Raw genomic sequence first — 57,671 nt, 5'->3', positions numbered from 1 at the left:
TGCCGCCGCATCGAGTTCCAGCACGCTCGCATCGAGGCCCACATCGCCCAAGGCGGCGCGGCCCGCCGCATCGGTCAGCAGCAGCCGCGGCGCCGCATCCTCCAGCACCTGGCGCAACCGCGCCGACGGATAGGCCGGGTCCAGCGGCACATACGCCCCGCCGGCCTTCAGGATCGCCAAAAGCCCCACCACCATCAGCGGACTGCGCGCAACGCAGATTGCCACCGGCTGATCCGGCTTCACCCCGAGGGCGATCAGATGATGCGCCAGCTGGTTGGCGTGCGCATTGAGCGCGCCATAGCTTACGCGCTGGTCCTGATAGACCAGCGCCACCGCCTCCGGCGCCTTGCGCACCTGCGCCTCGAACAGCTCCTGGATGCACTTGTCCGCAGGATACGGTGCCGCCGTCCGGTTCAGCTCCTCCAGCAGATAGGTGCGCTCGGCGGACGACAGCAGCTCAATCCGCCCGACCTCTTGCTGCGCATCGGCAGCCATCGCCCGCAGCAGCGCCAGCAGATAATCCCGCTGCCGCTCGATCGTCGTCTGATCAAACAGCGCGGTGGCATAAGCCAGCGTTCCGGCGATCTCCTCACCCTGCTCGCCAAGGCTCAGCTCCAGATCGAACTTGACCTGATCAATCTCTTCCCCGGCAGCTTCCACACTCAGCCCCGGCAGGTCCAATGACCCAACCGCATTGTTCTCCCAGGCCAGCATCACCTGGAACAACGGCGTATGATCAAGAGCCCGCGGCGGCTGCACGATCTCCACCACCTGCTCGAACGGCAGCTCCTGGTGCTCCTGCGCTCCCAACGCCGTGCGCCGCGTCCGCTCCAACAGCTCCGACACGCTCGGCTCGCCCGACAGGTCCAGCCGGAGCGCCAGGGTGTTGACGAAGAAGCCGATCAGCTCTTCGATCTCGCGGTGCCCCCGATTGGCACTCGGCACCCCGATCACAAGATCGTCCTGTCCCGACAGACGCGACAGCACCGCAGCCCACCCCGCCAGCACGGTCATGAACAATGTCGTGCCATGCTGCCGGCTCAGCCGCTTCAGCCCCCGCGTCAGATCCGCATCAATGATGATCGGGACCGTCGCCCCGGCAAACGACTGTTGCGCCGGCCGCGGCCGGTCCGTCGGCAGCGCCAGACGGGCCGGCGCGCCGGACAGATTGCTGCGCCAATACTGCGCCTGGCGCTGCAGCCGTTCCCCCGACAGCCACTGCCGTTGCCAGGCAGCATAGTCCGGATACTGGATCGCAAGCGGCGGCAGCGGATCGTCCTGCCCAGCCGCGAATGCCCGGTACAGCTGAGTGAGCTCGCCCACCAACACGCCCAGCGACCAGCCGTCCGAGACGATGTGGTGCTGGGTCAGCAGCAACACGTGCGCCTCGTCCGACAGCCGGATCAGCCGGCCGCGGATCAGCGGGCCCCGCGCCAGATCAAACGGCGTGCGCGCCTCCTGCTGGCACAGCTGCGACAGCGCGGCGTCCGCATCCAGCCTGCCCCGCAGATCGTGCTCCACGACCGGCAGCCCCGCCTCCTCCGGCAGAAGCTCAACCCGGAGCTTGCCCTCCGAGGTGACAAAGACGCTGCGCAGCGCCTCATGCCGCGCAAACAAACGGTCCAGGCTGCGTTGCCAGGCGCTGCGGTCGAGCCCACCCTTCAGCCGCCACGCCAGCGGCACGTGATACTGCGTGCTGCCCTGATCCAGCTGCGCCAAAAACCACAGCCGCTGCTGCGCAAACGATGGTGCTAGCGCGGTTTCGCGCCCGACCTTTCGCATCAACGTAGCTTTTCGGCTGCTACTCCGGTTTCTCTCCTTGGCGAGGACTAGAAGCTTGCTCAAGCCTTCTACATCCAGATTTTCCAAACTGCCCCTAACAATATCTGTCATTTCTACGCGCCCAGCGAGAACAGCTTCTGAAGCTCGTCACGCTCGAATGCTCGTTCGAGCAAAGTAATAGAAATTTCGTTGGCCGCTTTCCTCACCTCGACCTCGAACAGCTCTTGAATGCACTTGTTCGAAGGATAAGGCACCCGGTCCCTTGATCATGGTCGTGAGGGATCACTCGCGCATCTCAAGCAACCGACGTGCCAATGGCGCTCTGCGGGCTTTTCTTAAAGAAACAACGCACCTATCGCTGCGTTGACTGAATACTGCCGTCTTAGAGTCTGTCCGGAAAGATTATCTTGGATTGCATAGCTTTCGCAGCATGAGTCGGATGGAGGCCAGCTTGAGAAAGGCGAGCGCCCTGTGATTGAAGCATTCCCAATCTTTGGACAGTCTTCGGCATCGCCCGAGCCAGGCAAAGGTACGCTCGACGATCCAGCGTTTGGGCAAGACGACGAAACGGTGAGCCTGATCGGAGCGTTTGACGATTTCGAGGTTCACGCGCTTCAGAGCGCTACGCAGCCCCTTCTGGAAATGTGGCCCTTGATATCCGCCGTCGGCGTAGAGCTTCAGAAGAAAGGGATAGAGGCCGAACAACGTTGCCATCAGGAGCACGCCGCCGTCGCGATCCTGGATGTCCGCCGCATGCACGATGGCGTGCATCAAGAGGCCTTGCGTGTCGACGAGAATGTGCCGCTTCTTGCCCTTGATCTTCTTGCCCGCGTCGTAGCCATGGAGATCATGAGGCCCCCTTTTTCAGCGCTTTTCACGCTCTGGCTATCGATGATGGCGGCGGTGGGAGAAGCCTCGCGCTCGGCCCTTTCGCGACATTCGACATAGAGGGCGTGATGAATTTTATCGAGCGTGCCGTTCCAGCTCCACAGATCGAAGTAGCCATACAGCGTCGAGCGCGGCGGCAGGTCCTTGGGGATCGCGCGCCACTGGCAACCTGTGCTCAGGATGTACATCAGCCCGTTGGCAATCTCGCGCAGGTCCACCGTACGCTTGTTGCCGCCGCGCTTGGCCGGCGGGATGCGAGGCGCGATCAGCGCCCACTCCTCGTCGGTCAAGTCGCTCGGATAGCGCAGGCGGCTGCGGTCGTAGCGTGCACGGTTCTCGGTAGTCCACATTGGCGGCGCGTCCCCATCGAATCAGGCCGCTCACCTTGAATCACAACCGATTCATTCGACTCAACATGTTTTGGAACAGACACTTACTGTCGGGCCTGGGACAGCGACGTCTTGGACCAGACACGGCCCAACACAAAGCACGCACCGTCAATGGCGAGGATCGCCGAGAAGACTAACCCGTCTTATTCGTCAGAGGGCGCCTGAGAGGCTGGCGAGCGTGGTGTAAAGCGCTGATGAAGCGTAGGATTCGGTTGCGAAGCCAACCCCATCACCTTCCACCGCGAGCGCCACGCCCGCCATGACCGATGATACGAGTCTACCCTTCTCGTTTCCAGCCGTTCACGCCAAGAAAGTCACAGCTGCCTTCGATGGCGGTCGGCTGACCTCGAACGGGGGCGTGATGCTTCTTGCGATGGCCGAGCGACGTCTCGGTTTGGCCAACAATTTGGCCCGGGTGTTCCCGGATCGGCGCGATCCGACGCGGGTCGTGCACAGCCTTGTCGATATGTTTCGCGCTCGCATGTTCGCGATCTGCTGCGGCTACGAGGACGCCGATGACCTCGATCATCTGCGGTCCGATCCCGCATTCAAGCTGGCCTGTGGACGGCTACCAGACAGCGGTCGCGATCTGTGTTCCCAACCGACGCTGTCGCGGCTGGAGAATGCTCCCCGCCTGCGCGACGTGATCCGCCTGACCTACACCCTGGTCGATGCATGGATGGATAGCTATCCGTGCGAGCCTGCATCCGTCACGCTCGACATTGACGACACCTGCGATGTCGTCCACGGCCATCAGCAACTCTCGCTGTTCAACGCTCATTATGACGAACGCTGCTTCCTGCCGATCCACGTCTACGACACGGAGAAGAGCCGGCCCGTGGCGGTCGTGCTGCGGCCCGGCAAGACGCCTGGCGGGGTCGAGGTGCGTGCCCATCTGCGCCGCCTGGTGCGGCACATCCGCACGCGATGGCACAAGACGCGAATTACGTTCCGTGGCGACGGGCACTATGCTCGGCCGGAGGCGATGACGTGGTGCGAGAACAACGGCATCGACTACATCTTCGGTCTGTCCGGTACCAGGCCGCTCGCCAGAAAAGTCGACGAGGTCGCCGACGATATCCGCACCCGACGCGCCATCGAGAACCTAGCTGTTCTGCGCGGCTATACCGAGACGCGCCACAAGGCAAAGTCCTGGGATCGCGAACGGCGCACCGTCGCCCGTATTGAGGCGACGATGCTCGGCCTCGACATCCGCTTCGTCGTCACCAGCCTCGATGTCGGCTCGGCCGAGTGGATCTACGACAGCCTGTATTGCGCGCGCGGCCAAGCCGAGAATCTGATCAAGCTGCATAAGACGCAGCTCGCCTCCGATCGCACCAGTTGCCGTTCGGCGCTCGCCAATCAAGTCCGCCTCGTTCTCCATACCGCCGCTTATTGGCTGATGCTGACCGTGCGCGACGCCATTCCCAAAGTCCGGGAATTGGCCACTGCCGAGTTCGCGACGCTGCGTCTTCGGCTCTTGAAAATCGCCGCCCGGGTTGTCGAGACCAAGAGCCGCATTCGCCTTGCGTTCGCCGCGGCATGTCCCGAAGCCGACCTGATCCGCAGCTTGCCCGGCGCGCTGCTGCCGCTCGGTCCTTGACCGGTGGGGCGTCCGCCCGCGTTCACCCAACCCATCCCTCAAGCGCGTTGCAAAGTACCGGTCGTCAGGCGGTGAAAAGCCGAAGGCAATCCTGTGCGCCTCGTCAGCGGAGGTGTGCGGATGCACCAGTCGGACCAAAATACCGCGCTCTCACGAATAGGGCGGGCTAATTGCTTGAGGATCACCCTTGCTGGTCAGAATGCCTCACAAGGATTTTCGTCATCGAGTGAGAACATCAAGAGATAGGCACCACGCTCGGTGCTGCCAATCCTACAAGGACGCGGAGAAAGCATGCTTTCCAGGTTCACGGGGCCGGATGCCGAAGGACCGCCAGTGTTCAAGCAGACGAGCGGCGCAGCGAAGTTCTGCTGGTGGAGATGGACGCATGCGGTAGCGCCCACTAGGCCGTGATCCGCGGTGACGGTGACCCATGTTCGCCGCTGAGGTGACGGGCCCGCCCACGGCAAGCGGGTTGTGCCAGATGGTCCGGCGCCGACCCTCAAGCATGGGGGCTCATTACGGGTGAGTTGGCACGGTCCTTGACTGTTGGTCCTTGCTGGCCGACAGCTGACGACCAGCACCACCGACTTGTCACTTCGATGGAGACAATAATGACTGACATGTCCGCGTACGGTGTAAGCAGCTTAGCTCCTCAAGAAGCAGCCGCAACGTCGGGAGGTTCGTTCTCTCGCGAACAGGCTGAGAAACTGCTTTTGCGTGGCCAGCATCCCCCCTTGGTGGAAGCCACTTTCGCCCGGGATTCGATTCTAAAACCAAAACGGTGAAGTGGACGAGCAGAGCGGAACACTTAGTTGGAAAGTGACGACTTCAGACGCCGGCACAGTGTTTGCTAAATTGCCGTAGGCATGATCAGCGCGTCGGCGTTGTCTATCATGTCCACGGCCCTGGCCGCCGGCATCCGTTCGCGTGCGCGAACCGTGCGCTTGGTCAAGGGCGGTCGTTGCTGGGTGATCCAACTCGCGACCCGCCCTTGGCGGCATTGTCCTTCAGCCTACGAAGTGTTGACGAGGCGCGACATAGTATCAGCCAAGCACTCGAGTTTTACAACGGCCGACGCCCTCATTCGAATGGTAGACGGGGTATGATGACGACCAAGACGAGACGCAGATCGACCCTACACTGAACGCAAAGATCGCGCTGGAGACGGCGCGGGAGGCAATGACGACCGAAGTGGCCCTGCGCCCGGAAGTAGCAACTGCTGAACCGGGGCCGTGCTTTTCACGCGGGCTTCGGCGAGAGATCGAGAGCGTCAACTCAACAACACTGTTGATTTAGATCGACTGCCTACCAAGTTCCGGCGGCGCATCGAGGACACATCTAGCTAGTACGGCGTTCAAAGCCGACGGTCACGCTATCTCGGATGCAGGATATCTCATGTCTCGTACTCCTCCATCATCCTAGAAGCTATTTAGGAACCGGTTCTCCAGGGTGAAGTCGGCCACGAACTCCTTCAGCGGCGAACAACCTACATTGTCGCGCGTCAGACATGGCGATGCTCCTTCGAGCAGCATGGAAAAGATTTCCGCTTTCTCAGAGCAGTTGGCACGATTCTTGATGTCCATCTGCTTGCGAGTCGGCGGCGCTGACGCGCATCGTTTATCGACAACAGAAAGGAGCAATCATGGAAAAACGAGCAACGATGAAAATCGACCTGCTAGCCTACGGCGTAACCGAATTATCCCCAGAAGAAGCAGCGGCAACTTTGGGAGGCTCGTTCTGGAAGATCTTCGATAGGGTCGTTCAAACAGTGGTTAACGTTGCGACACTGGCGCTCGGTGCAATAATTGGAGTTGGAATCATTCGCGGGCGCGGTGGTCGCCATCCTTAATGAGATGGCCAAAGCCTTATAACCGCAATCAGAGCGCGGCGCTGGTCGGTGCACCACTTAAGCAGCGACCAGCCCCACTCGATCAGAGTTTCAATGGAGGCAGCCAATCGTCGATAGGAATATACGTCTGCAATGACCAATATCCTGCTCCCTCCTGAAATGATCAACTTCACTGCAGAGAGCATCCTGTCGCGAGAAACAGGACGATCTTTGGCGATCTATAAGATCATCGTGTCTTCGGTCGCTGCGGCGTTGCTGTCGCTGCCAGTCATAACCGTCACGCTGTCAGTTCAAAGTGCTGGTGCGATTCGTCCTACCGTCGAGAAGACTCCTGTGATCGCGCCCACCTCCGGGCGCATCTCACGTGTACTCGCAGTTGAGAACGATATTGTTGCAGAAGGCGGAGAAATCCTCGCCCTTGACGATAAGGGCATTCAAGAGAAGATCAGTGTGCTCTCTGGCGAAATTCGTGCGAAGAACGATCGCACCACTGATCTTCAGACCATGATCTCTTTCGGTGCGCAGGCGGACGCGCCCATCCCCCTGCGGACCGAGTCCGCCAGGGCCGAGTGGCTGCATTTTCTCAACTTGTTGCGGGAGAACCGATATGCCCGCAGGAATGCCGCCGCAGAACTCGAGCGTGCTCAGCGTCTCGTCTCGGTTGCTGCCGCGCCCGCGAAGTCAATTGAGGAAAAGGCTTTCGCTCTCCAGAGCCTTGAGGCGAGAGGCGAGATCCTCGCCCGGAGCAAATCCGCCGAATGGAACCAGCAGCTCTTCGACACTAATCTGCGCCTGAGAGAACTAACAGCCAACTTGCATCAGCTTGAGAACGAACGTGATCTGACTATCATCCGTGCCCCCGTGTCAGGGGCTATCGAGCAATTCGCCGGCCTTATGCCCGGAAGCTACGTCCAGGCGGGGCAAACTGTCGGCTGGATCTCGCCCGACCGCGAACTGGTGGCAGAAATCTACGTTTCGTCCAAAGACATCGGTTTCGTAAGGCCGGGCCAGCCGGTGCGGCTCCAGGTCGATGCTTTCAACTACAATCAATGGGGTATGATCGACGCGACAGTGCTAGACGTGGCGCAGGACTTCACCCTGCGTGACAAGAACCCTGTGTTCAAGGTCCGCTGCGCGCTCTCCCGAAATTATCTTGAGCTCACAAACGGGATAATCGGTCATTTGAAGAAGGGCATGACCGTGCGCGGCCGCTTTCTCGTGGCGAAGCGCACACTCCTGCAACTACTCTACAACGAGATCGATGATTGGCTTAACCCGCTCCTGTCACCTCGTTAGTTAAATTTTCTAAGGGGCCAGTGGGCCGCCATGTCGAGTCGAATCCCCAAGTTCAAGCAGCGCGACATCACGGATTGCGGGGTTGCTAGTCTTGCTTCCGTGGGCGCCTTCTATGGCTGCAAGTTGCCACTGTCGCTGATCCGTCAGTTTGCCTCGGCCGACCGCTCCGGGACCAGCGTGTCGGGTCTCCTCCAAGCGGCTCAAAAGCTCGGTTTCATTGCGAAGGGCGTCAAAGGTGGCTTCGACAGCTTGCACAAGATTCCCAAGCCCGCCATCGCGCATGTGGTGGTAAAGGAGGTCCTGCACCACTTCGTAGTCGTTCAAGCGATCGACCGGAGGTGGGTCACCATCATGGACCCAGCGTATGGAGAGATCCGCAAGCTGTCTCACGAGGAATTCAAGACGCAATGGACTGGTGTCCTGTTGCTCATGGTCCCGGCAGACAACTTCAAGCGCCGCGACGAGACCACCTCCCCCCTTCTCCGCTTTGCCCGACTGGTTGCGCCCCACCAAGCCGCACTAACGCAGGCCCTCGTCGGCGCACTGATAACGACCCTCCTCGGCCTCTCGACGACCATCTACATCCAAAAGATTGTCGATCATGTTATCACAGCAGGAAACCGCAATTTGCTCAATCTCATGAGCGTCGTGATGCTGCTGATCCTTGTGCCGCAGACCCTGATCAATTTCCTGCGAAACCGGCTCGTCCTGCAAACGGGGCAAAAGATCGATCTCCACTTGATCCTAGGCTACTACAATCACGTCCTAAGCCTGCCCCAGAAGTTTTTTGATGGCATGCGTACAGGAGAAATCATCTCCCGCATGAACGACGCGGTCAAGATCCGAAGCTTTCTGAACGACGTCTCGATCACCTTATTTGTTGATGTGCTGGTGATCCTGTTCTCCTTTGGGCTGATGTTCGTCTACTCATGGAAAATCGCTTTGGTAGTGGCGGGCTCCGTCCCAGTATACCTCTTAGTTTATTGGACCATGAACCGGCTGAATAGCAAGCGCGAGCGCGCAATTATGGAGAATGCGGCAGATCTGGAGGCGCAGGTGGTAGAATCACTCGGAACCATCTCCACGATCAAAGCTTTCGGAATAGAGAGCTATGCCGGCCTGAAGTTTGAGACTCGCTTTGTTAAGACCCTGCACTCCATCTACAGGTCCGGCCTCATCTCAATCGTCGGAGACAATGCATCGATCTTCCTCTCGACCCTTTTTACCATCGTGCTGATGTGGTTCGGTGCAACGCTCGCCCTCGATCAGACCATTACACCCGGCGAGTTACTGTCCTGCTATGCGCTGCTCGGCCATATCACCGGCCCGGTTACAAGCCTAATTCACGCCAACAGGATTGTTCAGGATGCCATTATCGCGGCGGATCGCCTGTTCGAGATATTCGACCTTGATCCAGCAGGCAGCGGCGGCATTAATGCCACCACGTCGGACGTTGGCGATATTCATCTGGAGAACGTCACGTTCCGCCATGGCGCCCAGCCGGAGCTTTTCAAGGATTTCAGCGTCAGCTTCCGGCGAGGGGAGATCACGGCTGTGGTCGGAGAAAGCGGCTCGGGCAAGAGTTCGCTTGCTGCCTTGCTGCAAAATGTGTACCCGCTTGAGGGTGGACGCATCCGCATCGGCTCCTATAACCTCCAAGACCTCTCGGCTGAATCCCTGCGCAAGATTGTTGCCGCGGTACCGCAATCCGTGGACGTGTTCTCGGCCTCAGTCATCGAGAACATCGCGCTTGGCGAGTTCGAACCGAACACCGGGAAGATAGTGCACATCTGCGAACAAATCGGTCTGCGTGACGTGATCGAGCGCTGGCCAGGTGGCTACCAGGCCTATCTGGGCGAGAACGGCGTACGCCCTTCGGGCGGAGAGAAGCAGCGCCTAGCGTTGGCTCGAGCTTTGTACCGCGATCCAGAGGTCTTAATCCTCGACGAGGCGACCGCCTCTCTCGACTCCGTCGCCGAGGCATTTGTCATACGGGCGATTGAGGAACTGCGTCTGGCCGGCAAGATCATCGTGGTTATCTCTCATCGACTCAACACGATTTGCGGAGCCGATAAGATCGTCGTGTTGGATAAGGGACGTGTTGTTGCGGAGGGAAGGCATGCTGATCTGCTGACGGCTGAAGGCGCTTACGCTCGCTTGTGGCGGGCGCAGACCGGATTCAGTTAAGCGCTCGTGGATTACCCTGGCGGCAGCAACGTCAGCAGCTAATCCTTGAACACGGGATCTCACGGATCGACTCCGCGCCGCCCTGCCATCGAATGAATTTTTGAGCTCGGCGACCGGCAGGTTGGTCTCCAGGTCGAAATCGCGCCCAGTATTGCCGGCGCCGAGCGATATTCGACCCAGTCGCCCGGTTCGAGGATGTGCGGAAGGCAAAGCAGGATGCCGAGCCATGGATGGTCCATTGATCTACCCGGCCAGGCGCTTCATCTCGGCGGCCGCGGCCAAGGCTTCCTCCCACGCCTTCGAAAAAGCTTTCGCAATCCTTCGCCTCCACCCCGCGCATCGCGCTCTCGATTCGCGCAAGCGTCTGCGTTAGCGTCGGGGCCTGTGAACCGTAAGAGCAGGTCGCGAATATCCTCAGGATGCGTCATGCGCCCGCCTGAGGGGCGAAACGAAGGCGATCAATCCGATTGTAGTTGATCACCGCCGGGTCGGCGCCGATCACCGGAAGTCGGCTGACTACGTAATGCACGACCTTGTCCATTCCCAGCTCCTGTTTCAGCGGATGTTGTAGGTCGCGCCGATCAACCGTTGCGAAGTTTCGGCAGCCGAAAATATCTTCCTTCGATCTAGCGGCTCCATGGCGGGCATTCTGAACTGGTCGCCCCGCAGCTCGGCTATCACGTGGATTGATGCCCGCTCCGGTTCGAGAAAATAGTCAGTGAGGCGCGGCCGCGCAGCACCGCGACGAGATCGATGGTCTCGGCGATCAGCGCTTTGAGAACGGTGAGGAGGGCTTCCTGGATGAGCTGCTCGAGGCGGCGAAGCACGCCCAGCGCCGTGCCGGCGTGAATCATTCCGGTCCCGCCGGGATGCCCCGTGCCCCAGGCTTTGAGCAGCTCCAAGGCTTCGCTGCTGCGGACTTCGCCAATTTGAATTCGGTTGAGGCGCAGGGACGAGCGGACCAGATCAGACAGGGACGCGACGCAACGCCGTCCTTGGTGCGCAGCGCGACCGGGTTCCGCGCGCGGCATTGCAGCTCACACGTATCCTCGATTAGGACCACGCGATCGGCGGTGCCGGCGATCTCGGCCAGCAATGCGTTCGTCAGGGTGGTCTTGCCGGTCGAGGCGCCGCCGGCCACCAGGATGTTCCTGCGGGCGGCCACGGCTTCGCGGAGCACGCCTGCTTGTCCCGCCGTCAAGCAGCGGGAAAAAACCTGCCTCGACTGGATGCGGCCATGGACCTTCTCGCGCCAGCTCTGGTGGGGTCATCGCGTCCCGGCAGGAATCCAGAGCGGGGCATTCAAGCCTCGTCAAGCAACTTGATGATCAAGGTCGCACCGACGATCAGCAACCTCCGAAGTCGTCGATTCCCGCGCTTTGATATCGCCCCAAGCCGCTGCGTTTGGATATCCGCGCTCAATGGCCTGCCGAGTGGCCCTGACGACATCGGCGCAATTGCCGTAGCGGATCAGACTGGCATAGACCTCGACTTCGCTGGTGAATGCACCGCCTAGTACGACTGAGTCACAAAACCGCAGGCTTTATCCGGCCGGAATCAGCGATGGTTGAAGCATGGACCATCAGCCGAGGAGGCTACATGAGCGGGCGTGGCACCAAGACCAGTGAGATGCGATTTGCGACGTATTTGGAAGGGCTTGCCAGCGTCATCGGTCATGCTGATCGGAAGGCACCGCTGCGCGACTATTGCGTCGGCCTCATGGCCTGTGGCGGTCGTAAGAGCGTGGAGCCAATGGCGGCGATGACGGCTCCGGAACGGACGGCCGCCCAACATCAATCGCTGCTGCATTTCGTCGGCAGCGGCGCCTGGTCGGATGAGAAGGTGCTGGGCAAGGTACGAGAGATGGTCCTGCCGGCGATCGAACGCCAGGGCCCGATCGAAGCTTGGATCATCGATGACACCGGATTTCCCAAGCAGGGGCGACATTCGGTTGGAGTTGCACGGCAATATTGCGGGCAGCTCGGCAAGCAGGATAATTGCCAGGTGGCGGTGTCATTATCGATTGCCAATCACCACGCCAGCCTGCCTGTTGCCTACCGCCTTTATCTTCCGAAGGAATGGACTGAGGATTGCGATCGGCGGCGCAAGGTGGGCATTCCTGCCGAAGTCGGCTTCCGGACCAAGCCGGAGATCGCGCTGGAGCAGTTGCGGTGGGCCTGTGCGACCGGCCTTCCGCGTGGTGTCGTGCTGATGGACGCGGGCTATGGCAACAACAGCGATCTGCGCACGGAGATCACGGCGCTGGGATTGACCTATGTGGCGGGTCTTCTGTCGAGCACAACGGTATGGGCGCCCGGCACCGGTCCCTTGCCGCCGAAGCCATGGTCGGGCCGCGGCCGTCCCCCGAAACTGATGCGCCGCAACCGTCAGCGTCGGCCGGCCGCCGTTAAAGCGCTCGCGATCGGCCTGCCGGCCAAAGCTTGGCGCACCATCACGTGACCAGACGAGCGCGTAGCCGTCATCGACCGCGACGAAGTTGGCGTAGATCGGCGCCGGGAAGGACGGGTCGTCGAGCTTCACCGAGTGATAGACGGTGTTCTCTTTCGAGGTCCGCTGCCACGCGGCGCCTATCTCAACGTTGCCGGCCGTCACGCGCAGGTCCGGCGCCTTCTCGTTACCGGAGGGTTCGGTCGGAAGGAAGCGTACCTTAATGTTGAGCAAAAGCGTCTTGATGGTGCCGGTGTACGAGCCATCTTCGGCGCGGGTGAAGGTGCCAATCTGAGCCATGGTGATCTCCTGTTGCTGTTTCCAAGCCCGCGACCATCGCGGCCTTGATGGCGATCTGTGAGCGCCGCAACGACCGCCCCGCAGCCTTGGCCCGCAGCGTCAGCGGAGGATGGCGGGCTGAGCGATCTTGTTGCCTCGCGAGGAATGCCGCCGCTTGGCGGCAGGGGAAGAAGATCGCGAACGAGCCATTGCGGGTAAAGGTCGGCGAGCGCAGCGAGCGTATTGTGGCGCGTGATCCGCCAGCAAAAGGCCGGTATGGACGTGAGCCCAAGCAGCTTCACAGGAGAGCATCGGCTCACAGGCATCACCAAGGCCAATGACGGCGTCACCGCACTAACCAGATTCACGCGCAACAAGAGCGTCCTTCTCCGGTTCCAAGATCGAACGGGAGAAGGCTCAACTTGCTGATGTGGCCGGCACGATCGTGCTGCCGCACCGAACGGACCGACGGCGCGTCACCGTAGCATGATAATGAAGCCTCACGTCGTGTCGGACGTAGATGCGTTCTCCAACAAAGAGGCGATCAATGCATCCGGCGCCCTGAACCGACCGCGGCGCAGCTCCGGCGGAACGACCGCTTCCACTGCCTCGAGCCTTTCCGAGGGATCCATGCGGAGATAGACCTCGGTTGTGCGGATATCGGCATGCCCAAGCCACAGCGCCACCTTCCGGATATCGTGCGTCGCCTGCAGCATGATCACCGCGCAGCTATGCCGAAGCTGGTGCGGAGAGATCGAACGACTGCGCAAGGACGGGCACGCCTCGGCCGCCGCACGAACGTGCTTGTCGAGCACGTACTCGAAGCCCGCACGGGTCATCGGCTCATCCTGTGCGTTGACGAACAGCTCCGGCACGCGGACTGCTCCCCTGACGCTCAACCAGGCGCGAAGGTCGCGCGCGGTGTCCTTCCAGAGTGGGAGGCAGCGTTCCTTGCGGCCCTTGCCCCGGATCGTCACGCTCGCTCCGTGCTGGAGCGACAGGTTTTCGGTCAGAACGCCGACCAGCTCGGAGACCCGCAAGCCCCCGGCAAAGCAGAGGTGCATCATCGCCCGGTCGCGCACGCCGGATCGTGTCGCAAGATCGGGGGCGTTGAGGATCGCGCGAACCTCCTCCATCGTCAGATGGCGGATGAGCTTCTGGTCGTGGCGCTTGACCGGGATGGCATGGACGCGACCGATCTGCTCAAGGGCGGAGGGCACCCGGTGCTCCACATAGCGCATGAACGTCTTGATGGCGGCGAGCCGCAGGTTGCGCGTGGCGGCGCCATTGCCGCGCTCCTGTTCGATGTGGGCCAGGAAGGCGACGATCAGCGGCGCGTCCAGGTCTTCGATCGTCAGCCGTGACGGACGCGTGCCGAGCCGTTTCGCGGCGAAGTCGAACAGCAGCTTGAAGCTGAACGCGTAGGTCTCGCAGCTTTCCGGACTGTAGCCGCGCTGGCGGGGCATGTAGTCGCGCAGGAAGCCTGTGATGAGAGGGGCGAGCTTCGTCATGCCACGCTCCCTCCAACCAGCATTTCCGCTGCCGAGGCGATATCCGCCATCATCTCCGGCGTCGCCTGGAGGTACCAGTAGGTGTTCTGGATATCGGCATGGCCGAGATAGGTCGACAGAGCGACGAAGTGCCGGGCGACCGCGCCACGCTCGACACCGCATTGTTCGAGCACGCGAGTTGCGAAGGTATGGCGCAGATCGTGGATGCGAGGCTGCTGGCTTCGCTCCGGTGCAATTCCCGCTCGCCGCAAGACGCAGCGGAATGTGTAATTCACCGTCGTCGAGTACAGCGCCCTGTGCCGGACGGATGGGAACAGCCAGTCGCTTGCGCCGGCGCGTTGGCGGCGGGCCTCGAGATAGCGGGCGAGCGCCTCGATGACCGTCGGATGCAGCGGCACGAGCCGGCTCTTGCGGAACTTGGTCTCGCGGATGTGCAGCACACCATCGGGCCCAATGTCATCAAGCTTGAGCGCAATGGCCTCCGAGATGCGCAGTCCCGTGGCGGCGATCAGCCCGAACAGCATGACGTAGAGCTGGTGACGCAGGGGATTGGGCTTCTGACGTCGGAGCCTGCCGGCGGCCTCGAGGATGCGGGCGATCTCGTCCGCGGTATAGATATAGGGAATCGGTCGCGTTTGCCGGTTCCGCGCGAAGTCGGCGCGCGGGATCTCATGCCGAGGATCTTCGGCATGCAGGAAGCGCGCGAACAGGATCAGGTCCGTCAGGCGCCGTTCGCGTGCGCCCGGCGTCCGGGCGACCGTCGGCAACCAGGCGAGAACGGATGCGGTGCGGATATGCGCTTCGTCCCGCCCGGCGGCGAAGCGCGCGAAGGCACGAAGACACCGCTCGGCCTTGACCAGCTTGTAACCGAGCGTGCGGCGAAGGGTGATGTAGCGGTCAGCGTCCTCGCTCAACATGGTAGCCTCCCGCCCCAGGGCTGCGCAATCTCCGACAAGAGGCCGATATCCACCTTGGCATAGAGCGCTGTGACCGATGGGGAGCGGTGCCGCAGCACGGCGCCGACACCGGCAAGGCTGGCGCCGTTGCGCAGCATGGTCGTCGCGGCGGAGTGGCGCAGAACATGAGCCCCACGATGGATGCTTTTGACGCCAGCCCTATCGAGGGCACGGCGCACGATGCATTTCACGGCGATGCGGCTGAGCGGCCTGACGGGCGCAGCACTCGTCAGGAAGACCCGCGTTGTCGCGACGCGCGGCCGTGCCCGCTCGATATAGGCGAGGATGGCATCGCCAATCTCCTGAGTCAGTGGCAGGCGCTCCTCGCGCCGAGCCTTGCCGGCAAGGGTTATCCTGCCAGCCACCCAGTCGATCTCACCGAAGGCCAGATTAGCGACTTCGCTTGCCCTGAGGCCCAAGCGGGCAAGGAGCAGAATGACGGCCCGATCGCGCAGCCGATCCTCGCCGTCACAAGCGGCAAGAAGGCGGCCGATGTCGGCTTGCCCGAGGAAGCGTGGCGTCGTCGCCAACTGCCAGTTCGCGAAGCTCGGAACAGCCTGTTCCCGGCCGACCGGGCACTGCCCTGTCGCCACAAGATATTTGAGGTAGGCGCGCGTGGCGACGGTGATGCCTTGCGCCCGTCCGCGTCCGTGCGGCTTCGCGCGATCGAGCACGAAGCCGCGGATCGCGGCGGCTGTGTACGGGGCCGGATCGGTGCCGAGCGACGCCAGCAGGTCGACCAGGATCGCCTGATAGGTGTCGAGCGTGGAGTCCTTGACGCCGCGCTGCTCCCGCATCCAGCGACGGAAGGCGGCCAGTGCCGGCCAGCTCTCCTCCAGCGACGGCCGCCGCTCCGGCGGCAGCACGTTCGTCTCACGCAGATAGGCGATGAACAGCGCGGCGGCGCCCTGTGGCGCACGAGTTGTCTTGCTACCCCGGAACACCGACGCCGATGCGGCGAAGCCGGCGGCGAGCGTTTCGATCTCGAAGCCGGACGCGCGGACCCAATCGGCCCACAGCGCGAGCAGGCGCGCCACCTCTGTTACTGTCGCCGGTGTGTATTTCCGCAGCGAGAGCCAGTCCTTGAAGTCATCGACATGCGGTTGCAGCCAGTTGATCCGGACATCAACGCTTCGGCGATGTCTGCGCTTTCGTTTTGTCACCACGTTTTCCTTCGAGTTGCTTGTTCACGCCGGGAGCGCCCGGCGCGTCGAGCAAACCGAAGGTTTCGATCCCATTCCATGCGATAGGCGTTTTGCCCACTGGATCCGAATCCGACATGTCCGTGGAGACCCGTCGGGCGCGGCGTGTGTCGTTGGGTCGGAGCATGCTGGCCGTAATGCCGGAGGGTTGACGCGCCGGCGGCGCCGAACGTGCTGAAGAGGCGCCGACCGCCAGCGTCGTTCTCTGCCGACAATGCCGGCGAAGCCCCCGATGCGGCCTCTCTTGGGGCTGGTCTGGCGCCGCTCCAGACTTGGCCTGCAACGGCTCCGCCGACCTTCTTCCCCTGCGGCCACGCCGCATTCCTCGCGCAACAACAAGCTCGGCTGCCGCCGTCCTCCGCTGACGCTGCGGCCCGAGGGTGCAGACGTCCGGTCCATCGCCTCACGACCGCCATCGAGGCTGCATCGGGCGGCTTCGGGGAACTCTCAGGAGATACGACAATGGCTCAGATCGGCACCTTCACCCGCGACGACAACGGCGCCTTCGCCGGCACGATCAAGACCCTCACCCTCAACGTCAAGGCCACCATCAAACCCTGCGACCGCGACAACGACAAGGCGCCCGACTATCGCGTCACCGCCAACGGTGTCGAGTTCGGCGCCGGCTGGAGCAGGACCGCCCGTGAGACTGGTGCCGAGTACCTCTCGCTCAAGCTCGACGATCCGTCCTTCACGGCTCCGGTCTACGCCTCCCTAGTTCAGGGTGACAAGGGCGAGCACAAGCTCATCTGGTCGCGATGACTGGCCCAACGGCGCTCCGCTCTCAGCGGGGCGCCACTACTCGATCACGTAGCCCAGCGCGCGATAACCCGCTCGTCGCTTCGCTCCCATCCGGGCCAGAACCGGGACGGTATTATCGACATAGTCGACGACCAAAACATCTTTCTTGCCATCATGCTGGCGATGCAGGCGGCCGACATACTGTGCCAATGTTCCCTTCCAGGCGATCGGCATCGTCAGGAACAGCGTGTCGAGTCGAGCGTCATCGAAGCCTTCACCAATGTAGCGGCCTGTTGCGAGTATCAGACGCTCATCATCATCAGGGACATTCAACACCGTGTTGGCTGTTTTGCGATCCTTCGCGGACATGCCGCCACGCAGCACCACGAGATTTTTCACGAATGGCGAGAATCTCTGACGAAGATATTCGAGATGGTCTTTTCGTTCTGTCAGAACGATGGGCGAACGCTTGGCTTCAAGCGATTTCAATACATCATCAAAGATCAGGTCATTCCGGCCACTGTCCTGCGCCAGGGCTGCATAGATCGCCGGCATTGACGGGCGTTCGGCCAACGCCAAGGACGGCGGCAATTCAAATTTCGTCGAGCGATCGCGGGCGCGGTGACGAATGCCACGTTCGGCAGCCTGAACTCTTGCATCGACCCGATGGCGAACAGGGCCGCATTGCATGAAGATGATGGGATGATGCCCGTCCTTTCGGGCAACGGTCGCGGACAGGCCGACGACGTATCGCGCCTTTGACCGCCGAGCGACAAGCTCAAAGCTTGCAGCGGACAGATGATGGCATTCGTCGACAATCAGATGACCGTAATCAGCAACGATATCAGCGACCTCTCCATTGCGGACGAGGCTCTGGATGAGCGCCACATCGATGACGCCGGTCGGCTTTCTTTTTCCACCCCCGATAACGCCGATCTGTTTCGGATCGATGTTCAAAAAGGAACTCAGGCGCTCCACCCATTGAGTGAGTAGTTCCCGGCGATGAACGAGAACCAGTGCGTTGCGGGCGCGATGTGCGATGAGTGCGGCTGCGACAACCGTCTTGCCGAAGGCCGTCGTGGCGGCGAGCACGCCGCTGTCGTGGGCAACGAGAGCATCGAAAGCCCGGGATTGTGGCCCTCGCAGTCCGCCCTGGAATGAGACGCCGGCAGGCAGCGCCGTTCCATCTTCGCGATGATCGTCCAAAATGGCGACCGCCCCGTGACTCTTGATGAGTTCGACAGTTTCGTCGAAGCAGCCGCGAGGCAGAGCTACATGTCGAGGATGGAGCTCGGCGCACGAGACGATTCGAGGCTTGCCGAATGTCGGCAAACGCATTGCTTGCGCGCGATAGAATTCCGGGTTCTGGAACGCTGCCAAGCGAACGAACTGCGCAATCAGGGCCGGCGGAAGTTCTGTCCTGTCGATGTAGATCTGATCAGCGACCACGATCCTGATCTGCTGTGGTATCGCAGCATTGATACGCCGTGGCTCACTACGGCGTGACGGCGACATCTTCCACGGCTCGTCAGCATGTTCGTCATCGACCGGCATCCGGACGCCCAACACCCGTCCTGACAGTTCCGCCTCGTTGGCGATCCCGAAGGCCGCATCAGCTGATAATCTTGGGAGAGAAGACAGATACGCCCATTGGTCGTCGTAAGGTCGCAGATCTCTGTCGACAAAAACGCTGTTGCCAACTTCGCGAGCTTTTCGTTGGAGGGGAAGTGCAATCAGATTGCCGAAGCCACCAAGTGGCATCGTATCCTGGTTGGGAAAGAACCGATCATAAGAGGAGAAGCCGATCTCGGGACGTTTCTCCATCGTCTCCGTGATCAGGGCCGCCCCCATCTGGCGCGCGGTCCGCGCCGGGATCGGTTCGCCGAAGAATATCCAGACATGGCCGCCATTTCCCGATCGGGACCGCTCGAGAGCGGCAGCGATGCCTCTGCCGCGGCAGGTTTGCAGGAGCGCCCCGGCGTCCTCCGCCCACGCCTCCTTGTCGAAGTCTGCGGCGAGGAACCAGCATGTTTCGTCCTGGAGCAACGGGTATACACCGGCGACAAAGTCACCGGTGCGGGTATCGCCGCCACGAAGGTGCTTTTCGATGATGTCCTCGGAAGGAGGAATGAAAGCCTGATGCGGGCATTCCCCACATTTTACCTTCGGTTTCCCGCAGATTTCTTTCGCCCATTCGTTGGAACAGGCCGGCGAATAACCGGAGCGTCCAGCTTTTCTATTTTCCCATCGCACCGGGAAAACATCGGGCCGCCCGGCGAACAGGCGCCGGAACAACTCGATTTTCTCGATAGATGAGGAGTTGTTGGTAACAGAGGCATCGGCAAAAGCGTGCCGTTCGGCCGCGCGGCTACCGGAGATCAGCTTTTGCTCAAGCGCTTCCAATTCACGCTCAAGCTCCATCCGCTCTGCATTCAGATCAGCTAACCGCCGTCGAATGCGTGCGATTTCCCCCGAAGCTTCATTCTTGTCGACCAACTTTGTAGCCTACGCCTAAATGTTCATGTCGCGCGCAAACATAGACCAAAGACGACCTCCGTTTAAGGCGGACTATGCGTCACGACGGCCCAAGGTGTTCGACATTATGCGGAGCAAAATCCACCAAAACCGGCGGAAATCCAGCCTCACAGGCCAACACTCCGCATAATGCCGCTCTACGCATAATAGAGAGCGTTTTTAGATTGGCGGCGCGGTACCGAAACTTCAAAGTGCGCAGCTGCGAGTGCGCCGGTAATCTAAAAACGTGTTGGACGAAGCCGCCTAGCGCGCAGCTGCCGCTATGGAAATTGGATGCTGCTTCCCGATGGACAGCGCCGTCGCCGGGGCTTCGGGGACATGCTGGATGCGGTCTTGATGCGAAACATTCTAATCGAGATATGGTCTCCCGGACGAAAGGACCGGCGACGCCAGCGCCTGGAGGGCTCGATGTCGGAGGCGTGACAATAGGACGCCTGCTGTCTGCCTTGGCAGACGGAAAGCACGATGATCAATGAGTTGAAAAGCCCGACCGTCATGAAGTGTCCATAAGAGGTGGGTCGTGTGACGCAACGGGCGCGAGCACCTCGATGCACACCATCTGCCCTTGACGGCAAAAGGGACATTCTCGCAGGGAAACTCCGGTCAGCTCCTCGACCTTGTCGCGATAATCGCGCCCTTCCTTCGGTTTTACCGGCGTATCGGACTGCTGCATTCCGAGCAGTTCGCGGCAGCGGGCGAGCTTTTGCTTGCGGTAGCGGTTGCCCATGAAACCGTAATAACGGATGCGCTGAAATCCCTCGGGCAAGACATGGACGAGGAAACGCCGGATGAACTCCCCGGCGTCGAGCGTCATCACCTTTTGCCGGTTCTCGTTGCGATAGTCCTTCCACCGGAAGCGTACCTTGCCATCCTCGATATCGACGATCCGGTTGTTGGCGATTGCCACCCGGTGTGTATAGCGTCCGACATATTCCAGAACCTGCTCAGCGCCCGCGAAGGGTGGCTTGGCATAGACCACCCAGTTGACCTGGCGGGCGGGATCCAGATAGCGCCGGAATGCGACGGGATCGTGCAGCCGTTCCAATGACGAAAAGAATCGCAACTCACCGGCATCGAATGCTCTTTGCAGGCCTTCGAGAAACAATCGCCGGAAGAGTCGGGAGAGCACGGCGACTGGTAGGAAGAAGCCGGGACGACACGCGATCCAGCGGCTCCCGTCAGGCGACAGCCCGCCGCCGGGCACGACGCAGTGGAGATGGGGATGATGGCTGAGATTCTGACCCCAGGTGTGAAGCACCGCGAAAAACCCGATCTCCGCGCCGAGATGTCGCCGATCGGCAGCAATGGTGCGCAAAGTCTCGGCGGCTGCGTGGAACAGGATCTTGTAGACCGTGCTGGCATTCTGGAAGGCAATCGCGGCGATCTCGTCGGGAACGGTGAAGACGACATGGAAGTACTGCGTATCGAGAAGCTCTTCCCGCCGAGCCTCGATCCATTCCGCTCGGGCGAGCCACTGGCACTTGGGGCAACTGCGGGAACGGCAGCTGTTGTACGCGATCCGTCGTTCACTACAGCGGTCACACTGTTCGACATGCCCTCCGAGCGCCGACGTTCGGCAGCGCTCGATGGCAGTCATCGCTGCGCGTCGTTCGGTCGATAGCGAGGCCCGGTGCTGCTCTCGCCAGGCAGCACCGTAGCGACGGAATATATCCGCGACCTCCGGACTTGAGCGGCCCATGAGGTTGGCCGTCAGAAATGTTCGGGCGTTGGCGGCGAGGAAGCCTTGGGGATTGGGCGCGGCAGCAGTTCAAGCGGGCTCGTCGCCGCGCAGACCTTGTTGGTAGCGATCCGCAAATATTGGGCGGTCGTCGACAGGCTGCGATGGCCGAGCAGGAGCTGGATGGTGCGGAGATCGGTTCCGGCTTCGAGCAGGTGCACCGCAAATGCGTGCCGCAGCGAATGCGGCGTCACCGGCTTGGAGAGTTTCGACACCCGATGTGCCTTGCGGCAGGTGGCATCCACGGCGCTTGTCGATATCGGTTCTCCAGTAACGGCGCCGGGAAACATCCAACCCCCGGTGGGTCGCACGGCGCGCCAATAGTCCGTCAGCACCTCCAGCAACCTGGCCGATAGCATGACGTAGCGGTCCTTCTGTCCCTTGCCTTGTTCGACGCGCAGCACCATGCGCTGGCGATCGATGGCCTCAGGCTTCAGGCGGGTCGCCTCGGAAATACGCAGGCCGGCGGCATAGCATGTCGTCAGGATCGCCTGGTGCTTGAAGCTCTCGATGCAGCCAAGGAAGTGCAGCACCTCCTCGGGGCTGAGAATGACGGCCAGTGTCTTTGGCGCCTTTGGGCACGGAATGACCTGGTCGAAATCCCAATCGAGGCCGAGCGTGACGCGGTAGAGGAATCGAAGCGCTGCGACGGTCACGTGCACCGAACGTGGCGCCAGCTTTTTCTCGTTCGTCAGATAGACCTGGTAGGCTCGGATATCCTCCGGGCCTAGCAAAGCCGGCGATTTAGCGAAATGCCGGGCGAACTGCGAAACCTGCAGCAAATACGAATCCTGTGTGTGTCGCGACAGGTTGCGTACCTGCATGTCTTCCATCATGCGTAACCGAAGCGAGGTCATAGCGAACTCCTTGGCAAGGGGGACGCTGCGCGCGGGCAGCAACACCATCTTGCCAAGGGCAAGCGCGTCTGAAATGGAATGGATTACGTCGCTGTACGGGTGGTGTCGGGGTCAGAGACACGGGCTGGCTTCAAGGGGGATACCCCACGCTCAACGCGGATACCCTCCCGCGGAGCGGGTTCGTCCAATGTCGAGCTAGGAGCGGCTTGGCAGAAGACCGCCAGGGACACCGAGCGCGATTACCTCTCGGTCAAGCTGGACGACCCGAGCTTCCCGGCTCCAATCTATGCCACCCTGATTGAGGTGGAAGGCCAGGAAGGTCTTCAGCTCATCTGGTCCCGCCCCAGCCGGGACTGAGGGCCCGCGAGAGCGGCCTCGCCGAAAGGCGGGGCCGCGTCTGCATTGACACCAGCAGATGTGCGCACGCTCAGGGCCTCAGGCGCGGGTATGGAGCCGTTTAGCCCGTCTTATTCGTCAGAGGGCGCCTGAGAGGCTGGCGAGCGTGGTGTAAAGCGCTGATGCGGCGTAGGATTCGGTTGCAAAGCCAACCCCATCACCTTCAGCCGCGAACACCAGGCCCGCCATGACCGATGATACGATTCTGCCCTTCTCGTTTCCAGCCGTTCACGCCAAGAAAGTCACAGCTGCCTTCGATGGCGGTCGGCTGACCTCGAACGGGGGCGTGATGCTTCTGGCGATGGCCGAGCGGCGTCTCGGCTTGGCCGACAATTTGGCCCGGGTGTTCCCGGATCGGCGCGATCCGACGCGGGTCGTGCACAGCCTTGTCGATATGTTCCGCGCGCGCATGTTCGCGATCTGCTGCGGCTACGAGGACGCCGACGACCTCGATCATCTGCGGTCCGATCCGGCATTCAAGCTGGCCTGCGGACGGCTGCCGGACACGGGTCGCGATCTGTGTTCCCAACCGACGCTGTCGCGTCTGGAGAATGCTCCGCGCCTGCGCGACGTGATCCGACTGACCTACACTTTGGTCGACGCATGGATGGATAGCTACCCGCGCGAGCCGGCATCCGTCACGCTCGACATCGATGATACCTGCGATGTCGTCCACGGCCATCAGCAGCTCTCGCTGTTCAACGCTCATTATGACGAACGCTGCTTCCTGCCGATCCACGTCTACGACACGGAGAAGAGCCGGCCCGTGGCGGTCGTGCTGCGGCCCGGCAAGACGCCGGGCGGCGTCGAGGTGCGTGCCCATCTGCGCCGCCTGGTACGGCATATCCGGACGCGGTGGCACAACACGCGAATTACGTTCCGTGGCGACGGGCACTATGCCCGGCCGGAGGCAATGGCGTGGTGCGAGACCAACGGCATCGACTACATCTTCGGTCTGTCCGGCACCAAGCCGCTCGCCAGAAAAGTCGACGCGGTCGCCGACGACATCCGCACGCGACGCGCCATCGAGAACCTGCCGGTTCTGCGCGGCTATACCGAGACGCGCCACAAGGCAAAGTCCTGGGATCGCGAACGACGCACCGTCGCCCGTATTGAGGCGACGATGCTCGGCCTCGACATCCGCTTCGTCGTCACCAGCCTCGATGTCGGCTCGGCCGAGTGGATCTACGACAGCCTGTATTGCGCGCGCGGCCAAGCCGAGAATCTGATCAAGCTGCATAAGACGCAGCTCGCCTCCGATCGCACCAGTTGCCGTTCGGCGCTCGCCAATCAAGTCCGCCTCGTTCTCCATACCGCCGCTTATTGGCTGATGCTGACCGTGCGCGACGCCATTCCCAAAGTCCGGGAATTGGCCACTGCCGAGTTCGCGACGCTGCGTCTTCGGCTCTTGAAAATCGCCGCCCGGGTTGTCGAGACCAAGAGCCGCATTCGCCTTGCGTTCGCCGCGGCATGTCCCGAAGCCGACCTGATCCGCAGCTTGCCCGGCGCGCTGCTGCCGCTCGGTCCTTGACCGGTGGGGCGTCCGCCCGCGTTCACCCAACCCATCCCTCAAGCGCGTTGCAAAGTACCGGTCGTCAGGCGGTGAAAAGCCGAAGGCAATCCTGTGCGCCTCGTCAGCGGAGGTGTGCGGATGCACCAGTCGGACCAAAATACCGCGCTCTCACGAATAGGGCGGGTTAGCTTATTGTTACGAGGGTATGAACCGACCAGTTTGAAACTCGAGGCCAAAGTCGTAGTTGGACTACGATAACGAACATTAATCTAAGAGTCTGTCCGGAAAGATTACCTTGGATTGCATAGCTTTCGCAGCATGAGTCGGATGGAGGCCAGCTTGAGAAAGGCGAGCGCCCTGTGATTGAAGCATTCCCAATCTTTGGACAGTCTTCGGCATCGCCCGAGCCAGGCAAAGGTACGCTCGACGATCCAGCGTTTGGGCAAGACGACGAAACGGTGAGCCTGATCGGAGCGTTTGACGATTTCGAGGTTCACGCGCTTCAGAGCGCTACGCAGCCCCTTCTGGAAATGTGGCCCTTGATATCCGCCGTCGGCGTAGAGCTTCAGAAGAAAGGGATAGAGGCCGAACAACGTTGCCATCAGGAGCACGCCGCCGTCGCGATCCTGGATGTCCGCCGCATGCACGATGGCGTGCATCAAGAGGCCTTGCGTGTCGACGAGAATGTGCCGCTTCTTGCCCTTGATCTTCTTGCCCGCGTCGTAGCCATGGAGATCATGAGGCCCCCTTTTTCAGCGCTTTTCACGCTCTGGCTATCGATGATGGCGGCGGTGGGAGAAGCCTCGCGCTCGGCCCTTTCGCGACATTCGACATAGAGGGCGTGATGAATTTTATCGAGCGTGCCGTTCCAGCTCCACAGATCGAAGTAGCCATACAGCGTCGAGCGCGGCGGCAGGTCCTTGGGGATCGCGCGCCACTGGCAACCTGTGCTCAGGATGTACATCAGCCCGTTGGCAATCTCGCGCAGGTCCACCGTACGCTTGTTGCCGCCGCGCTTGGCCGGCGGGATGCGAGGCGCGATCAGCGCCCACTCCTCGTCGGTCAAGTCGCTCGGATAGCGCAGGCGGCTGCGGTCGTAGCGTGCACGGTTCTCGGTAGTCCACATTGGCGGCGCGTCCCCATCGAATCAGGCCGCTCACCTTGAATCACAACCGATTCATTCGACTCAACATGTTTTGGAACAGACACTAAGCGAGGAGAGTGAGCTTTATCGATCCCGCACCAGGAGCCCGATTAGCCCTGCGAGGCCTAGCTCCGCGACGAGATCCTGCGTCGCGTCGGGGTGGCGAGTTGCTCCGCGACCATCCGCCGAGCCGCCCAAACCCCAGCGAACGCTCGGTTGCTGGCCGAGCGAGAGCTATGTCTTGGGAGCGGCGCGAGCCAGCCGTTGCTTCGCCGAATCTGCGCTCGCCGCCGCGAGCAGGTCCGGCCAGCTGTCGGGCGGATTGCCGCGATTGAGCATCCTGCGAAACGCCGCGTAGGCGTCGTCGGCGCTCTCATAAGCGCGCAACGTCGTGTCGTCATTGACCCAGGCCAACACTATCACCTTCGCGTCCGCGGACTGCTGGTAGCGAAAGAACAGCCGGAACTGCTGTAGGAATTTTGCCCGGAACCAATGCTTGTACGCGTCGCCGAGCGTGCCGCCCTGGCGGTAGGCGTCGCGCGTCGGGTCGTTCGGAATGTCTTCGAACGCGACCTTGAGAACGGCTGCGAGTAGTTTTGTAGCGCGCTTCTTCTTGTATCCTTGCGGGTCTTTCTTCCGCGCTTTTTCGACGGCGCCGACCATCGCCTCAAGCTGGTCGAGAAACAACGGGTGCGCGTAGATCGTCCAGCCGTTGATTTCGAGCGTCTTGTGGCTCACGCCTAGTCGTCCGCAAGCGGCGCGTCGAGATCGACCTTAACGCCCTTGACCAGGTCCTTGCCGCGGGACACGAGTGAGCGCGGCACCGGCCGAATCCGCGACGGTTCATTCGCCATGTCGCGCGCGAGAAATGAGAGAAACTTGCCGATCACGGGATCGCCATCCTCGACCTGGGCCACCTTCTTCGCGATCACGACGGTGCCATCCGCAAGCCCGCGAAACACCACCTGATCGCGCTTGCCGAGCGCGAGCATTTTCCGGATTGCCGCGGGCACGGTCGTCTGGCCACGCTCAGTGATGGTGGCGGGAATTTCGAGAATTTCAGCCGTTTTCGCCATGGCCGGCTCCGGGGGTTGCACACTCTTCGATGTAATGCATTTGCATTGTATGTCAAGGCGCCACCGACGCTATCGAGACACAGCAGCAGCCAGGGCGCCCTAGGATGCCGGTGATGCACCGCGTGGTGCGCATTTGGGATCTATTCGCCGGTGCAGCATCTAGCCTACGCTCGGTCGCCAGAATCTCGCGCGCGAAAGTCGCCCATGCAGAAGCCCCTGCTTGACCAGGATGTCGCCGACGAAGCACCGACCGCCTCCGTTCTGACCGGCTATGACGAAGAGCACCTGGTCACCTACCTGCGCCTGCTCCATGCCGAAGCCGACGGCGCCGATTGGAAAGAGGTTGCGCGGATCGTGCTGCACCTTAATCCGGCCCAAGAGCCTGAGCGTGCTCGGCGCGCCTGGCAGACACACCTAGCTCGCGCTCGCTGGATGACTGAGTACGGCTATCGGCATTTGCTTCGCGGCGGGGCGCCGCATTGATCGCGTCTGGGCCTGCCACCTGCTCGAGCAACGCGAAGTCAGCAAGGCCGCGGCCTCAATCAAGGGGATCAAGTCTGAGTTTGACGTTTCACGTTGGCAGCGGCTAATGCCGGTGCATCGTGTCGGCATGCTCTTGTCTCGCCGTTTCCTGCGGCAGGCTTGCGGCGATCACGCGTTCGAGGATTGCGCGTCGCTCGCTCGGCCCCTCGTGGCGTCTCGCTATCCTTGAATTCCACACCGAATTGTTTAAGCATTCCGCCGGTGCGTCACGCCTGAAGACGCAGCCGCTGCCGCACTCTTTCGTAGAGCTGCACTTCGGCCTTCTGCAAGAGTTCGATGACGACGGCGAATTGCTGCCGATCGACATGGGTGGCCCAGCCGCTTTCGCAGCGCACGACAAGATAGTAGCTATCCCCATAGTCCTCGATGCCACGTTTGAACGTGACGGTGGCGGATTGGACGGTCCCCTTCTCCCTCGCCTGGGGACCGGGAACGAGATTGCAATTGTATCTCCCGGCGAGCTCCGGAAATGGACCATCGTCCTGCTCGCGCTTTCGGTAGTGCTCGAAGATCAGATCAGGTTGGCAGCCCCGAATCAGCCGGAAGCTCATGCCGACACCTGCATAATCGGTTCGCGTGTGTCGCACCGGTGGATCAAACGCCAGCGTCACGCGAATGCAGCGTTCCCCATTTCCCGCTTGAAACGCTTCGGGAATTGGAATGCGATAGACGGCAAAATGGTCGAGGGCGAGCTCGTCTTCTGCGTAGAGCGTGACGCGCGCGTCGTCGGAGAAGGCCGCGCGTTCCAGATCGACGAGGCCGTGCCCGCAGATCGCGCGCGTCGCGTCCACACCAAGCAGCTGAAGCCGCTCCTGGGCTGGCTGCGGGATTTCCGCGGAACCCACGATGAGCGCGCGCACCAGATTGGCTGAGGCATGCGGGAAGCGCGTCAGGATCTGAGCGGCGCTGAACGCAACTCGTGGGGCGGCATAGGATGTGCCCGAACCCGCCGTGAACAGGCGATCAAGATAGCTGTGATACAGCGTCAGGACGCCAGCGCTGCCGAGATCCTCCCCGCCCCGCAGACGCGCGACGATGGGGTCGAAGATCAGCGTGCCGCCAATCTCGACCACGTCAGGCTTCGTGGCCCCGCCAGGCCCCGGTCCGATCCGGGAAAACGGCGCCGGCTCGTGCAGGAGCGTGATCGGGCGCACGCCCACATCCTCGGCCCGATCCGGATCGAGGCCCTCGCCATGCGCGAGCGCGCCGACGGTGATCACATTCAATGCGCCCGCGGGCTCGAAGAATCGATTGGCGTCCTCCAGAAGATAGCGCGGATATTCGGTCACCGCCTGTTCCAGGCGATTGCCGCCTCGCGGGCTGCGGTTTCCGGAGGAGACGATGATGACGACATCGAGCTCACGCGCCAGTTCATCGAGCGTGGCCGCCCACGTCCCCACCTTGCCGCCGTCGAAAACGCGTCGGCGGTCGGCCAGGGCAACGACGAAGATCCGACAGCCGAAGCGCAGGTTCAGCGTCGTGATCGCCTCGCGCATCTGGGAGGGCACGAGGCGGCGATCGTCAAAGTCACCCCGGTCGTTCACGACCTTCGCCGCACAGATACGGGCGCCGCGTTGCAATGCGCCGACGGCAAGCTGTGCGCGCAGGTCACCAAACGCGGCGACGCCGGCGACCCGGGTGCCGTGACCCCAAACGTCCGCCGTGCCGAGATCGGCGGGAACGCCGATCGCGCCGGCGACAATATCCGCCAAGAACGGGTGATCGTTGACGCCGCTGTCGATGATGCCGATGAGCGGCGCGTCCTCGGCAAGCGCGTTCAGCGCGGGAGCATCGGCCAGCGTCAGGTCGAGCGCTTCCGCCGTCGTCACATCCGGCGCAGGTGGCAGATCGATCGTCGCCACCTCCTCGATTGTAAGTAGGGTGCGAATGAGTTCGCCCGTCAGGCGCGCGCGAAACATGCTGATCGAGGGACCGATGTAGCGATCCAAGACCTCACCGGCCCGGGCCTCGACGTAACGGATGACCTCCTCGATCTTGCGTTCCCGCAGACGGCGCTCGCCAAGGTCCCAAAGCTCGATATCGACCAGGTAGGATGTTTGGGGCACAAAGTCGTTGAGGTCCGCAAACCCTTCCTCCTGAAAGCGCGAACCAATCCGGTCCCGGGGTTCGACTGACCCAATGCTCTCGATTCCTGCCACGAAATTGTTGTACGGCGCATGCTTCTGGCCGGGCGGCGCGCCGCGCTGGTAGGCATCGAGGCGGGCGCGGAAGTCCTGCATGTCTTCGTTCGAAGCGAACAGCACGAGCGTGCGGTCTGCATCGCTCGACAAGACCGTAAGCCCCAAACGCTCCCAGTCCTCCTCAAGGAGGGCGCCCGTCATTTGCACGCGCAGGATCAGAGAGGGATCGACGAATTCAGGCTTGCGCCGGCCTCTCTGCGCCTGCGTCGCCGCATTAAGTTCATCGCGCAGTTTCGTGCTGTGCTGGTCGCGATCGCGTGCCGGCGGAGGCCCGCCGCCGCCGAGCTTGCGGCGCTCGAACTGTTCGGGCAGCCGGACAAGCTCAAGATGATCGTAGCGTGCCACGATGCGCCTAGCTCGTCGGCGCGAGGCGAGACTGTCCTGCTCGGCGCCGCGCCTCATCTTCCAAGGCGCGATTGAAATCGCGTTCCTGCACCTGCTTGCGGCGGTCGATGATCATCGACTTGACCGCCTGCGTGCAGACCCGCTCGATCTCGGCGTAGGAATAGCCTTCCAGCGCCGCGGCATGCTGCATCGGATCGAAGGCGAGGGCGACATTCTTGAACCTCAACCGCAAGAATCGCCCGATCATCGACCGGCCAGGTTTGTCGAACCAGACGACCTCGTCGAACCGCCGCCAGACTGCGGGATCGAGCGATCGGTCCAGGTTCGTCGCGGCGATCAAGAAGCCCTTCGGCTGGATATGGTCGATGAACAACAACAAGCTGTTGACGACGCGGCGTAGCTCATTGTGCTCGCTGCTGTCATCGCGCGAGCGCGCCAGCGCGTCGAATTCGTCAAAAAACAGAACGCAAGGTTGCTTGCGGGCGAACTCGAAGATCTTGCGGACATTGCCGGCCGTCTCGCCCAAGTAGGACGAGATCAGCCGGTCAAGCTTGACGAGGAAGAGCGGTAGTCCAAGCTCCGCGGCGAAAATCTCCGCGCACAGCGTCTTGCCGCAGCCCGGCGGCCCGCAGAACAGGAGTTTCGAGCGCACCTTGAGGCCGTGGCGCCGGATTTCATCGGCGCGGCGAAACTCTTTGACGAGGCCAAGCAGTACGCGCACGTTCGTCGCGCCCAGGACGATGTCGTTCCGGCTGTGGCGTGGCTCAACCCGCTCGATAAAATCCGCCGCCGCCTCGGGAAAGGGAATGAGGGGCGCGAGCACCTTGGGACCGCTCGGCCGGCTCGGGCCAGCCTCGAGCGTCTTGCGCAGGCTGCGCGCCAGAACGCGATTATTCTTCTTTTCCTCCTCGTCGATGATTTGCTCTGCCACGGCGCGGAACTCATCGTCCCGACCGTAGCTGGCCAGCAATTTTTTCATCAACTCCCCGCGGGCCATGGCTCTGCTTTACTTTCCCCTGTGGGACGAATCATAACCTCAATCGAAGCGTTTCACGATGGGGTTACTGCCCGATTTAAACAACGCAAATGGCCGACGGGTGGCCACAGATGGCAAATTGGATGTCCGAAAGACATATACTGACTTCGGACAAACCCGATCCAACCAGCGCGCGCCTTTTCAGAGAATCCCCCACGCCCGGTAGCGTCCCCGGCCGGTCGCCTCGCGGAGGCCGAGCTCCGCGACGAGGTTTTGGGCCGCACGGGGCGTGATCCCGAGCTCTTCGGCGATCATGCCGGCCGAGACGATCGGCCGGGTCAGCACGTAATCGAGGAGCGCCGGCAGTTTTGAAGTGGTGCGACGGCCGGCGAGTTTGCGGGTGAGCAGGTTTCTGGTCATCAGCCAGCGGTCGTGGTCCTTGCGGCCGGCCTCGGCCGCGGCCGTCATCGCCTCGAGCTGCACCGCGAGCCGTGCTGCGGCGTCGCGCGGCCGCCGGCGCTCACGCGAGATGCTTTTCAGCCCGGCATGCAGGCACGGTAGATGCCAGCGTGTCTTGCCGCGCGCGCGCAACACGCCAGCTGCGAGCAGGCGGCCGAGCCAAGGCGTGTGCTCGAGCGGTTCGATCGCGTCCCAGGCATCCGCGGCGATCGCCGCCGCCAGGGTCGGCGGCAGGGTGCGGGTCTCGTCGACGACGGTGCGCCAGTCGTCGAGGCGGCCGTCTTCGTCCCAGTCGGGATCGTAGACGAGGGAATCCCGCTCCGGCCGCGACCGAGCCTCGTCGGCGAGCCTGCGCTCCGCCCTGGCGTTCGCGGCATCGACCGCGGCGAGGGCGGCGGCCAGATGGGGATCGGTGTTGATGGCATCAAGCGGCCCTTCGAAACCCACCTCCTCCCGCTCCGCGTCCTCGTCGACCCCAAGACTTCCCTCGACTTCCTTCCGGTTGCCCGTCCCCTCCTCTCGCTCGCTCCGCCCGCGGAGGCCAGCGAGCCCGGCAACGGACTGCGCCCAATCGGGCTTCGCCTCGGCGATGCGCCGACGGGCGCGCAGCACGGCATGAGCCCGGGTCAACTCGTGGGTCGGGGCGCGGACGTCCATGCCGGCGTCGTGGAGGACAAGGTCGTCGAGGTGGACAAGTTCGCCGTCGAGCCACAGACTGGCGCAGGAGTCGGCGAAGTGCATCCGGCTGATCGCGCCGTCGCGTATTGGGCTTTTGGCCAGCCGCTCGTCGAGGCGGGCGAGCGCATCCTCGGCGGCGGCGAGCGGCCCGGCGAGCTGGGCCCAGGGCAGCGGTTCGGGGATTTTGTAGCTGGGCAGCAAGGCCTTGATAACCTTAACAGGAAGCGGCGAAACGGAAGCTAACACAGCTTTGGCTTCCGTCATAGCGGGGCCTGTTCCCGGCCAGTCCTCACTATCGATAACCACCCCTTATCGATAGCGTTGGACGTCACGGCGCAAATCGGTGATTCTGAGTTCTGGGAGCCCCCGGACGTCGCATCGTCTGGGCACCAGATCGGCCTGCGAGCCCGCCATGCTGAGGCGCTTTGCCCTTCCGGTTGCAGGGACAGCCTAGCGGCTGCCTCAGGCGGCCTCGATGTCGGTCTGCGGAAAGTCGCTGCCCTTGAACATCAAGGGCTGGCGCAGATGCCGGGCACAGGCATAGGCAAAGCAGTCCCCGAAATTGAGGCTCGCCGGATGCCGGCCCTTGCCGAACCGGTCGAAGGCGTCGAGCGCGATCCGCGCCGTCTCCGGCGGCACCGCGACCACGGCGATCTCCATCAGCGCGAGATAGTCTTCGACCGCCTCCGCGGCGGCGCTGACCGAAAGTTTCAACACGCGCGCCACCGCGACCGCCGCCTCCCACACCGCCAACGGCGAGGTCAGACGCGTTCCGGTCTGCTGCAGGCGGGCCAAAAGCTCACGCGCCTCGTCCTCGTCGGTCAACAACGCAGTCAGCGCCGAGGCGTCGATGAACATCAGGTGTCCTCATACAGGCTGTCGCGGAACGCCTTGTCGGCGGGCTGGCCCTGCGCCGGATTGCCCTTGGCGCGCAGATCCCGGCAGAACTGGACGCCGAGGTCGACCAAAGACGGCTTGCCCTGCTCGCGCTCGAGCTCATGGGCGAGTGCGGCGTGCACGGCTTCGGTGAGGCCGATTTTTTTCAGCGCCGCCACCTTGCGGGCCAGCGCATCGGTCTGCGGGTTCTTGATGTGGAAAGCCATGCGCATTCCTCTAGATCGTGGAGTGTATCCGTATATATCATCTCGGATACACAGAGGGAAGGGTCGGTTGCGCCATTGGCAGGACCAACAAGGTCCTGGGCCCCGCCGATTCGGCCCCCGCTCAGGGCGACGGGGCGCAGCCTGCCGATCGCGCGCCACGGAAATCGCGGCAATCCCGCTAAAAGCGCGCGGCCCTCGCGGCGTGTGAGGCGGCTTTTATGGTCAATAGTCGATGAACGCCTCCCCTCTCCGTCTCCCTGACGCTGGTTCAATCGAGGCCGTCCTCGCAGACCTCGATCCGGCCTCGGCTGACGACAACCTCGTCCCAGCGCTCGCCCACGCCTTCGAAGGTTTTTAGTTCAGCGTCGCGCGCATCGACGATGACTACTGGCGCGACACCCGTTCGGTAATTCGACCGGATGGCACGCGGATTGGCGAACTGCGGCCCTGGATGACGGCGGAGTTCGCCAAGGACGGCGGCGCCATCGATGCGCTTTGGCGCCGCCTGAAAGAGACGGACCTGCAGATCACCGAGTGGCGCGGCACCAGCGCGTTTTGTCTTCGCACCGACCGGGCCAGGCGCAGCCGACTATGTTCAGATCTCGCTCGGGCGAGAAATCGAATGGCGAGCCGGCCCGATCGTCAATCCGAACTACCGCCCGTTTGGCCAAGAGGAACTGCTCGATCCGAGCTGGCCCCGCACTGATCAGCCGCCTCAGTTGGATCGCCTGGCCGGTCCGGTCTATCGCCTTCTCGGCCGAGCTGGCGGCGCGGTGATCCACGTTCGCAGTTTTCTCGATCGTTGCGGCCGCATCGAACGCGATAAACGCGAAGCCAAGCGGCCCGAGATGGAGGGGCGTGTCATTCGCGAAGTCGGACCTTGGGGGACGCGCGAAACCCCGTTTCTTGAGGCGGTTCCGGATTGGTTCGACTACGTGCCTCGGGAGTTACGGTTCTTTCGGGACTGGGAGGACTCGAGTGCCAGGCCGCATCGCGTCTTCGAACATTGGGCGCTCGATGTCCGCGATTATACGCACAAGGGAGAGCGCGAAGTCGGCTTTGTCCCCCGGCCGCTGCAGCCGCTGGCCGAGCGCCTCGCGCCGCCAAAGGATGCGTCCATTCATATCCTGATGGACCGGATCGACGCAGTGGACCGCGAGATCGGCCGGCCCTTCGGCTGGTTCTTCCTGATGATCCACGGTCACTGGGTCGATCCCGAAGTCGGCCTGGCGATTGCGCAAGGCCTGAAGGCGCAGCGCGTGCGCCTGCCCGACCCCGGCGCCCGCGTGCTGCTGCGCTGGGCGGATCGAACTTACGGCTTCTGACTGAGCAACGCCGATGGACGACATCACCTCCCGCCCGCTGATCTCCGACCCCGAAACCCGGCGGGCGCTGCAGCTCGATACGCTCTCGGCGGTCCTGCCGATGGAACGGCGCGACCGGCTCGCCGCGCTCCTGACCGCGACGACGTCGAAACGCTGAAGTACCTCGCGCGCGAACGGGCGCTGGCCTCGGACCTCGCCTATCTCGAAGCTTGGCACGAAACTCGTCCGAGGCCGAATTTTTAAGGTTAGCATTCTATGAATGCCACCTCTTTGGTGCTTCCCGCGAGCCTGTGCTGATTGGGAGCCAGCGCAACAGGGAGATGTTGTCAGCTGACAACATCCATCCCAGGCAAGCCCCTGTTGTCAGCTGACAACAACCTCTTCCCGGGGCGCTGTTATCTGGCAAGAGTTCCGCCCGTCCGATGTCGCTATGTTGGAGTGGCTCGCAGCTCGGATCTCGGCGGATCTCCCCATCGGGCCGAGGCTCGGTGCGGCTGTTTTGCCGCTTGCTATCAAAGGAGCGGCTGGCCTTCGGCGCTGGGCGCCTCGTCTTGTTGAACTCGATTAGGACAGTCCGCCGCGAGGTCGATTCACCCCTCGACTGGGTCAACCCAATGCCGCATGTGATGGCCCCATCCCTAACTCCAGCGATGCCGCGCCCCTGCGTGCGAATGCGCCGAACCAAGCGCATCTCAAGCTTGGCGATGGACGTCGCCTCGGCCGACTGTCCGAAGCCGGGCCAAGTCACTGCCATTTACAATTGAGCCGGGCGAGGCCAGTTCTCTGCTGCTTGGTCGTGCCCGGCCGAGGTGGCCTATCCGGTCGCGGTCGCGAACGGGATGGTAACCAGGACCCGCCGTTGCCGGCACACGGGAACGCGGCGCCGCCGCAGAAAGTCCCCGTTGCAAGAGGCGTTTATCCAGCGTCGTGAATTTGGGAGACTTCGGCGTCGATGGTATTTCATTACCAAGGAAGACTGCCTCGAATATCCGCTCGCCGCGCGCCGGGCGGGGCATGTCCAGCAGATCCGGACCGAAGCGTCGACAGCTTGTTTGCCCGGCGGCGGTACAGCGTAGGCGGGGAAGCCCTCGATTCATCTGCGACGGTTGCCGACTCTTCGCCCGTCCAACGTGGGCGCTGAAAGGCCCGTGTCGCTGACGAGGCGGTGAAGCGGGTTGACGGGGGCTGGATTCAGCGTGCCTCACATCATCCGCGGTGAATAATGTCGCGGCGGCCCGCGCTCGCAAGAGTGGGGCAGGGGGACGGTGCGGAGCACTTTGCGGAGCTGCGCGGGAGGGTCTCTTTGATCGAGACGATGCACAATGGCTGCACCTTTCGATGCAGCGGGGAGCGGGGGGGCGCCGACTCATGCTAAAGTAGAGTTCCGCCGGGTCGCTGGAGGCTTTGTTGTCAGCTGACAACACCGCACGATGCACCGAAAAGCGCCCTTGCTTGTGGGCAGCGCGCCATTGGGCGTTAACAACTCGTTAACCCTTTAATTCTTGCTCAAATCATAGAATCGTGGCCATCTCTCAAGACGGAGATCAGGCGTCTGACGCGCAGAAACCGTCTTGAGAAAGCAAATGCCGAGCTTAGCGGAAGATTCACTTACCATGAGCGAGACTGCGTCTGCCCGGATCACGCGGCACGCCGGCATCCTTTCCGGCCAGCTTCGCTCGCTGGCGACAACGCTTTTCCCGCCTTCAGCCAGTAAGTCTCTCCGCTCGTTCTCCTCAGGGGAGGTTGCGCGAATTGTCCGCGTCTCCGATGGTTATCTCCGACAGCTCTCCCTCGACGGACTTGGACCGACCCCAGCGACCGGACTTGGGGGCCGCCGATCCTATACCCTGGCTCAGATTCATGAGCTGCGCGCGTATCTAGCCACGGCGCGGCCCCGAGAAGCGTCGGAATTTCTCCCGCGCCGCCAGCCGGGCGACAAGCTCCAAATTATCACCGTCGCCAACTTCAAGGGCGGGTCCGCCAAGACGACGACGGCATTGTATCTTTCCCAATACCTCGCCCTTGCCGGCTTTCGGGTTCTTGCCATTGACCTCGATCCGCAAGCGTCGCTCTCCGCGATGTTCGGGTACCAGCCCGAGTTTGATATTGGGGCGAATGAAACTCTCTACGGTGCCATCCGGTATGACGAGCACCGCCGGCCGATGCACGACATCGTCCGGCCGACCTACTTTGACGGGATAGGTCTTGTTCCGGGCAATCTTGAGCTGATGGAGTTCGAGCACCACACGCCTCGCGCAATGATCGAGCGGCGTGAACGCGGACACGACCTGTTCTTTCGCCGAGTCGCCAGCGCCATCGACCAGGTTGCCGACGACTACGATGTCGTCGTTATCGACTGCCCACCCCAACTTGGTTACCTGACCATGGGCGCGCTAAACGCGGCCACCGCGATGCTCGTGACCATCCATCCGCAGATGGTTGATGTCGCATCCATGAGCCAATTTCTCCTCATGACGTCGGATCTCATGTCCGTCATCGAGGAAGCCGGCGGGCGACTCGACCACGACTTCATCCGGTACGTCATCACGCGTCACGATCCCAACGACGTGCCCGAAGCTCAAATCGTGGCTCTCCTTCGTAATCTCTTTGGATCGGATGTGCTCCAGGCCACTGTTTGGAAATCGACTGCAATCGCCAATGCTGGCCTCACCAAGCAATCACTTTATGAGCTGGAGCGCGGCGCGGTAGGGCGGGGCGCCTACGACCGCGCGTTGGAATCAGTCGACGCGGTCAATGCCGAAATCGCGCAACTTCTGAAGAAGGTGTGGGGTCGATGAGCAAACGTACTGACACTATCAAGAGCCTTTTCACGGCCCCGCAATCAAGCACGTTGTCAGCTGACAACGTGCCCGCTGCCTTGCCGCGGGTCTCGTCGGGCTCGGTCCGCTCGTTGAAGGATTCTTTTTCCGAAGTCGAGAAGGAGAACGAGGAGCTTCGCGAAAGAATCGCGTCTGGGGCTGTAATCCTTGAAATCGACCCTTCGCTTATTGATCCGTCACCCCTGTCCGACCGGTTTCGCGACAATGATGATAGCTCGTTCGAAGCACTCAAACAGTCGATCGCACAACGTGGCCAAGAGGTGCCCATTCTCGTTCGGGAGCATCCTGAAGCAAAAGGGCGCTATCAAAGCGCGTATGGTCATCGCCGCGTCCGCGCCACGCGCGAATTGGGTATTTCCGTCAAAGCGATCCTGCGATCGCTGTCAGATGAAGCCCTTGTCGTGGCGCAAGGACTCGAGAACGCACCGCGCGAGGATTTGAGTTTCATTGAGCGCGCCAGCTTCGCGATGCATATCGAAGATGCCGGGCATAGCCGGTCAATCGTGCAGGATGCGTTGTCGATCGATCGGGCTGAGGCTTCGAAACTCCTTGCCGTCGCTCGATCGGTTCCCCCCGAAGTCGTTCGAGCAATCGGGAAGGCTCCGAAAGTTGGCCGCGGCCGCTGGCAGTCCTTCGCTGAATTACTCAAGGATGCCGCGGCGCTCAAACGTGTCAGAGCGGTGATCGCTGCCCCGAAATTTGCAGAGCGGGAAACCGATGCGCGATTTCTCGCAGCATTCTCAGCAGCAAGCCGTCCATCTCCCGCGGGGACATCGAAGCCATCGGAAGAGAAGCCAGTCTTTTCCGCATCCGGGGACAAGATTGCGCACGTGCGTCAGGTCGAGCGCGAATTGAAGCTTACCATCGACAAGAATGTCTCGGCGACATTCGCGGCATTTCTTGTGGACCAACTCCCGGCCATCTTCGACGCTTTTTCCAAGACGAGTGGCGGCCAGGAAACTACCGAGGCCTGACGGCCTCGTCCCGTAAACACGAACCAGGAGCAGACAAGGGAAAAGAAAAAAGGCCCCCGAAACGGAGTTCCGGAAGCCCTTCTCTTCAAGTTTGGCGACTGACAGAGAATCACTTTCGCGAATCGCAGTCAAGAGTTTCTACGCGATTTTATCGCCGTTTCGGCGAGCAGATTTTCTTTGCCCAGCTGAGGCAAAGACATGCAGTCACACTCCCCAACGACGCCCTTTGGGCGGCGATCGCTGACGCTTGCCCATGTGGCAAGCCAGATGGTCGCGACGGAACGTCCTCCCGAAAAGATCGTGCACAAATGGAAGATCTTCCACGCCATCTGCACGGCGCGGCCGCGCCTTGGCGTGTCGGAGCGCTCGCTCTCAGTATTGAACGCGCTCCTAACCTTCCATCCCGAGACCGCGCTCACCGGGGAGGATGATCTGATTGTCTTTCCGTCAAACTATCAACTCACTCGGCGCGCGCATGGCATGCCGGCATCGACGCTTCGTCGTCACCTTGCTGTGCTGGTCGACGCCGGCCTGATCGTTCGGCGCGACAGTCCGAATGGCAAGCGGTATGCACGAAAGGACAACGCCGGCGAAATCGAGCTCGCCTTCGGCTTCGATCTGTCGCCGCTGGTCGTGCGCTCGGAGGAGATCGAGAGCCTGGCGGCCGATATCGAAGCCGAGGCCCGTGCACTCAAACTCGTACGAGAGCGCATCACGCTGTGCCGGCGCGACATCGCGAAGATGATTGCAACTGGCATCGAGGAAGCCGTTCCGACGCGAAGGGGAGGGCAGGGGCCTGCCGATTGGCAGGTTGTGCACGCCGCCTTCCGCGCGATCGTCGACCAGATTCCGCGCACGGCCACCCGCCAGCAGCTCGAGCCGATCGCCGACGAGTTATCTCAGCTTGCCGACGACGTCCTCAATCTTCTGGAAGCACACATCAAATCCAAGAATCCGAGCGCCAATGAGTCCCATTCTGAGCGCCACATACAGAATTCAAATCCAGACGCCCCTATTGATCTTGAACCTGTCCTTCGAGAAGGCCGGGCGGCGGGAGCTGAGCCAAAATCTCAACCCTCGCGAGTCGGGGAGGGAGCGTATCCGTTAGGAATGGTCTTGAGTGCGTGCCCCGACATCGTCGACTATGCGAAGGGTGGGGTTTCGAACTGGCGCGATTTCCTCGCTACCGCGGCTGTTGTCCGATCGATGCTGGGCATCAGCCCGAGCGCCTGGGAGGAGGCGCAAAAGGTTATGGGCGAGGTGCCCGCAGCCATCGTCGTGGCGTGTATCCTGCAGCGCGGGACGGCGATCAATTCCGCCGGCGGTTATCTGCGCGGCCTGACGCGAAAAGCCGAGGTCGGCGAATTCTCGCTTGGCCCGATCCTGATGGCGCAGATCAATTCTCGCCGGCGAGACAAGCAGCGGGCGTAAGGCGATGAGGCGCCGTTCCCAGACCTTGCCTTTTTCGTGTGATCGAACTACCCGCACTGCCCGGCTGCTGCGCCGTGTCGACGCAGAGCGGTTCGGAGAGATCGTCATGGCAAAACGCCCTCCAATCATCCTCACGCCGTTCTTCCAGCCTCGTGATGAAGGCGCCGCGGAGCAGCAGATGTACGTGGCGGGGTTCGCAGACGAGGCGGGCGAGGCCTGGGGGACGCTGATTCCGTTGGATGCGGCGATGGTCGAGCACGCTGTCCTGGGACTTCAGGCATTCACAGTCTGGTGCAACTCCGACGGTCGCATCCAACCGCAGCCGAGCAGCGACAGTCTGTTTGAGGAGCTCTTGGAGAAAGGCCAATTGGCGGAGACGCCTCTCGATGAGCTCGTCGCCGAAGCCATCGAGCAGGGAAAGAATGAACCCAATGATGACATCCTCGATATGTTCGAGACTCTGCATGAACGGCTGGTGCGGGCGCAGGGCATGGTCGCTGACGAGATCGCGCGGCGCAGGCGATGACGCTTTGCGGCGCGCGTGCGCGGCTCAGTGCTGTAGGGCCAGCACCTTGGCCGCGGGCGGCCTGCACCCGGACCGGTCGATGAAAACATAGAAAACCGACGACCGGGCCGCGCTCCGACTATTCTTAAGCTTCGCCGGAGCCGGAAAACAGCGCCGTCGGTGGCGTCGCACGCGGCGGCGGGAGGGTCCGACCGCCCGGGGCTCCCGGTCTGCTCTTGAGATCGTATCGCTGGGCTAGGTCGAGTAGCCGCCGCTTGGTGAACGGATCCGCGTTCTCCGCCAGATCGCGCGCCCGCTGCGCGAAGCCCCTGTAAAATTCTTCCACGACGCCACCCCCGCAACATCACTGAAAATCGGATTTCAGTGTGAGATGCGCTCCACGTCAAGCGGCCTGGTGCATGCGGACGATTTTTGTCGATCCACTTGTGCTCGCGGTGCACGCGGAACTAAGCTGGTCCCGGCAGGGAAAAACCATGACTCCGCTCTACCTGAGCCGGAAGCTGTGCCCGAAGTGCGGGAAGCCGATGACGGCTGTGCCCGACGACGTCGCGCCGGGCCGGCCGCGCTACGTCTGCCCGGTCTGCGAGGACGATCCGCTGCGCGATCCCGCCGCCCGGAAGTGGGCGGAAAGCCCGCTGCGGCCGCCGGCCAAATAACGTTCGAGTCGAAATCGAGCCCGGCAGCCGGATTGCTGCAGAGGCCGATTGTGCTCACAACCCTCTCCAAATGCTGTTGCAACCCGAACGCCCAGCTTCGTTCCATCGCGCGTGGCGGCGGAATCGCCGAACTCGGTGGCCGGCATGTCCAGCGACACTAGCATCTGTTTCACGCCTCGCAGGCCGGTCGGTCGCATGGATGCGGAGGGCGGGGTTGCATCCACATGGCGAGTACGTCGTCAGCCTCGTTATCGATCTTGCGATGGCGAGTTCGACAGGTGCGCCGACGTTGCTGACAGCGACGGTTTCCATTGGGGTGATGATCGCGCCGTCTAGGTGACCTACTTGAGGTGAGCCGCGTTTTGCTGCCACGCCGTCGCCTGAGATCCGAATGGCCGAACGGATTAGGGCCGCCTGTCCTCATTCCATGTGTTTTCGCGACGGGCGCACCCATCAGCGTCCTCGATAGAGGCTGGTCTGACCGAAGACCGATCCCGCTTCGCGGGCTCTCGATCTTGTCCCTGCAACGTCCGTCCTCGACTTTCTTCCCCTGGCGCTGCGCACCATTCCTCGCGGTCCAAGAAAGTCGTTGCCGGCCGCCCTCCATTTCATTTCGGCCTGTGGGTGCAGGTCGATCGCCTCCGGTCTCACGACCGCCATCGAGGACGCGATAGGCGCGACCCGAGAAAACAAAGGGTAGAGTAGGGGCACAGCGCCTGCCCGTCTTGCGACGGATGGTTTCTGCGCCCCTCTCGCCGAACCGGGCGTGCAAGTTTCCAAGCAACCGGCTCTCCATGCGCGGCTTACGCCGCGTGTGATCCTCACGCGTCCATGAGGGTGTTGAATGACGCCCAGAAACGATCGGCTCCTTTGCGGAACTTCTCGCCAGGATCGTTCCATCCGTTCGGTATGCGTATGCCCCGGTGCGGGAAGTGGAGTGATCCGCCTTCCCGGAAGAACCGCAGCGATTTCGGTCCGTCGACCCATCGCCAGCGGCTGTCGGGCGCTGTTGCCTGGAAGCGGCGACGCAGTTCTTGCCACGTCGTCTTAGGATGCTTCCTGTGCAGCCATCGCCCGATGCGCTCCCACAGCCACCAATCCAGACTGGCGAAGTCCCGCGTGGCCCACGTGGCGTAGCGGTAGTAGTTTCGCCATCCGGTGATGACCGGGTTGATATCGTCGATGAGATCGGCAAGGGCTCGGCCTGTCGGCGTCGCCTTCACCCTGACCTTGATCTTGTGGCGTAGGTCTTTCAGCTTGCTCTTCGGAATGAAGAGATTACCGACCATACGTCCGGTGCGGCGTGCCTTGGTCTGCACCACCCGATAGCCGAGGAAGTCGAAGCCTTCCCCGACGCCGGTGATCCTGGTCTTTTCCATCGACAGTTCCATGCGCAATTCCGTTTTGAGGAACTGCGCCAACGCAAACTTTTCGGCTTCTGCTTCCTCGCGGGTCCCGTCCGTCAGCACGACGAAGTCGTCGGCGTAACGTACGGCGTAGAATGTAGGCCTGTTTCTCCGGCGATCGTAAAGCCGCCGGTCGGCTGCATTCTGCGGTCGTTCGCGAGGGCGCATCGACCACCGTCCGTATCTCTCGTCGATGGCCGCCAGATAGACGTTGGCCAGCAACGGCGAGATGATGCCGCCCTGCGGGGTGCCCGTAACAGGGTGGCGGACGGTGCCCTCGATCATGACATCGGCTTTTAGGAAGGCGAGCACGAGCCTGAGGACCTTGCGATCCCCGATGCGTCGGCGCACACGCTCCATCAGCACATGATGATCGACGGCATCGAAGCAGCCCTTGATGTCACCCTCGATCGCGAAGCGGTACTCGGAAGTGCCGCTGGGTGTGGGGTGCATTCGTCGCTGGATTTTCGCCAGCGCATCATGGGTGCTCCGGCCGGGCCGGAAGCCATAGGAGGTCGGATAGAAGTCCGCCTCGAAGATCGGCTCCAGCACGAGCTTCAAAGCCATTTGCACCAGTCGGTCTTTGAGCGTCGGAATGCCGAGCGGACGCACCTTGCCGGGCTTACCCGGTTTGGGGATTAGCCTTTGCCGGACAGGCTCGGGCCGATAGGTGCCGCTGCGTAGTTGCATATTTCAGTGATCGTGAGCAGCGATTTCGCGCGATCATGAGCGCCGAATTCAGACGATCGTGAGCAGCCTCGCTCCGGCCGAGGCGGTGATAGGGTCAGCGTTCTGGCTGCTCGTCAAGGGTGATGGTTTTGGCGTTGCGTTTTCGCATGCTTTCGCCAGCAAGCTGGAGGCGGTGAGCGTTGTGGACGAGGCGATCCAGAATCGCGTCGCCTAGAGCGTTTTCCGATCACGTTGCGTCGTAACCAGCCGCGACGAGATAATTTTGACATTCCTCGGGTGAGAAGCGTTTGAGAGCGTTGGCGATTGCTTGCCAGAGATCGGGCATGGTGCGGGCTGCGGCGGTCCGCAACAGCACTTTCAGTTTGGAGAAGGCCATTTCAATCGGGTTGAAGTCTGGACTGTAGGGCGGAAGATAGAGCAGGCTAGCTCCGACCGCCTGGATGGCCTCTCGAACGCCATGGACCTTGTGAGCGGGCAAGTTGTCCATGATAACGGTATCGCCCGGCCGCAGCGGGGGATGTCCCGATCGCTGTTGAACTACGTCGGGTCGACGTTGCCGGAATGAATATTACGCAGCCCTCGTGACGTGGGCAACGGACTTGATTGTCATGCGATCGTGGTGAGCTTGAAGGGCCGCACGCAGAACCGACAATTGCTTATGCGCCTTCAATCGTCGGAAGCCCTTGTTGGCCTCGATCATACCGGCCGCGACCCATCGCAAGGCCATACCGGCATCCCGCCAGCGTTTAACGTTGCGCGTGACGCGGCGAATGGTGCCCATCATGTTCTCGGCGATATTGGTACAGGCGAGCGATCGGCGAAGCTCCTTCGGCAACTTCAACCGGACGACAGTCAGGATTTCGTCGAGGCCTTCGAGGATACTGGCCGCAACGCCGGGCCATTGCTGGTCGAGTCGACGCGCGAGATTGCGGATCAATTTTTCAGCCTTGTCGGCGTCATCGAGCTCCCAGGCCTGGCGCAGCACCCGGCGGGTGGCCGCATGATGCTCTTTCGGCAGGCGTTCCATGATGTTGCGCGCCTTGTGGATCTGGCAGCGCTGGATCGCAGCGGCCGAACCGAAGGTGCGGCGGATCGCCTTCGACAACGCCTTCGCGCCGTCGGCGATGAACAGTCTTGGCACCGTCGGGTCGAGCCCGCGCGAGACCAGGTTGTCCAGCAGGGCCTGAACCGTTGCTGCATTCTCGGTCGCCCCTTCCACCAGCGCCAGCGGATGCTTGTTGCCTTCGCCGTCAACCCCGATCGCGGCCACCAGCACGAGATCGTCGTCGAGATGCAGCCCGTCGATTTGGACCACCAGAAGGTCGAGCGCGGACAGATCGGCAGCCATGAAGTCGGCCAGCCGCGCCGCCGACAGAGCCACGAACCTCCGCGAGGCCGCCGACTTCGAAATCCCCGATCCGGGCGGTGCCGGCACGTCACCCTCGGGCAGCCGGACGGCGCGGCCGAACCGGCGCGTCGACACATTGATCAGCATCAGGTTCATCGCCCAGCGACCGAGCCAGTCCTCCTGCGCCGCCGTTTCCCAGCTCGGGATCGTGACCTCGCGGCCGTCCATGCCCCGGACCCGCGGGCGATCGACCTCGATCTTGCCGCCGTGGAAACCGATCCGCCCCCGCGTTCGGCCCCAACGGTGCGCCCGCCGCGCCGCATCACGACCGTGGCGCGGCCCGCAGGCCGCTGTCACATCCGCCTCCATCATCGTGCCGAGCGCCTCGATTCCTGCCGCAAGGCAGAACCGATCGAAGCTCGCTCGCACTTCCGCAAATGATTTCTCCACAGCCCCGGTCGCCGGCCAACCAGCCGGTGTGATATCTCTCGTCATGGCGTTGCTCTCCTTTGTGGAATCAGCACCCCGAGCCTACCGGCTCAAGGTGGGCAACGCCGACCTCTTCAGAAATTCAACAGAACCCGGGACATCCCCGCCGCAGCGATGGGGCGAGCAATTGCTCGACGTAGGCCAGGAAAGCGTCGCCATCCATTGGACCGTCCAGAACAAGCGGCGCGATCAGACCGTCGGAGCGCAATCCAGCGGTGAACGTCGTCGTCTTCCAATGTCCGTGTGGGATAGCTGCACGACATCGCTCGCCGCGTGGCGAGCGCCCGTAACGCCGCGCCATTTTGGTGTTGGCGCTGGTTTCGTCGATGAAGACGAGACGCTCAGGGTCAAGGTCGATTTGCCCTTCGAACCACTCCTCACGTGCGGCATTTATATCGCCGCGCCGTTGCTCGGCGGCGTGCGCTGTCTTTTTTTAAGTGTGATCTTTCTGCGCTGGAAAAAACGCCAGAGCGACGCGATGCCAGTCGATATTCCACGACGTTTCAACAGTTCTCGCAACTCGGCAAGCGTGATATCCGGCCTCGCTGTCACCGCCTCCAGAATCAATTGCGAATGCGCTTCGATGCGCTGCGATTTGCGGTCACCGCCCTGGCGTTTAGGAACGATGTCGCCAACTTTCTTGAGGCGACCGCGCCAGCGGATTGCACTGGCCGCGCTGACACCAAAGCGCTCAGCAGCCTGTCGACAGGACATGCCACCGTCAATCGCGGCTACCACCCTTTGGCGAAGATCAACCGAAAGCGCCCTGGCCATACATGCTGGCCTCCCTCGCCAGCATGCAGCTTGAATCTGACTCGCGCCGTTTTGGGAATCCCCACCCGATTCTTTCCGGTCGGAAAATGCTCTAGCGTGGGATCTCCGATAACTTCGTGCCATGTGTCCACAGGGAGTTGGCTGGTTACGATGGTGGAGGAGCGGCCATGGCGATCGTCAAGGATTTCCAGTAGATCGCGCCGCTCGGCAGCGGTGAGCACCGACAATCCCCAATCATCCAAAATCAGAACCTGGGCGCGGCCAAGGGTTTTGAGCAAGCGGGCATAACGTCCATCGCCCCGCGCGAGCCCCAACGCTTCGAACAATCTTGGGACGCGGTGATAGAGGACCGAGCGATTATCTCGGCAGGCCTTGTGGCCGAGGGCACAGGCTAACCAACTTTTGCCCAATCCGGTCGCCCCGGTTATGAGCAAATTCTCGTGGCGATCGATCCAGTCGCCGCTGGCGAGCTTGGCGAAGACGGCCCGGTCGATACCCCGCGGCGTGCGCAAATCGACGTCCTCCACGCAGGCATTCTGGCGGAGCGAGGCCAGCTTGAGGCGCGTGGTGAGCCGCCTGGTGTCGCGTTCCGCCGCTTCCCGGTCGACCAGCAGGCCGATGCGATCTTCGAACGGCAAGGCTTCGAGATCAGGCGATCGTCGCTGCTCCTCGAAGGCCTTGGCCATGCCGCTCAAGCCGAGCTCGATCAGGCGTTCGTGGGTGGGATGGTTGAGCATACAGGTCTCCTTGGCTTCAGTGAAAATAATCGCGGCCGCGGATGTTGCCGTGGCGCAGGGGTTGGTGTTCGGAGGGCTCGTCGAGAAAGGTACGATCCAGACCGTTCTGGAGGATGGAGCGGATCGAGGCGACGGATCGCGCCTTGATCAGAATGCCGCGCCGGCAGGCCGCTTCGACGCGCTCCGCGCTGTAGCTTTTGACCAGTGACAGAATGCCGAGGCAGGTGCGAAAGCCTTGCTCGGGATGCGGCCGGGCCGCGATCACGGCCTGGAAGAAGGCGGCGGTCGACGGACCGATCCGCTCGCCGGCGACGATCACTCCGGCGGGCGTCCATTGACCGTAGCGCCGATGGGCGCTGGGCATATGGTCGGCGATGGTGGTGTGGCCCCGCCGGTTGGGCGCGCGGGCGTGGCTGGCGATCCTGCGGCCGTTGTGGAAGATCTCGACCGTTCTGTCATCGATGCGTGCGTCGACAAGCTCACGGATGAGCCGATACGGCGCGGAATACCAGTGTCCATCGATCTCGATATGATAGTCGGGGCCGATCCGGCATCGCTTCCAGCGTGCGAAAGCGTAAGCCTGGGGGGATGTCCCGGGTTCTGTTGAATTTCTGAAGAGGTCGGCGTTGCCCACCTTGAGCCGGTAGGCTCGGGGTGCTGATTCCACAAAGGAGAGCAACGCCATGACGAGAGATATCACACCGGCTGGTTGGCCGGCGACCGGGGCTGTGGAGAAATCATTTGCGGAAGTGCGAGCGAGCTTCGATCGGTTCTGCCTTGCGGCAGGAATCGAGGCGCTCGGCACGATGATGGAGGCGGATGTGACAGCGGCCTGCGGGCCGCGCCACGGTCGTGATGCGGCGCGGCGGGCGCACCGTTGGGGCCGAACGCGGGGGCGGATCGGTTTCCACGGCGGCAAGATCGAGGTCGGTCGCCCGCGGGTCCGGGGCATGGACGGCCGCGAGGTCACGATCCCGAGCTGGGAAACGGCGGCGCAGGAGGACTGGCTCGGTCGCTGGGCGATGAACCTGATGCTGATCAATGTGTCGACGCGCCGGTTCGGCCGCGCCGTCCGGCTGCCCGAGGGTGACGTGCCGGCACCGCCCGGATCGGGGATTTCGAAGTCGGCGGCCTCGCGGAGGTTCGTGGCTCTGTCGGCGGCGCGGCTGGCCGACTTCATGGCTGCCGATCTGTCCGCGCTCGACCTTCTGGTGGTCCAAATCGACGGGCTGCATCTCGACGACGATCTCGTGCTGGTGGCCGCGATCGGGGTTGACGGCGAAGGCAACAAGCATCCGCTGGCGCTGGTGGAAGGGGCGACCGAGAATGCAGCAACGGTTCAGGCCCTGCTGGACAACCTGGTCTCGCGCGGGCTCGACCCGACGGTGCCAAGACTGTTCATCGCCGACGGCGCGAAGGCGTTGTCGAAGGCGATCCGCCGCACCTTCGGTTCGGCCGCTGCGATCCAGCGCTGCCAGATCCACAAGGCGCGCAACATCATGGAACGCCTGCCGAAAGAGCATCATGCGGCCACCCGCCGGGTGCTGCGCCAGGCCTGGGAGCTCGATGACGCCGACAAGGCTGAAAAATTGATCCGCAATCTCGCGCGTCGACTCGACCAGCAATGGCCCGGCGTTGCGGCCAGTATCCTCGAAGGCCTCGACGAAATCCTGACTGTCGTCCGGTTGAAGTTGCCGAAGGAGCTTCGCCGATCGCTCGCCTGTACCAATATCGCCGAGAACATGATGGGCACCATTCGCCGCGTCACGCGCAACGTTAAACGCTGGCGGGATGCCGGTATGGCCTTGCGATGGGTCGCGGCCGGTATGATCGAGGCCAACAAGGGCTTCCGACGATTGAAGGCGCATAAGCAATTGTCGGTTCTGCGTGCGGCCCTTCAAGCTCACCACGATCGCATGACAATCAAGTCCGTTGCCCACGTCACGAGGGCTGCGTAATATTCATTCCGGCAACGTCGACCCGACGTAGTTCAACAGCGATCGGGACATCCCCAAGCCTGGTCCGGCAGCTTTGTAAGCTTGGGCTTGTCGAGCTCGGCGAACAGTTCGGCGCGACTGGCGCCAAAGTCGCGCATCTGCCTTGCATTGAGTTCGACGACGAGTGTTTTGATGGCTGCGTTCAGCTCCGCCAACGAAAAGAAGCGTTGGTTGCGCAGCCGCGCCAGAATCCATCGCTGGGCGACTTGCACCGCAACTTCGACCTTTGCCTTATCTTTTGGGCGCCGCGGCCGGGCTGCGAGAATGGCCGTGCCGTAATGGCTCGCCATCTCGGCATAGGTTCGGTTGAGGCCGGGATCGTGGCGGTCGGGATTGGTGACGGCGGCCTTGAGATTGTCGCAGACTACGAATGTCGGCACGCCGCCGAGGAAGGCGAAAAGATTGATGTGGACCCGGATCCAGTCGGCGAGCCCCTCGCTTGGACAGGCTTCGGCATAGGTATAGTTGGAGGCGCCCATCGCCGCGACGAACAGCTTCATCGACTGCACTTCCCCGTTTGAGGGATCGATGACGTCGATGGTGTCGCCGGCGAAATCCACGAAAACCTTCTCGCCGCCCAGATGCGTCTGCCGCATCGAAGGCCGGGCTCGCCCCTTCCAGGCCTCGTACGTCGTGCAGAACCAGGTGTAGCCGAAGCCATCGGGATGGGTGGCGCGATACTCGTCCCACAGCAGCCGACGGGTCACGTTGCGTCGGCGCAGCTCCTTGTCGACATAGCCCCAGTCGGGAACGGCCCGCTGGGGGCTCTGCGACGCAGGCCTCGGCGCCGGGAAAAGCAGCAGCTCCAGGTCCTCGTCGCTCATTCCGGCCGGCAACGGCCACTTCAGCCCGGCAGCCCCGGCTCGGCGTAGATAGCTGTGCACGGCGCCGTTGCTGATGCCCAAGGTGCGCGCGATGGCTCGCTCCGGCAAGCCTTGAACATGTTTTAAGCGGAGAACCTCTTTGATCCGGCGCATCGACAATCTCTGGGTGGGCATCGGCCTTCCTCGTTCACTGACGAGGCAGTTCCTAAGCCGGTTGAGTTGTCGGCCGAAGCGGGCTGAGTTGCTGAAAAGCTGCTCACGATCCCGCGAAATCCGTGCTCACGATCGTCTGAAATCTCTGCTCACGATCCCCTGAAATCCGTGCTCACGATCCCGCGAAACATGCAGATCGTCGTGCACGACATGACTTGGCTCACGATGTGTCGCATCGGAACGGTGATGTTCGAGGGCTGGGGCGTCTGAAGCTATGTCGAAAGCGCTCAATGATGCGCATGACGCCACCACAATCGGGACAGGCAGGAACCTCGGCCCAGGTTTGAGCCTCCGAATCCACAGGCGACGGCTGGCCATCGTTTGGGGCTGTTCGCTCATGATCGAGAAGTTCGCGGCAAAGGGCGAGCTTGGCAGCGCGATGGCGGTTGGCCATGAAGCCGAAGTGGCGGATGCGGTGGAAGCCGTCAGGCGGCGTATGAAGCAGGAAACGGCGAATGAACTCATCGGGCTTGAGATTCATGATCTTTGTCGCGCTGTTTTGGCGATAGTCCTTCCATGAGAAGGCGACATGATCGTCGTCGAGTGCGACGAGCCGGCTGTTGGCGATCGCGACGCGATGGGTGTAGCGGCCGAGATAGGCCAGGACCTGTGCGGGTCCGCCGAAGGGCCGCTTGGCGTAAGCAACCCAGTTGATGCGTCGCATGGCGTCGAGGTGGGCCGCAAAGGCAGCCGGCTCGGCCAGAGCTCCGAGATCGCCGAAGAAACGCAAGGCACCGGAGTTGAAGGCTGCCGACAGACGTTTGAGAAAAAGTGTGCGAAATAGTCTGGACAACGGTTTGACGGCCAGGAAGAAGTTCGGTCGGCAAGCGGTCCAGCGCGCGCCATCGGGCGAGAGGCCGCCACCCGGAACGACGCAATGGACGTGGGGATGATGCATCAGCGTCTGTCCCCAGGTGTGGAGGACGGCGACGCCGCCGATCGCACCGCCGAGCCGGCGTGGATTGGCGGCGAGCGTCGTCATCGCCTCGGCGGCAGCCTTGAACAGGATGGCATAGACGACGGCCTTGTTCTGGAAAGCGATCGCGGCGATCGGTGCGGGAAGTGTAAAGACGACGTGGAAATAGGGAACCGGAAGCAGGTCGGCTTGACGCGCGGCGAGCCACGCGGCTCGGGCTCTCCCCTGACACTTCGGACAGTGCCGATTGCGGCAGGAATTATAGGCAACGCGTGTCGTGCCGCAGTCGTCGCAAGCCTGCATGTGGCCGCCGAGCGCCTCGGTCCGGCACGCAACGATCGCGCTCATCACGCGCCGCTCGACCCGCCCCAGATGACCGGCATGTACACGGCGATAGGCGTCGCCATGCCGGCGCAGAATATCGGCAATCTCGATGGCGGGCCTGTTGGAGCGGATGTCGGAGCGGGTCATGACCCGCATCCCGCTGCGGGTCATCCAGGTGGCGTCACCTCCAGCGACAGGCGATCGAGCGGGCTCTGCGTCGCTCGGATCGTATCGGTGGCGACCTGCGTGTAGCGCGCTGTCGACGACAAATTATTGTGCCCGAGCAAGACCTGGATGATCCGGATATCGGTTCCGTTCTCGAGAAGATGTGTCGCGAAGCTGTGGCGCAGCGTGTGCGGCGTGACGCGCTTGGTCAGGCCCGCAGCCTTCACCGCCGACCGGCAGGCGGCATGCAGCACGGTCTGATCGATCGGATGATCTTCGTCACGACCAGGGAACAGATAAAGCCGCGGCCGGGCGAGCCGCCAGTAGGTGCGCAGGATGCCCAGCAGCTGGGGCGACAGCATCACGTTGCGATCCTTCGCGCCCTTGCCGTGGCGCACCTGGATGACGCCGCGGGCGCTGTCGATGTCTTCGATCCGCAGTCCCGCAACCTCCGAGGCCCTGAGCCCGGCCGCATAGGCGGTGGTGAGCGCGGCGCGGCTCTTCAGGCTCGATACCGCTTCAAGAAACTGAACCACTTCGTCGGCGCTGAGAACGACCGGCAGCTTGCGCGGTTCTCGCGCATAGGGAATGCGCTCTGGGATGAGCGCCTCGCCGAGCGTGACGCCGTAGAAAAACCGTAGCGCACAGACGATCTGGTTCAGCGCCGGCCATGAGATGCCGGTCGAGACCAAATGCACCTGGAAGGCGCGGACGTCTTCCAGCTCTAACCGGTCAGGCGATCGGCCAAAATAGCGGCTGAACTTCGAAACCGCGCTGATGTAGGATCTTTGCGTCGCCGGCGACAGATTGCGGACGGTCATGTCTTCGATCATGCGGCGGCGAAGAGGGCTCAAATCGGCCATCTCGATACTCCTGTCTGAGGGGGTGGGCTCCAACACCCACATCCTCTCAGCCAGGAGGCGATCTATGCCACCTTGCCCCCTACGCCGCGGCAGCGGCTTCGTTCAATCCCCACCCGATTCATTCCGGTCGGAAAATGCTCTAGTGGGCGCTGTCGTGGGCGGCACTGGCGGCGCCTTGCGCGTGCAGCGCATATTACTTCATTCGCGGACTGTTACCGCCGGCAAAGCCGTGACATCACACCGATCCACTCCTGCTCCGATACGCCGTCGGCCATGCGAGATCTCAGCGCGCCAACATCCTCGAGTCGACGCGGGCACCCCCAATTCTATAACTCCACCCCGAAACCTCCTCGGGACGGGACGCCATGAACACCCACCACGACGCGGGCATCGCCATCCGCTCGCGGATCTTCGCGCTCGTCGCACTCGTCTTCGGGCACGTTCGATGGGCCCGACGAAAAGACGCAGCTGCGGCAAGCGAATGAGATTTCCGGACCAGTAGAGCATTGAGATACGCAAAGCCTACTGTTGTGGCACGCTGCCGGTTGCCTCGGCGAATCTGTCAATTTCGAACGCGAGCAGGGCCACTAGCGATGGGGCGCATCTTCGGCCAATTCGTTCGGAATTAACGCAAGTTGCCGCTCAAAGCACGTGTACAAAACAAAGCCGATAGGCGTGGACCACCATTCCCTCTAGAAAATATCGACCTCGATATGCCGGTGATAGGCAGTAACCTCGGGGTATCGCAGCGGCGATGTCCTCGCACCCGCAGGTCAACGAGAAGGGGACAAGGAGCGAAGTCACCAAGGCGTTCAGGCTCATGGCGATGCTGATCTGGTCGTTGAAAACGGTGGACGCAATTACCTGAAGTAAAATAGCACTATGCAGGTCTTAAGAGGCTAGAAAACATACAACCCATTGATTTTCAATGAACATCCGGTCTCATAAATAGATTTTAGAACATATTCCTAGCTAGCGACAAGCCAAAGTTTTGCGAGAATCGCTTTTGCCTTGCCGGCCAGGCGCGGCAGCGCCAAGGTTCCTCCGGATCGACCCCAGCTTAGGGGAGGGAGCCCCGCACCTGGAACTTTCGCGCGTTTCGTCTATTTCACTTGTTGCGTTTATTTCGAATAAAGCATATGTACAAAGCCATAAAAGGGGAAGAACGATGACAATGCTAGCCTACGCCGAAGAGCTGGGAGGTACTCGCCTGCCTTCCGCGAGCGAGAAGGCGGCAGCCAACCAGCTTCGTCAGATACTCGCGTCGCATGCGACGGGAGATGCCAAGCTACGCGTGCTCGACGATGCCCAGAAGGCTGCTGAGATAACCTTGTCGCCGGCCCTGTCGAGCCTTTTAATGGAATTGCTTCGACATATCGGTCGCGGCGATGCGGTGACGCTCGTGCCTGTGCATGAGATGTTGACCACTCAGCAAGCTGCCGACATCCTAAATGTCTCACGTCCGTTTCTGGTCTCGTTGCTTGAGAAGAACGAAATTCAGCACGTGACAGTGGGCCGTCATCGCAGGATTAAGGCGGAGGACCTATTCGCCTATAAGCGCACGCGTGATGAGAAGCGAAGTAACGCGCTTGCGAATCTCGCCGAGCTGGACGCGGAGCATCTGTAAGCTTGTTTGCGAATCGTTTCACCGCATTCGTCGACGCTTGCTCACTTGCAAGCGCGCTCAAAAGGAACTTGCTGCTCTCCTTGGCGGAGGCGGAATTTTTCCGCCTCCGCTGGTCGACTCGTGTCCTGGATGAGACAAAAGCAGCTATTGAAGAAATTTTGACCGGCAAGGGCTTTGAGGATGCGACGGCGCGCGCAGAGCGGGCGCGGGCCAGCATGGAAGCTGCCTTTGAAGACGCCATGGTCACGGATTTTGATAACTTCCTGCCGGTTGCGACGGGTCTGCCCGATTCCGGCGATCGCCACGTGGTTGCTGCGGCGGCCAAGACGCAAGCCGCAATGATCGTAACGGAGAACCTTAAAGATTTTCCGCCGGCAGTTCTTTCCGACCTGAATATGGAAGCGAAATCCGCCGATGCTTTCATTGCGGATACTATCGCACTCGACGAAGCTCGCGCCGTTGCAGCCATTCGGCGTATGCGCGAACGCTTCAAAAAACCGGAAGTGACGCCAGCCGAGCTATTGCTCGTGATGGAGGCTGCGGGACTGATCGAGACGGTTGACCTGCTACGGCCACACATCGAATCGCTCTAGCCGAGCAACGGCTAGCAACGGGACGTTCGGCAATCGACTGGGCCCTTCAGGCAGCTGAGATTTCGGCGCGAGTTTTATTTCGGATATTCTATAATGTAAGTTATGCGAATATCCACTGGATGCCGTTTTACTTGTACCGGAGCGCAATCGGATTTTTGGGCTCATATCCAGCCTCAATGCAAGGCTCGCTGTTGCCGAAATAGCAAGCTATTGCACCATTTTGTTAGATCTTGATGATGAGCTGGAGACATCACCTCCGAGAACCTCAGGCGGCACCATGAAAAACAAGCGCGAGTTGACTCCAGGCGACCACCATCGGACCCCAGTTCTGCCCAGCGACCTAGAAGGATCACTTCGGCACTTAGACGAAGCCACCTTTGCGCTTCTGTTAGATAGTGTACTGCGGGAGGCAGGCCGCCGAAATACCTTATTGCCGAATCCTGTCGGAGACAAACTGGGAGCGGCTTCAAAAATCGAAGCTTCCTCTTCTCACAAGGGGAATGCGCCGCCACGCGAAAACTCGAGCTTCTCCCTACCTCAGGGACAACTGAATGCGATCCGAGCCGCTTTCAGAGCCGGCGTCAAGGCTTCAACTATTGCACGGCAGTTCGGGGTCTCCCAGTCAGTTATAAAGCAAGTTATCGCCTCCAACCATTAGGGCAGGCGGAACCTCCCATAGGTTGTCGCGAACATTCGCGCTCTTCAACCGAACAGCAAGTCAATATCGATGCGCATAGCGTATTGATTATGGAATATATTCCTAGGTGGATTTTGAGAAAAGCGAGGCCGGCGGCGTTTCGAACAAGTGGCGGCGCATCGGCTCACAGTCCAAAGCGTAAGGGGCCCAAAAGGGCCCCTTTACTCAGCCGAGAACACGAACACCCGCCTGCACACTGCCGCCATATCCTCCGAGATCGACGGCAACATGCCAATGGCCAGCGCTGGGCACCTGCAAACGAATCGGAGACTGCTTCGCATGACCACCAAAAAAGCGATGTTGGCCACCTTGACGATAGTTGGCGAAATTTGAGCTATCCATGAGCTTGACGTTGGCCTGACTCGACAACGTCACCTCGACCAACTCGCCGCCACGCAGCAATCCGAGGTCATTGTGGACGAACTGCATCTGTCACTTCTCCTTGACCGTGGTGTTCGGATGGGACTTGCCGAAGCTGTTGCTGACGTACTGGCCGGATTTGGCGCTCCGGTAGTGCGGTCCGCTCGATCCGCTCGGACCGGCAGCTTCGCGAACCGTTGTGCTCGGATGGCGGTTGCCATACGAGTTAGAAACGTACTGGCCTGAAACGGCACTGCGGGTGTGGGTACCCGAACCTTTGTTCTTCGACATGGATCATTCCTCAGCCCCCAATGGCTATTGCTATGTAGGTATTCAATTGCTACGTAGCAATTACGGCGTCATTCGGGCATCGCAACCGCAGCAGACAGGAAATTTAATGGCTTCTGGAAAGTTCGATGGGGAAGGCTTCTTTGCCGCTATCGACAGCGTGCGCATCGCACGCAACCTCAATTGGAAAAAAGTGGCCGAGCAAGCTGAAGTACCCGCTTCAACGCTTACCCGCATGTCTCAGGGCCGCAAACCGGACGTCGATAGTCTCGCTTCGCTGTGCGCCTGGTCCGGCTTGAAAGTCGAGGATTTCACGCTCGGCATGACCAAGAAGAAGGTAATGACGGAGCCCTTAGCGGAATTGACGGCACATCTGCGTGCCGATCCCAAATTGTCCAAGGAAGGCGCCAAAGCGCTCGAAGCACTTATCAAGACTGCTTATCAGCAGTTCAGAAGGTCATGAGGCGCATTGATGGCCTTGCGCCGGGGATTCAAGTCTGAAGCAAACTGGCTGGCGCGCGATGTGCGCGACGAACTCGGAATAGCTCCGCATCTGCCTCTGTGTCCTTGGCGGCTGGCGGAGCTGCTTGGGTTTCCGGTCGTCGCGCTGAGCGAGTTCGCAGATAGCAACCCTGACGCCGTCATCTATCTGCGATCGTCAAAGGGGCAGCGCGATTTCTCCGCCATAACGCTGTTCAACGGCAATTCCCGCATGATCATTCACAACGACGGCCATCAGTTGAAACGACAGGGTGCAAACATCGCGCACGAGCTTGCCCACGGCCTGCTGCTGCACCCGCCAAAACCACCTTTTGATGGCGAAGGTTCGCGCCACTACGACCCGGCGATTGAAGAGGAAGCGAACTGGCTGGGGCCCGCCTTGCTGGTATCCGAAGAAGCCGCCAATCACGTCGCCCGCATGAGCCTTCCGCTTGCGAAAGCTTCAGACGTTTACGGCGTGAGCGAGGATCTGATGCGCATGAGGCTCAATGTAACCGGCGCATTGATAAGGGCCTCCCGACGCGCAGCCAGCTAACCCGTCTTATTCGTCAGAGGGCGCCTGAGAGGCTGGCGAGCGTGGTGTAAAGCGCTGATGCGGCGTAGGATTCGGTTGCAAAGCCAACCCCATCACCTTCAGCCGCGAACACCACGCCCGCCATGACCGACGATACGATTCTGCCCTTCTCGTTTCCAGCCGTTCACGCCAAGAAAGTCACAGCTGCCTTCGATGGCGGTCGGCTGACCTCGAACGGGGGCGTGATGCTTCTGGCGATGGCCGAGCGGCGTCTCGGCTTGGCCGACAATTTGGCCCGGGTGTTCCCGGATCGGCGCGATCCGACGCGGGTCGTGCACAGCCTGGTCGATATGTTCCGCGCGCGCATGTTCGCGATCTGCTGCGGCTACGAGGACGCCGACGACCTCGATCATCTGCGGTCCGATCCCGCATTCAAGCTGGCCTGCGGACGGCTGCCGGACACGGGTCGCGATCTGTGTTCCCAACCGACGCTGTCGCGCCTGGAGAATGCTCCGCGCCTGCGCGACGTGATCCGACTGACCTACACTTTGGTCGACGCATGGATGGATAGCTACCCGCGCGAGCCGGCATCCGTCACGCTCGACATCGATGATACCTGCGATGTCGTCCACGGCCATCAGCAGCTCTCGCTGTTCAACGCTCATTATGACGAACGCTGCTTCCTGCCGATCCACGTCTACGACACGGAGAAGAGCCGGCCCGTGGCGGTCGTGCTGCGGCCCGGCAAGACGCCGGGCGGCGTCGAGGTGCGTGCCCATCTGCGCCGCCTGGTACGGCATATCCGGACGCGGTGGCACAACACGCGAATTACGTTCCGTGGCGACGGGCACTATGCCCGGCCGGAGGCAATGGCGTGGTGCGAGACCAACGGCATCGACTACATCTTCGGTCTGTCCGGCACCAAGCCGCTCGCCAGAAAAGTCGACGCGGTCGCCGACGACATCCGCACGCGACGCGCCATCGAGAACCTGCCGGTTCTGCGCGGCTATACCGAGACGCGCCACAAGGCAAAGTCCTGGGATCGCGAACGACGCACCGTCGCCCGTATTGAGGCGACGATGCTCGGCCTCGACATCCGCTTCGTCGTCACCAGCCTCGATGTCGGCTCGGCCGAGTGGATCTACGACAGCCTGTATTGCGCGCGCGGCCAAGCCGAGAATCTGATCAAGCTGCATAAGACGCAGCTCGCCTCCGATCGCACCAGTTGCCGTTCGGCGCTCGCCAATCAAGTCCGCCTCGTTCTCCATACCGCCGCTTATTGGCTGATGCTGACCGTGCGCGACGCCATTCCCAAAGTCCGGGAATTGGCCACTGCCGAGTTCGCGACGCTGCGTCTTCGGCTCTTGAAAATCGCCGCCCGGGTTGTCGAGACCAAGAGCCGCATTCGCCTTGCGTTCGCCGCGGCATGTCCCGAAGCCGACCTGATCCGCAGCTTGCCCGGCGCGCTGCTGCCGCTCGGTCCTTGACCGGTGGGGCGTCCGCCCGCGTTCACCCAACCCATCCCTCAAGCGCGTTGCAAAGTACCGGTCGTCAGGCGGTGAAAAGCCGAAGGCAATCCTGTGCGCCTCGTCAGCGGAGGTGTGCGGATGCACCAGTCGGACCAAAATACCGCGCTCTCACGAATAGGGCGGGCTAATGCCGGTAAAGACAGCAGCGAGATGCTCTTATGACGTCACCCATCGTTGTCGACGCCTATTTTGATTCCCTCTTAGCGCGCGCGTCCTCAGCGGTCACCGTTCCGCTCATGCCAATTGCCTACACCGAGGCCGACTTCAATAACTGCCATACCAAAGCCGAAACGCTGAACATCCTCAATACGTGGTGGTCAGGGGATGGTTATTGTGGCCACAGGCGGGACCGCCCCACATGCTTCATGC

At 61.8% G+C, this 57,671-nt stretch carries 42 protein-coding genes and 13 pseudogenes (1 of these 55 only partly in view); 23 read left to right on the top strand and 32 right to left on the bottom strand.

The genetic code is table 11. The annotated features are described in order from the left end of the window. Window positions 1-1,893, bottom strand: the 5' end (the start) of a protein-coding gene (locus HAP41_RS47775; protein WP_248577269.1) for a non-ribosomal peptide synthetase. Its footprint begins 4,713 nt before the window's first position; only the first 1,893 of its 6,606 coding nucleotides appear in the window; the start codon lies at window positions 1,891-1,893; the stop codon falls past the left edge of the window. A gap of 291 nt (window positions 1,894-2,184) precedes the next feature. Then, window positions 2,185-3,020 (bottom strand): annotated as a pseudogene (locus HAP41_RS47770) (IS5 family transposase). A 298-nt stretch (window positions 3,021-3,318) separates the two neighbouring features. Here HAP41_RS47770 and HAP41_RS47765 point away from each other — a divergent pair. Continuing rightward, window positions 3,319-4,662 (top strand): IS1380 family transposase, encoded by a 1,344-nt coding sequence (locus tag HAP41_RS47765; RefSeq protein ID WP_166091063.1) that lies wholly within the window; start codon window positions 3,319-3,321, stop codon window positions 4,660-4,662. 1,418 nt (window positions 4,663-6,080) lie between these two features. On the opposite strand, the gene HAP41_RS47760 is transcribed toward HAP41_RS47765, so the two are convergent. Continuing rightward, window positions 6,081-6,245 (bottom strand): hypothetical protein, encoded by a 165-nt coding sequence (locus HAP41_RS47760; RefSeq protein WP_166098604.1) that lies wholly within the window; start codon window positions 6,243-6,245, stop codon window positions 6,081-6,083. A 59-nt stretch (window positions 6,246-6,304) separates the two neighbouring features. On the opposite strand from HAP41_RS47760, the gene HAP41_RS47755 reads away from it, so the two are divergent. The 3 genes from HAP41_RS47755 (at window position 6,305) to HAP41_RS47745 (ending at window position 9,994) form a co-directional block, all read left to right on the top strand. After that, complete coding sequence (locus tag HAP41_RS47755) at window positions 6,305-6,511, top strand: hypothetical protein (protein WP_166098600.1); 207 nt, start codon at window positions 6,305-6,307, stop codon at window positions 6,509-6,511. Between the two features lie 210 nt (window positions 6,512-6,721). Further along, window positions 6,722-7,807 carry an HlyD family secretion protein gene (locus tag HAP41_RS47750; RefSeq protein WP_166105935.1) on the top strand — a complete coding sequence of 362 codons (1,086 nt, stop codon included), beginning with the start codon at window positions 6,722-6,724 and terminating at the stop codon, window positions 7,805-7,807. 30 nt (window positions 7,808-7,837) lie between these two features. Beyond that, a complete protein-coding gene (locus HAP41_RS47745) occupies window positions 7,838-9,994 on the top strand; it encodes a peptidase domain-containing ABC transporter (RefSeq protein ID WP_166107021.1) in 2,157 nt (718 codons plus the stop codon). 677 nt (window positions 9,995-10,671) lie between these two features. Here the strand turns inward: HAP41_RS47745 and HAP41_RS47740 are convergent. Next, window positions 10,672-11,195 (bottom strand): annotated as a pseudogene (locus HAP41_RS47740) (ATPase, T2SS/T4P/T4SS family); the annotation flags it as partial. Window positions 11,196-11,231: 36 nt separating this feature from the next. Between HAP41_RS47740 and HAP41_RS47735 the strand changes: the two are divergent. Both HAP41_RS47735 and HAP41_RS47730 read left to right on the top strand, forming a co-directional pair. Then, complete coding sequence (locus HAP41_RS47735) at window positions 11,232-11,510, top strand: hypothetical protein (RefSeq protein WP_224580805.1); 279 nt, start codon at window positions 11,232-11,234, stop codon at window positions 11,508-11,510. Between the two features lie 83 nt (window positions 11,511-11,593). Then, window positions 11,594-12,451: pseudogene (locus HAP41_RS47730) on the top strand (IS701 family transposase); the annotation flags it as partial. Window positions 12,452-12,508: 57 nt separating this feature from the next. On the opposite strand, the pseudogene HAP41_RS47725 reads toward HAP41_RS47730, so the two are convergent. The 4 genes and pseudogenes from HAP41_RS47725 to HAP41_RS47710 all read right to left on the bottom strand — a co-directional run. Further along, window positions 12,509-12,742: pseudogene (locus HAP41_RS47725) on the bottom strand (DUF736 domain-containing protein); the annotation flags it as partial. A gap of 479 nt (window positions 12,743-13,221) precedes the next feature. Then, window positions 13,222-14,232, bottom strand: a complete 1,011-nt coding sequence (locus tag HAP41_RS47720) for a tyrosine-type recombinase/integrase (protein ID WP_166101305.1) — start codon at window positions 14,230-14,232, stop codon at window positions 13,222-13,224. Continuing rightward, the gene (locus HAP41_RS47715; protein ID WP_166101298.1) at window positions 14,229-15,149 is read right to left on the bottom strand and encodes a tyrosine-type recombinase/integrase; all 921 of its coding nucleotides are present in this window, start codon (window positions 15,147-15,149) and stop codon (window positions 14,229-14,231) included. Before HAP41_RS47715 ends, HAP41_RS47720 begins: the two co-directional genes overlap by 4 nt. Then, complete coding sequence (locus HAP41_RS47710) at window positions 15,143-16,351, bottom strand: tyrosine-type recombinase/integrase (RefSeq protein ID WP_166101295.1); 1,209 nt, start codon at window positions 16,349-16,351, stop codon at window positions 15,143-15,145. Before HAP41_RS47710 ends, HAP41_RS47715 begins: the two co-directional genes overlap by 7 nt. Before the next feature lie 501 nt (window positions 16,352-16,852). On the opposite strand from HAP41_RS47710, the gene HAP41_RS47705 reads away from it, so the two are divergent. Then, the gene (locus tag HAP41_RS47705) at window positions 16,853-17,152 is read left to right on the top strand and encodes a DUF736 domain-containing protein (RefSeq protein WP_166101292.1); all 300 of its coding nucleotides are present in this window, start codon (window positions 16,853-16,855) and stop codon (window positions 17,150-17,152) included. A gap of 36 nt (window positions 17,153-17,188) precedes the next feature. Here the strand turns inward: HAP41_RS47705 and HAP41_RS47700 are convergent, their stop codons facing one another. From HAP41_RS47700 to HAP41_RS47690, 3 genes are all read right to left on the bottom strand, one after another. Beyond that, window positions 17,189-19,552 (bottom strand): TOTE conflict system archaeo-eukaryotic primase domain-containing protein, encoded by a 2,364-nt coding sequence (locus HAP41_RS47700; protein ID WP_206706271.1) that lies wholly within the window; start codon window positions 19,550-19,552, stop codon window positions 17,189-17,191. A 607-nt stretch (window positions 19,553-20,159) separates the two neighbouring features. Then, on the bottom strand, window positions 20,160-21,365 hold the full coding sequence (locus tag HAP41_RS47695) for an IS91 family transposase (RefSeq protein ID WP_166101280.1): 1,206 nt from the start codon (window positions 21,363-21,365) through the stop codon (window positions 20,160-20,162). An 11-nt stretch (window positions 21,366-21,376) separates the two neighbouring features. Next, complete coding sequence (locus tag HAP41_RS47690) at window positions 21,377-22,261, bottom strand: tyrosine-type recombinase/integrase (protein ID WP_166106044.1); 885 nt, start codon at window positions 22,259-22,261, stop codon at window positions 21,377-21,379. 180 nt (window positions 22,262-22,441) lie between these two features. Between HAP41_RS47690 and HAP41_RS47685 the strand changes: the two are divergent. Together HAP41_RS47685 and HAP41_RS47680 are read left to right on the top strand one after the other, a co-directional pair. Further along, window positions 22,442-22,618, top strand: a pseudogene (locus HAP41_RS47685) (DUF736 domain-containing protein); the annotation flags it as partial. Between the two features lie 226 nt (window positions 22,619-22,844). Further along, entirely contained in the window at window positions 22,845-24,188 is a 1,344-nt protein-coding gene (locus tag HAP41_RS47680; RefSeq protein ID WP_166053720.1) for an IS1380 family transposase, read from the top strand. A gap of 272 nt (window positions 24,189-24,460) precedes the next feature. Here HAP41_RS47680 and HAP41_RS47675 read toward each other — a convergent pair. From HAP41_RS47675 to HAP41_RS47665, 3 genes and pseudogenes are all read right to left on the bottom strand, one after another. Further along, window positions 24,461-25,296, bottom strand: a pseudogene (locus tag HAP41_RS47675) (IS5 family transposase). 252 nt (window positions 25,297-25,548) lie between these two features. Then, a complete protein-coding gene (locus HAP41_RS47670; protein WP_166107015.1) occupies window positions 25,549-26,052 on the bottom strand; it encodes a type II toxin-antitoxin system YhaV family toxin in 504 nt (167 codons plus the stop codon). 2 nt (window positions 26,053-26,054) lie between these two features. Next, window positions 26,055-26,390, bottom strand: a complete 336-nt coding sequence (locus tag HAP41_RS47665; RefSeq protein ID WP_029083787.1) for a type II toxin-antitoxin system PrlF family antitoxin — start codon at window positions 26,388-26,390, stop codon at window positions 26,055-26,057. A 204-nt stretch (window positions 26,391-26,594) separates the two neighbouring features. Here HAP41_RS47665 and HAP41_RS47660 point away from each other — a divergent pair, with 204 nt between their 5' ends. After that, window positions 26,595-26,873 carry a DNA -binding domain-containing protein gene (locus HAP41_RS47660; protein WP_166107013.1) on the top strand — a complete coding sequence of 93 codons (279 nt, stop codon included), beginning with the start codon at window positions 26,595-26,597 and terminating at the stop codon, window positions 26,871-26,873. A gap of 266 nt (window positions 26,874-27,139) precedes the next feature. On the opposite strand, the gene HAP41_RS47655 is transcribed toward HAP41_RS47660, so the two are convergent. The 5 genes from HAP41_RS47655 to HAP41_RS47635 form a co-directional block, all read right to left on the bottom strand. Continuing rightward, window positions 27,140-29,479, bottom strand: a complete 2,340-nt coding sequence (locus tag HAP41_RS47655; RefSeq protein ID WP_166107011.1) for a S8 family peptidase — start codon at window positions 29,477-29,479, stop codon at window positions 27,140-27,142. A gap of 7 nt (window positions 29,480-29,486) precedes the next feature. Then, window positions 29,487-30,476: an AAA family ATPase gene (locus HAP41_RS47650; protein WP_166107009.1), complete on the bottom strand. Its 990-nt coding sequence runs from the start codon at window positions 30,474-30,476 to the stop codon at window positions 29,487-29,489. A 180-nt stretch (window positions 30,477-30,656) separates the two neighbouring features. Further along, the gene (locus HAP41_RS47645; protein WP_175618592.1) at window positions 30,657-31,856 is read right to left on the bottom strand and encodes an RHE_PE00001 family protein; all 1,200 of its coding nucleotides are present in this window, start codon (window positions 31,854-31,856) and stop codon (window positions 30,657-30,659) included. Window positions 31,857-32,054: 198 nt separating this feature from the next. After that, entirely contained in the window at window positions 32,055-32,450 is a 396-nt protein-coding gene (locus tag HAP41_RS47640) for a type II toxin-antitoxin system VapC family toxin (protein ID WP_166107007.1), read from the bottom strand. Next, on the bottom strand, window positions 32,450-32,695 hold the full coding sequence (locus tag HAP41_RS47635) for a type II toxin-antitoxin system VapB family antitoxin (protein ID WP_166107005.1): 246 nt from the start codon (window positions 32,693-32,695) through the stop codon (window positions 32,450-32,452). The genes HAP41_RS47640 and HAP41_RS47635 overlap by 1 nt, the downstream gene beginning before the upstream one ends. 232 nt (window positions 32,696-32,927) lie before the next feature. Here HAP41_RS47635 and HAP41_RS47630 point away from each other — a divergent pair. The 6 genes and pseudogenes from HAP41_RS47630 (at window position 32,928) to HAP41_RS47605 (ending at window position 39,791) form a co-directional block, all read left to right on the top strand. After that, window positions 32,928-34,020: pseudogene (locus HAP41_RS47630) on the top strand (hypothetical protein). A gap of 13 nt (window positions 34,021-34,033) precedes the next feature. Beyond that, window positions 34,034-34,233: pseudogene (locus HAP41_RS47625) on the top strand (integrase); the annotation flags it as partial. 1,370 nt (window positions 34,234-35,603) lie between these two features. Beyond that, window positions 35,604-36,818: a plasmid partitioning protein RepA gene (gene repA / locus HAP41_RS47620; protein WP_166107003.1), complete on the top strand. Its 1,215-nt coding sequence runs from the start codon at window positions 35,604-35,606 to the stop codon at window positions 36,816-36,818. Beyond that, window positions 36,815-37,834 carry a plasmid partitioning protein RepB gene (gene repB, locus HAP41_RS47615; RefSeq protein ID WP_166107000.1) on the top strand — a complete coding sequence of 340 codons (1,020 nt, stop codon included), beginning with the start codon at window positions 36,815-36,817 and terminating at the stop codon, window positions 37,832-37,834. Before repA ends, repB begins: the two co-directional genes overlap by 4 nt. Window positions 37,835-38,032: 198 nt before the next feature. Continuing rightward, complete coding sequence (gene repC / locus HAP41_RS47610) at window positions 38,033-39,265, top strand: plasmid replication protein RepC (protein WP_166106998.1); 1,233 nt, start codon at window positions 38,033-38,035, stop codon at window positions 39,263-39,265. Window positions 39,266-39,371: 106 nt separating this feature from the next. Further along, a complete protein-coding gene (locus HAP41_RS47605) occupies window positions 39,372-39,791 on the top strand; it encodes a hypothetical protein (RefSeq protein ID WP_224581126.1) in 420 nt (139 codons plus the stop codon). Window positions 39,792-39,915: 124 nt separating this feature from the next. Here HAP41_RS47605 and HAP41_RS47600 read toward each other — a convergent pair whose 3' ends face one another. Continuing rightward, window positions 39,916-40,116, bottom strand: a complete 201-nt coding sequence (locus tag HAP41_RS47600; RefSeq protein ID WP_024342295.1) for a hypothetical protein — start codon at window positions 40,114-40,116, stop codon at window positions 39,916-39,918. A 148-nt stretch (window positions 40,117-40,264) separates the two neighbouring features. Here HAP41_RS47600 and HAP41_RS47595 point away from each other — a divergent pair, with 148 nt between their 5' ends. Beyond that, window positions 40,265-40,447, top strand: a complete 183-nt coding sequence (locus HAP41_RS47595) for a zinc ribbon domain-containing protein (RefSeq protein WP_166106996.1) — start codon at window positions 40,265-40,267, stop codon at window positions 40,445-40,447. An 821-nt stretch (window positions 40,448-41,268) separates the two neighbouring features. Here the strand turns inward: HAP41_RS47595 and ltrA are convergent. From ltrA to HAP41_RS47565, 7 genes and pseudogenes are all read right to left on the bottom strand, one after another. Next, window positions 41,269-42,543 carry a group II intron reverse transcriptase/maturase gene (gene ltrA / locus HAP41_RS47590; protein ID WP_224581127.1) on the bottom strand — a complete coding sequence of 425 codons (1,275 nt, stop codon included), beginning with the start codon at window positions 42,541-42,543 and terminating at the stop codon, window positions 41,269-41,271. A 94-nt stretch (window positions 42,544-42,637) separates the two neighbouring features. Beyond that, window positions 42,638-42,757, bottom strand: a pseudogene (locus HAP41_RS50450) (ATP-binding protein); the annotation flags it as partial. A gap of 12 nt (window positions 42,758-42,769) precedes the next feature. Continuing rightward, a pseudogene (locus HAP41_RS47585) lies at window positions 42,770-43,060 on the bottom strand (transposase); the annotation flags it as partial. Between the two features lie 51 nt (window positions 43,061-43,111). After that, window positions 43,112-44,386 (bottom strand): IS256 family transposase, encoded by a 1,275-nt coding sequence (locus HAP41_RS47580; protein ID WP_166064748.1) that lies wholly within the window; start codon window positions 44,384-44,386, stop codon window positions 43,112-43,114. A 94-nt stretch (window positions 44,387-44,480) separates the two neighbouring features. Then, window positions 44,481-45,154, bottom strand: a pseudogene (locus HAP41_RS47575) (IS630 family transposase); the annotation flags it as partial. Beyond that, the gene (gene istB / locus HAP41_RS47570) at window positions 45,112-45,891 is read right to left on the bottom strand and encodes an IS21-like element helper ATPase IstB (RefSeq protein ID WP_479686370.1); all 780 of its coding nucleotides are present in this window, start codon (window positions 45,889-45,891) and stop codon (window positions 45,112-45,114) included. The pseudogene HAP41_RS47575 and the gene istB, both read right to left, overlap by 43 nt. Before the next feature lie 16 nt (window positions 45,892-45,907). Further along, window positions 45,908-46,477, bottom strand: a pseudogene (locus tag HAP41_RS47565) (Mu transposase domain-containing protein); the annotation flags it as partial. A gap of 97 nt (window positions 46,478-46,574) precedes the next feature. On the opposite strand from HAP41_RS47565, the gene HAP41_RS47560 reads away from it, so the two are divergent. Then, window positions 46,575-47,849 (top strand): IS256 family transposase, encoded by a 1,275-nt coding sequence (locus HAP41_RS47560; RefSeq protein WP_166080342.1) that lies wholly within the window; start codon window positions 46,575-46,577, stop codon window positions 47,847-47,849. A gap of 53 nt (window positions 47,850-47,902) precedes the next feature. On the opposite strand, the pseudogene istA reads toward HAP41_RS47560, so the two are convergent. The 3 genes and pseudogenes from istA to HAP41_RS47545 form a co-directional block, all read right to left on the bottom strand. Further along, a pseudogene (istA, locus tag HAP41_RS47555) lies at window positions 47,903-48,886 on the bottom strand (IS21 family transposase); the annotation flags it as partial. Window positions 48,887-49,085: 199 nt separating this feature from the next. Then, on the bottom strand, window positions 49,086-50,312 hold the full coding sequence (locus HAP41_RS47550) for an IS91 family transposase (RefSeq protein WP_166061603.1): 1,227 nt from the start codon (window positions 50,310-50,312) through the stop codon (window positions 49,086-49,088). Between the two features lie 20 nt (window positions 50,313-50,332). Further along, window positions 50,333-51,193, bottom strand: coding sequence for a tyrosine-type recombinase/integrase (locus HAP41_RS47545; RefSeq protein WP_166079017.1), 861 nt, complete (start codon window positions 51,191-51,193; stop codon window positions 50,333-50,335). Between the two features lie 1,168 nt (window positions 51,194-52,361). Here HAP41_RS47545 and HAP41_RS47540 point away from each other — a divergent pair. Together HAP41_RS47540 and HAP41_RS47535 are read left to right on the top strand one after the other, a co-directional pair. Then, window positions 52,362-52,820 carry a helix-turn-helix domain-containing protein gene (locus tag HAP41_RS47540; protein WP_166106990.1) on the top strand — a complete coding sequence of 153 codons (459 nt, stop codon included), beginning with the start codon at window positions 52,362-52,364 and terminating at the stop codon, window positions 52,818-52,820. A 2-nt stretch (window positions 52,821-52,822) separates the two neighbouring features. Next, entirely contained in the window at window positions 52,823-53,413 is a 591-nt protein-coding gene (locus tag HAP41_RS47535) for a VapC50 family PIN domain-containing toxin (protein ID WP_166106988.1), read from the top strand. Window positions 53,414-54,275: 862 nt separating this feature from the next. On the opposite strand, the gene HAP41_RS47530 is transcribed toward HAP41_RS47535, so the two are convergent. Both HAP41_RS47530 and HAP41_RS47525 read right to left on the bottom strand, forming a co-directional pair. After that, window positions 54,276-54,539, bottom strand: coding sequence for a DUF1883 domain-containing protein (locus tag HAP41_RS47530; protein WP_166106986.1), 264 nt, complete (start codon window positions 54,537-54,539; stop codon window positions 54,276-54,278). 3 nt (window positions 54,540-54,542) lie between these two features. Further along, window positions 54,543-54,761 (bottom strand): hypothetical protein, encoded by a 219-nt coding sequence (locus HAP41_RS47525; RefSeq protein ID WP_166106983.1) that lies wholly within the window; start codon window positions 54,759-54,761, stop codon window positions 54,543-54,545. Between HAP41_RS47525 and HAP41_RS47520 the strand changes: the two genes are divergently transcribed. The 3 genes from HAP41_RS47520 to HAP41_RS47510 all read left to right on the top strand — a co-directional run bounded on the left by HAP41_RS47520 (window position 54,760) and on the right by HAP41_RS47510 (window position 57,260). After that, the gene (locus tag HAP41_RS47520) at window positions 54,760-55,221 is read left to right on the top strand and encodes a helix-turn-helix domain-containing protein (protein WP_224581128.1); all 462 of its coding nucleotides are present in this window, start codon (window positions 54,760-54,762) and stop codon (window positions 55,219-55,221) included. The genes HAP41_RS47525 and HAP41_RS47520 overlap by 2 nt on opposite strands. A 9-nt stretch (window positions 55,222-55,230) precedes the next feature. After that, entirely contained in the window at window positions 55,231-55,794 is a 564-nt protein-coding gene (locus HAP41_RS47515; protein WP_166106981.1) for an ImmA/IrrE family metallo-endopeptidase, read from the top strand. Window positions 55,795-55,916: 122 nt separating this feature from the next. Further along, complete coding sequence (locus tag HAP41_RS47510; RefSeq protein WP_166053720.1) at window positions 55,917-57,260, top strand: IS1380 family transposase; 1,344 nt, start codon at window positions 55,917-55,919, stop codon at window positions 57,258-57,260. Window positions 57,261-57,671: the final 411 nt, after the last annotated feature.

It is taken from the genome of Bradyrhizobium barranii subsp. apii, from assembly GCF_011516635.5.
Taxonomy (GTDB): domain Bacteria; phylum Pseudomonadota; class Alphaproteobacteria; order Rhizobiales; family Xanthobacteraceae; genus Bradyrhizobium; species Bradyrhizobium barranii.
This window is presented reverse-complemented; position numbering and strand designations above follow the sequence as displayed.

What these genes read in the sequence shown, in the direction of transcription:
- HAP41_RS47765 (WP_166091063.1), top strand. Translation starts at nt 3,319, where the DNA reads ATGACCGATGATACGAGTCTACCCTTCTCGTTTCCAGCCGTTCACGCC.
- HAP41_RS47760 (WP_166098604.1), bottom strand. Translation starts at nt 6,245, where the DNA reads ATGGACATCAAGAATCGTGCCAACTGCTCTGAGAAAGCGGAAATCTTT.
- HAP41_RS47755 (WP_166098600.1), top strand. Translation starts at nt 6,305, where the DNA reads ATGGAAAAACGAGCAACGATGAAAATCGACCTGCTAGCCTACGGCGTA.
- HAP41_RS47745 (WP_166107021.1), top strand. Translation starts at nt 7,838, where the DNA reads ATGTCGAGTCGAATCCCCAAGTTCAAGCAGCGCGACATCACGGATTGC.
- HAP41_RS47735 (WP_224580805.1), top strand. Translation starts at nt 11,232, where the DNA reads ATGGACCTTCTCGCGCCAGCTCTGGTGGGGTCATCGCGTCCCGGCAGG.
- HAP41_RS47720 (WP_166101305.1), bottom strand. Translation starts at nt 14,232, where the DNA reads ATGACGAAGCTCGCCCCTCTCATCACAGGCTTCCTGCGCGACTACATG.
- HAP41_RS47715 (WP_166101298.1), bottom strand. Translation starts at nt 15,149, where the DNA reads ATGTTGAGCGAGGACGCTGACCGCTACATCACCCTTCGCCGCACGCTC.
- HAP41_RS47705 (WP_166101292.1), top strand. Translation starts at nt 16,853, where the DNA reads ATGGCTCAGATCGGCACCTTCACCCGCGACGACAACGGCGCCTTCGCC.
- HAP41_RS47700 (WP_206706271.1), bottom strand. Translation starts at nt 19,552, where the DNA reads ATGGAGCTTGAGCGTGAATTGGAAGCGCTTGAGCAAAAGCTGATCTCC.
- HAP41_RS47695 (WP_166101280.1), bottom strand. Translation starts at nt 21,365, where the DNA reads ATGGGCCGCTCAAGTCCGGAGGTCGCGGATATATTCCGTCGCTACGGT.
- HAP41_RS47690 (WP_166106044.1), bottom strand. Translation starts at nt 22,261, where the DNA reads ATGACCTCGCTTCGGTTACGCATGATGGAAGACATGCAGGTACGCAAC.
- HAP41_RS47680 (WP_166053720.1), top strand. Translation starts at nt 22,845, where the DNA reads ATGACCGATGATACGATTCTGCCCTTCTCGTTTCCAGCCGTTCACGCC.
- HAP41_RS47665 (WP_029083787.1), bottom strand. Translation starts at nt 26,390, where the DNA reads ATGGCGAAAACGGCTGAAATTCTCGAAATTCCCGCCACCATCACTGAG.
- HAP41_RS47660 (WP_166107013.1), top strand. Translation starts at nt 26,595, where the DNA reads ATGCAGAAGCCCCTGCTTGACCAGGATGTCGCCGACGAAGCACCGACC.
- HAP41_RS47650 (WP_166107009.1), bottom strand. Translation starts at nt 30,476, where the DNA reads ATGGCCCGCGGGGAGTTGATGAAAAAATTGCTGGCCAGCTACGGTCGG.
- HAP41_RS47645 (WP_175618592.1), bottom strand. Translation starts at nt 31,856, where the DNA reads ATGACGGAAGCCAAAGCTGTGTTAGCTTCCGTTTCGCCGCTTCCTGTT.
- HAP41_RS47640 (WP_166107007.1), bottom strand. Translation starts at nt 32,450, where the DNA reads ATGTTCATCGACGCCTCGGCGCTGACTGCGTTGTTGACCGACGAGGAC.
- HAP41_RS47635 (WP_166107005.1), bottom strand. Translation starts at nt 32,695, where the DNA reads ATGGCTTTCCACATCAAGAACCCGCAGACCGATGCGCTGGCCCGCAAG.
- repA (WP_166107003.1), top strand. Translation starts at nt 35,604, where the DNA reads ATGCCGAGCTTAGCGGAAGATTCACTTACCATGAGCGAGACTGCGTCT.
- repB (WP_166107000.1), top strand. Translation starts at nt 36,815, where the DNA reads ATGAGCAAACGTACTGACACTATCAAGAGCCTTTTCACGGCCCCGCAA.
- repC (WP_166106998.1), top strand. Translation starts at nt 38,033, where the DNA reads ATGCAGTCACACTCCCCAACGACGCCCTTTGGGCGGCGATCGCTGACG.
- HAP41_RS47605 (WP_224581126.1), top strand. Translation starts at nt 39,372, where the DNA reads ATGGCAAAACGCCCTCCAATCATCCTCACGCCGTTCTTCCAGCCTCGT.
- HAP41_RS47595 (WP_166106996.1), top strand. Translation starts at nt 40,265, where the DNA reads ATGACTCCGCTCTACCTGAGCCGGAAGCTGTGCCCGAAGTGCGGGAAG.
- ltrA (WP_224581127.1), bottom strand. Translation starts at nt 42,543, where the DNA reads ATGCAACTACGCAGCGGCACCTATCGGCCCGAGCCTGTCCGGCAAAGG.
- HAP41_RS47580 (WP_166064748.1), bottom strand. Translation starts at nt 44,386, where the DNA reads ATGACGAGAGATATCACACCGGCTGGTTGGCCGGCGACCGGGGCTGTG.
- istB (WP_479686370.1), bottom strand. Translation starts at nt 45,891, where the DNA reads ATGCTCAACCATCCCACCCACGAACGCCTGATCGAGCTCGGCTTGAGC.
- HAP41_RS47560 (WP_166080342.1), top strand. Translation starts at nt 46,575, where the DNA reads ATGACGAGAGATATCACACCGGCTGGTTGGCCGGCGACCGGGGCTGTG.
- HAP41_RS47550 (WP_166061603.1), bottom strand. Translation starts at nt 50,312, where the DNA reads ATGACCCGCTCCGACATCCGCTCCAACAGGCCCGCCATCGAGATTGCC.
- HAP41_RS47545 (WP_166079017.1), bottom strand. Translation starts at nt 51,193, where the DNA reads ATGGCCGATTTGAGCCCTCTTCGCCGCCGCATGATCGAAGACATGACC.
- HAP41_RS47540 (WP_166106990.1), top strand. Translation starts at nt 52,362, where the DNA reads ATGACAATGCTAGCCTACGCCGAAGAGCTGGGAGGTACTCGCCTGCCT.
- HAP41_RS47530 (WP_166106986.1), bottom strand. Translation starts at nt 54,539, where the DNA reads ATGCAGTTCGTCCACAATGACCTCGGATTGCTGCGTGGCGGCGAGTTG.
- HAP41_RS47520 (WP_224581128.1), top strand. Translation starts at nt 54,760, where the DNA reads ATGGATCATTCCTCAGCCCCCAATGGCTATTGCTATGTAGGTATTCAA.
- HAP41_RS47525 (WP_166106983.1), bottom strand. Translation starts at nt 54,761, where the DNA reads ATGTCGAAGAACAAAGGTTCGGGTACCCACACCCGCAGTGCCGTTTCA.
- HAP41_RS47515 (WP_166106981.1), top strand. Translation starts at nt 55,231, where the DNA reads ATGGCCTTGCGCCGGGGATTCAAGTCTGAAGCAAACTGGCTGGCGCGC.
- HAP41_RS47510 (WP_166053720.1), top strand. Translation starts at nt 55,917, where the DNA reads ATGACCGACGATACGATTCTGCCCTTCTCGTTTCCAGCCGTTCACGCC.